The following is a 56,391-nucleotide window of genomic DNA, read 5'->3' as shown; positions in this document are numbered from 1 at the left end:
CGCGCCGAAGGAGGCCCTCGACTTCCTCAAGTTCGTCGTGACCAAGGACCAGCAGGAGGCCTACGCCGAGGCCTTCGACACGATCCCGGTGAACAAGGACGCCCAGGGGGTCGTCACCGAGTCCTACAACATCTCGGCACTGCAGGCCTTCAACAAGGCCGCCTACTCGATGCAGTTCCTCGACACCGTGTACGGCCAGAACGTCGGCAACGCCATGAACATCGCCGTCGTGAACCTGATGGCCGGCAAGGGCTCCGCCGCCGACATCGTCAAGGACGTCAAAGCCGCCGCCGAGAAGGGCTGAGTAAGCAGACATGAGCAACACCCTGGGCACTGACACGGCCGACGGCCGCCAGTCGCAGGGCACGCCCGGAGCCGGGGACGCGGCCGTGTCCGCGCCCCCGGCTCCGCCGCGAGCGGCTGCGCACCGCCGGAGCCGTGCCAGGACGCGACTGGAGATCGCGGCCCTGTCCGCACCGGCGGTCATCATCTTCCTGGCGTTCGTGATCTTCCCGGTCGCGCTTGCCGCGTACTACGGCTTCTACCAGTGGAAGGGCTACGGGGACCCCACCGACTGGGTCGGCCTGAACAACTACAAGCTGATCCTCACCGACCCCGCCTTCCACGACGTCCTGTGGCACAACGGCCTGATCCTGGTGCTCTCACTGGTCATCCAGGGCCCGCTGGCGATCGTCCTCGCGCTTCTGCTCAACCAGAGGATCCGCGGCCGCTCGACCATCCGCGTCCTGATCTTCGTGCCCTACATCATCTCCGAGGTCATCGTCGGTACCGGCTGGAGCCTGATGCTCCAGAGCAACGGGGCCGTCAACGACCTGCTGCGCCGCATCGGCCTGGGCTCCCTGGAGACTGACTGGATCGCCGACCCGGACCTGGCCATCTGGACGCTGATGGTCATCATCACGTGGAAGTACATCGGCTTCGCGGTGATCCTGATGCTCGCCGGCCTGCAGTCGATCCCCGACGAGATATTCGAGGCCGCGCAGATCGACGGCGCCTCCTACTGGCAGATCCAGCGCCGCATCACGCTGCCGCTGCTGGGACCGACGATCCGTATCTGGGCTTTCCTGTCGATCATCGGCTCGCTGCAGTTGTTCGACCTCGTCTACATCATCTGGGGCCAGTACGTCTCGGGCACCGCGGGCACCTCGACCATGGCGATCTACATGCTCGCCCAGGGCCGCAACGCGGGCAACTACGGCTACGGCAGCGCCGTCGCGGTCGTGATGTTCCTGATCTCGCTCGCCGTCGCGCTGCTCTACCAGCGCTTCGTCCTGCGCCGCGACCTCCAGGGCGCCGTCACCGAAGGGACCGTGTGATGAGTGCGACGACCGCCACCCCCGAGGTGCCCTCCGCGACGGAGCCGAAGCCGCCCACCGGCCGCCGCGGCGACCGTGACAGGCCGCAGAAGTGGGGGAGCCCCGTCACCTACTTCGTCGCGCTGATCTTCGTCGGCGTCTGCGTCGCGCCGGTGGTCTTCATCGTGCTCGGCGGATTCCGCACCAACTCGCAGATCACCACGGAACCGGCCGCCCTTCCGAGTCCCTGGGTGGCCGGCAACTACATCGACGTACTGAAGTCGACGATGTTCTGGGGCGAGTTCGCCAACTCCCTCATCGTCGCGGTCGCGAGCACCGTCGGCATCGTCGTCCTCGGCCTGATGGTGAGCTTCGTGATCGCACGCTACGACTTCAGGTTCAAGAGCGCGATGTACTCCCTTTTCGCCGCGGGCCTGATGTTCCCGATGGTCGTCGCGATCACTCCGCTGTACCTCGTCATCAAGGACCTCGGCCTCGTCGACAACCTGCTCGGCGTGATCATCCCGCAGATCGCCTTCGGCCTGCCGGTGACCGTCATCATCCTGGTGCCGTTCCTGCGGGCCATTCCGAACGAGATCGAGGAGGCCGCCGCCATCGACGGCATGAGCCGGCTGGGGTTCTTCTTCCGCATGGTGGTCCCGCTGTCGCTGCCCGGTGTGGTCACCGTCGGCATCCTCGGGTTCGTCGGCAGCTGGAACAACTACATCCTGCCCCTGTACATCCTCAACTCGCAGGCGAACTACACCCTGCCGCTCGGCGTCCAGGTGTTCTCCTCGCAGTACTCCACGGACACCGCGAAGGTCCTCGCGTTCACCTCACTCGCCATGCTGCCCGCACTGATCTTCTTCTCGGTCTTCGAGAAGCGGATCGTCGGCGGTCTCACCGGCGCCGTGAAGGGCTGAAGCCGGAAGCCGGAAGCCGGAAGCCGGAAGCCGGAAGCCGGAAGCCGGAAGCCGGAAGCCGGAAGCCGGAAGCCGGAAGCCGAACCGGACCGAACCGTCCCGGGCCTGCCCCCACCGTGTCCACGGCGGGGGCAGGCCGTCGACCGACGGCATCGCTCAGCCCACCCCTCGTCCCCGTGTCACCCCCGGAAAGGAACGCCGAATTGCCCCGCGCCCGCATCGAGCTCGACAGGCAGGCCGTCATCGCCCCTGTCCGACGCCGCACCTTCGGCTCGTTCGTCGAGCACCTTGGCCGCTGCGTGTACACCGGGCTCTACGAGCCGGAACACCCGAGCGCGAACGACGAGGGGTTCCGCATGGACGTCGTCGACCTCGTCAGAGAGCTCGGCTGCACGACCATCCGCTACCCGGGCGGCAACTTCGTGTCCGGGTTCCGCTGGGAGGACTCGATCGGTCCGCGCGACAAGCGCCCGGTGCGCCGCGACCTCGCCTGGCGCTCGCTCGAACCGAACCAGGTCGGCCTCGACGAGTTCGCCAGATGGCTCAAGCTCACCGGCTCCGAACTGATGCTGGCGGTCAACGTCGCCACACGAGGCATCCTGCCCGCCCTGGATCTGCTCGAGTACGCCAACCACCCGTCCGGGACGGCGTGGTCGGACCTGCGCATCGCCAACGGCACGCCGGAGCCGCACAACGTGCGCATGTGGTGCCTGGGCAACGAGATGGACGGACCCTGGCAGACCGGGTTCATGACGGCGGACGACTACGGCAAGATCGCCGCCCGCACCGCCGCCGCGATGAAGCGGGCCGACAAGGACCTCGAACTCGTCGTCTGCGGCTCCTCCGGGTCCGGCATGCCGACCTTCGGCGACTGGGAACGCACGGTGCTCGAGCACGCCTACGACCACGTCGACTACGTCTCGTGCCACGCGTACTACCAGGAGCACGACGGCGATCTCGGCTCCTTCCTCGCCTCGGCCATCGACATGGACTACTTCATCGACACCGTCGTCGCCACCGCCGACCACGTGGGGCACAAGAAACGCTCCGGCAAGAAGATCAACGTCTCCTTCGACGAGTGGAACGTCTGGTACCTCAAGGAGCACCAGGAGTCAGAGGAGGCCTACGACGAGTGGCGCCACGCCCCCCGGCAGCTCGAGGACAAGTACACGGTGGCGGACGCCGTCGTCGTCGGAAACCTGCTGATGACGCTCCTCAAGCGCAGCGACCGCGTCACCTCGGCGTCGCTCGCGCAGCTCGTCAACGTGATCGCTCCGATCATGACCGAGCCCGGAGGCCCGGCCTGGCGGCAGACCACCTTCCATCCGTTCTCGATCACGAGCCGGCTCGCGTCCGGCGAGGTGATCCGGCCCGTGATCGAGGCCCCGACGTACGAGACCGCGCGCCACGGCGAGGCGTCCGTCATCGACGCCGTCGCGACCGCCGACGAGGACCGGGCCGCGGTCTTCCTCGTCAACCGAGACCTGGCCGAGACCGCGCAGGTCACGATCGATGTGCGCGGCCTCGGCTCCTCACGCATCGCCGAGGCGGTCACGCTCGCCGACTCGGACGTGTACGCGAGGAACACACTCGCCGAGCAGCGCCGGGTGGCCCCGGCCGCGAACCCGAGCGCGGCACTCGCCGACGGCCTGCTCACCATCGAGCTGCCGCCGGTGTCGTGGACGGCGGTCGCCCTGCGATGAGCGAGGCCACCGAACCCGGCCGGGAACCGGATCCGGTGGCCGAGCGCCGCGAGACGACCTGTGCGCTGCGCGACGGAACACGGCTGCGGACCGTCCTGCTGGTCCCGCGCGGGAGTGGACCGTGGCCGGCCCTGCTGACCCGCCACCCCTACGACGCGGCCCGCGACGAGCACGAGGGGATGCTCGACGTCCGGCGTCTGGTCGCCGCCGGATACCTCGTCGCGCTCCAGGACGTACGGGGGCGCTTCGGCTCCGAAGGGGTCTTCGACCCGTGCGCGCAGGAGGTGGCCGACGGCGCCGACGCCGTGGCCTGGCTCGCGTCGCTTCCCGAATGCACCGGCGCCGTCGGGATGTGGGGCGCCTCCTACGCCTCGGACACCCAGTTCAGCGCCCTTCTGGGAGGCGCTCCGGCTCTGCGGGCGATCGCCCCCGCCATGACACCGGCGATGTCGGCGCTCGACGGCTTCAGGTTCCGCGGCGGTGTGCCGGAGATCGGAAGCACCCTCGCGTGGACGCACTACGCGATCGCTCCGGATCTGATCGAGCGCATCGAGTCCGCCCGCGAACGGGAGGCCGAGCGGAAACGGTGGGAGGCGACCGAGCGCGCGATCGGATCCGGGGAAGCGTTCCGGGCCGGTGCTCTGCGTGCCCGCCCGGACGCCGAGGCGATCGTCGTGTGGGGCCTGGACCGGTTGCGGGAGCCGCTGGGATCGGCGCGGCACCGCGCCGGGAAGATCGTCGACCGGATCGACGCGGTCGACGTCCCGGTCTTCCTGGTCGGCGGGTGGTTCGACGTCTTCCTCGGGTCGACCCTGGAGATCTACCGGCGTCTGCTGCGCCGCGCGAAGGACACCGGCGGGCCGGCGCCCCGCCTTCTGGTCGGCCCCTGGACGCATGACGACATGTCGGGCCGGGCGGCCGGCGTGGATTTCGGGCAGGGCGCGTCCGCCGGTGATCTCGGCGGCGGGGACCTCACCGCGCAGCACGTGCGGTGGTTCGACGCAGTCCTGCGCGCGGGCACGCCGGACATGCCGCCGGTGCGCGTGTTCCTGATGGGCTCGAACCGGTGGATCGAGCTGGAGGAGTTCCCCCCGCGCGGCACACGGACGCTCGAGCTGTACCTGGGCGCCGGGGGATCGCTCGCGGCCGAGCCGGACGGGAGCGGTGAACGGCGGCTGACCAGCGATCCGGCGTCCCCGGTGCCGACCTGCGGCGGCGCGGTGCTGCTCTTCGGGCCGTTCGGGGCGGGGCCTGCCGACCAGGCGGCGGTCGAGGCGCGGCAGGACGTGGCCTCGTGGCGCACCGTGCCGCTCGCCGAGGAGCTCACGGTGATGGGCGCGGTTCGCGCCGTCGTCCATCTCACGACCACGGGAACGGACGCGGATGTGGTCGTGCGGCTGTGCGACGAACACCCGGACGGCAGCAGCCGCGTCATCGCCGACGGCGTGCAGCGGGGGTCGGCGCGGCTGGTCGACCCGGTCACGGGCCTGGGCGACAGGCGGCCGGTCGAGCCGGGTCAGGATCAGGAGTTCGCCGTGGACCTCTGGTCCACGGCGCACACCTTCCTGCCGGGCCACCGGGTGCGGGTCGACATCGCACCGAGTTCGTCACCCCGCTGGGACGTGGGAAGCAATGTCTTCGAACCGGCCGGGGCACTGGAGGCCGGGGCGCTGGAGGCGCCCACCGTGGCGGAGTACACCGTCCGCCACGGCGCCGCCCGTCCGAGCCGCCTGGTCCTGCGGGTCGTGACGGCAGCGCCGCTGTAACACCGCGACGAGACCGGCCGGGAACACGCCCGCCGGTCTCATCGGTGTGCCGCTGAGGCTGCCGGGACCGGCCCGGTGGAGGCCCGGACGACCAGCTCGGTGGCCAGCTCCATACGGGCGGGGGACCGGGCGCCGCCGTCCTCGCCCCGGGAGAACTCGATCAGGAGCTTGACCGCCGCGGCGCCCAGCTCGGTGCTGGGCTGTCTGACGGTCGTCAGCCCGGGGGTGATGTACTGCGCCTCGGGCAGGTCGTCGAAGCCGATGACACTGATGTCCTGGGGAATCCGCAGCCCCCGGGCGTCCAGCGCGTCGTAGATGCCCAGCGCCATGGAGTCCGCGCAGGCGAAGATCCCCGTGATCCCCGGGTCGCCGTCGAGCAGGGTGTGGGTGGCGGTCACGGCCTTGGCGCGGTTCCATCCGCCGTAGGCCACGGACACCGTGGCGCTGCCGCCGGTCGCCGTGTCGGCCGCCGCGCGGAAACCGTCCACGCGCGCCCGGCTGAAGAGGTGGCGGGCGTGGCCGGCGACGACCCCCATCCGCTGGTGGCCGAGGGACAGGAGGTGTTCGGCGGCCATGCGGCCGCCGTCCCAGTTCGCCACGCCGACGCTCGCCATCCCCGGCGGCGGTGTACTCATCGGGTCGATCAGCACCACGGGGACGCCTGCGGCACTGAGCGCGTTGAACTCCCGCGAGTTGGGGTCGACCAGCGTCCCGATCGTGCCGATGGTGCGCCTGCGCAGGATCCGCGACACCCAGTCGCCGTGCGGCTCGGCGAGTGTCAGCACGACGTCGATTCCCGCTGCCGCCGCCTCCCGCCCGGCCCCGGCTATCAGCAGGTTCGCCCATGACCCCTCGAAGTGGGTGACCACGAGGTCGAGCACGTTGGACAGGCCGCTCTCGTCCCGCGAGTTCTCGCTCCTGGACCCGGTCCGGCGGGTGTAGCCGACGGCCTGTACGGCTTCCATGACCTTCGCGCGCGTCTCGGCCGAGACGTCGGTTCCGCCTCGCAGCACCTTGGACACGGTGGGCACGCTCGTGCCGGCGGTTTTGGCCACCAAGGACAGGGTGGGGCGAGAACCGGCGGGGCGAGGTGGCATGGAGGACAGGTTATCCGGCGGGGAAGCCGCCCAGAACGCCGGGCCGATGCCGCAACGGGCACCTTCCGGGCCGGCGTCGCCGGTCACCGCGGCTCGGGGCGCGGCCTCGCGGCGGACCGCGCACGGCGCCCGCGCGGGACGTGGGCGCCGTACGCGGCCGCGCGCCGGGCGTCACACGGAGGGCGCCGGGGCCGGGGTGTACTCGAACCAGTCGAAGGCGACCGTGCCCTTGGTGGCGTACATGCCGATCACACGGCCGGTGAAACCGCAGGCGACCTCCGTGGACAGGTAGCGCCCGTCCAGTTCGGCGAGCGGCCGGGCACCCTGGGCGCCGGGATCGCCGAGCCAGAAGGCGATGGTGTCGGGGCCCGTGGTACCGCCGTCGGTGAGTTCGGGCGAAGCGGGCACGAGGCCGGACGTCCGGATCGTCACGGCGAGGGTCAGGGGCCCGGCCGGGACCGGCCGGGCGGCCACGGCCTGGCGCAGCGGACCGATCCGGGCGACGACGCGGGCCTGCCCGTCGTCGATCTCCAGCTCGTAGTGGTGGGCCTCGTCCAGGCGCACGCACAGGCCGCCGCGTCCCGTGCCCGGGTCGACCGCGGCGGTGACGCGGCAGTCGTGGTGCTGCTGGCGGCGGCCGACGAAGGTGTATCCGGGGCGGTCGAGGGTGGGGCCGGTGGCGCGGAGGACCAGCCGGCCGGGGCGCTCGGTGAGCGACCAGGAGCCATCCGGGCGGGCGAACGGCGAGATCCAGTGCGGTGCGAGGGCGGGCCCGTCGAAGTCGTCGCGGGCGGGCGGGGCCGGAAGCGGATGCCAGGCGCCGCCCGGGGCCGCGTGGATCTCGGGGACGGGCGCGACGACGGGCCAGCCGTCCTCGTCCCACTCCACGGGGGTCAGGAACGTCTCACGGCCCAGAACGTGCACGTCGGGTGTGAAGCCGCGGGGGCGGACGCCGAGCAGCACCATCCACCAGCTGCCGTCGGGAGCCTCCACCAGATCGGCGTGGCCGGTGTTCTGGATGGAGCGGGCGGTGCCGCTGTGGGACAGCAGGGGGTTGGCGGGTGCGCCTTCCCACGGGCCGCGCGGCGAGCGGCTGCGGGCGATGGACACGCTGTGGCCGCGTTCCGTGCCGCCCTCCGCTATCAGCAGGTACCACCAGTCGCCGATGCGGTAGAGGTGCGGCGCCTCGGGGTACTTCAGGCCGCTGCCCGACCACGTGGCGAAGGGACCCTCCAGCACCTCGCCCCCGACCGGGTCGATCCTGGCCATGTTGATGCCGCCCTCGACCCCGGAGAAGGCGCACCAGCAGGTGCCGTCCTCCTCCCACGCCAGGTCGGGGTCGATCCCGTGCAGGTCGATCCACACCGGGTCGCTCCACGGGCCCTCGGGCCGCTCGGCCGAGACGATGAAGTTGCCGCCGCCGTCGATGTTGGTGTTGATGACCCAGTAACGGCCTTCGTGGTGGCGGATGGTGGGGGCGTAGAGACCGCCGGAGGCCTTGGAGCCGGGCAGGGGCAGCGGCAGTTGCCCGGGCCGGTCGAGCACGTTGCCGATGTGCTCCCAGTGCACGAGATCCCTGCTGTGGAAGAGCGGCAGCCCGGGGAAGTACTCGAAGCTGGAGCACACCAGGTAGTAGTCGTCACCGACCCGGCACACGCTCGGATCCGGGTGGAATCCGCTGATCACGGGGTTTTCGTAGGTATGCATGGAAACGCGTTCCCTTCAGGCGCTGGCGCGGACGATCAGCCGGGTGGGCAGAATCAGGGGAGTGGGGTCCTGCCCGTTGACGAGGGCGACCAGCATGCGGGCCATCCTGCGACCGAGGGCCTGTACGGGCTGGTGGACGGTGGTGAGCGGCGGGTCGGCGACCTGGGCGACGGTCAGATCGTCGAAACCGACCACGGAGACGTCGCCGGGGACCGTCCGTCCGGCCGCGCGCAGTGTGCGCAGCGCTCCCGCCCCCATGTTGTCGTTGGCGGCGAACACCCCGTCCACCTCGGGATGGTCCGTCAGCAGTGCGGCCATGGCGGCGGCACCGCTGGGTTCGGTGAAGTCCCCCTCCCGCAGTGGGAGGGGGGTGAGGCCGGCCGCCAGCATGGCGTCCCGGTAGCCGCGGTACCGGGCGTGCCCGACCCCGGTGTCCAGCCGCCCGCAGATCGTGGCCACGCGCGTGCGGCCGCGCGAGATCAGGTACTCGGTCGCCTCGCGGGCCCCGCCGACGTTGTCGGCGTCCACGTACCACCGGGGAGCCGGGCCGATCGGCCGGCCTCCGAAGACGACGGGCATCGCCGTCTCCCCGGCCGTGCGGATCAGTGGGTCGTTCTCGCGCAGGGCCATCAGCATCACGCCGTCGGCGCCCCTGGAGCGGAGGAGTTCCTCCACCCGCCTGCGGCCCCGGTCGGAGGCGGCCAGGCACAGCATCAGATGCAGGCCGGCCTCCTCCAGAGCGCCCGACGCCCCCACGATCACCTGGGCGAAGAACGGATCCGCGAAGATCGACGGGTCCTCTCCCGAGACGACCAGGGCGGCCACCCCCGTCCGGCGGGTGGCCAGCGCCCGGGCGGTCGTGTCGGGCACGTAGCCGAGCCGCCGGGCGGCCCGCTCGACCGCCTCGCGTTTGGCGCTGCTGACATGCGGGGCGTTGTTGAGGGCTCGGGAGGCCACGGAACGGGACACGCCCGCGAGTTCGGCCACCTCGTCGAGCGTCGACCGCCGACGCGCCGCATCCTTCGCCATGACCCCGAGCCTCTCCCTGCCGACCGGACGGGAAACGTCTCACCCGGCCCGCCCGGCCGCCACCCGCCCGATGGGCGAGAAGGCAGAGGGAACGAGACCCGGCAGGACTGGAAGCGCTTCCAGGAACGAGACGCATGCCTCGCCGTGCCATGGAAGGCGACCTTCCGAGCACTTGACAGCCCAACGGGCCCAACCACACGATACCTGTCACGGCGAAGGCTCCAGGAACTGGGAGCGCTTCCAGTGGGAGCGCTCCCAAATCTCCGTCGAGCCCTCGCGCGCGTCCTCCCTGCCGGAGAGCCCGTCGCCGACGGGGAGGCGTACCACCGCACTTCCTTCAGCGTGTCGCACGCCCGGAGCACGGGCGCGCGACGCACCCCCCACAAGGAAACCGAGGTACCGTCATGCGCCGCAGCATCCGCGCCCTCACGGCAGCGCTCCTCGCCCTGCCGCTGGCACTCGCCGCCGCCCCGTCCGCCCACGCCGCCGACCCGACCACCATGACCAGCGGGTTCTACGTGGACCCCGACTCCAGCGCCAAGCGGTGGGTCGCCTCCAACCCCGGGGACGGCCGGGCGTCCGCGATCAACGCCTCCATCGCCAACACCCCGACGGCCCGCTGGTTCGGCTCGTGGAGCGGCACCATCGGCACGGCCACGGGAGCGTACGCGGGGGCGGCGGACCGCGCAGACAAACTTCCCCTCCTCGTCGCCTACAACATCTACAACCGCGACTACTGCGGCGGACACTCCGCGGGCGGAGCCTCCTCGCCGTCCGCCTACGCGAACTGGATCGCGCAGTTCGCCGGCGGAATCGGCAACCGTCCGGCCGTCGTGATCCTGGAGCCGGACTCGCTGGGAGACTACGGCTGCATGACGCAGGCCCAGATCGACGAGCGCGAGCGCATGCTCACCGGGGCCCTCACCGAGTTCAGCCGCCAGGCCCCCAACACCTGGGTCTACCTCGACGCCGGCAACCCGGGCTGGGCAGCCCCGGCGACCATGGCCCAGCGCCTGCACGAGGCCGGCCTCCGGCAGGCCCGCGGCTTCTCGCTCAACGTCTCCAACTACTTCACCACGGCCGAGAACACCGCCTACGGCAACGCCGTCAACAACGAGCTGAGGGCCCGCTACGGCTACACCAAGCCGTTCGTGGTGGACACCAGCCGCAACGGCAACGGCTCCAACGGCCAGTGGTGCAACCCCTCGGGCCGCCGCATCGGCACCCCCACCCAACTGGGCGGCGGCGCCGAGATGCTGCTGTGGATCAAGGTTCCGGGCGAGTCCGACGGTAACTGCGGCGTCGGAGCCGGTTCCTCGGCCGGCCAGTTCCTTCCCGAGGTCGCCTACAAGATGATCTACGGCTACTGATCCCCGAATCCCGCGAGCCCGGCCCGGGGACACCCCGCACGCCTTGAGGAGCGCTCGGCAACTCCCGGCCGTAAGGAACGCCCCGCGCCCGCGGGACGCCGCAGAAGGCGGAGCGGACCGGGCAGGCTCCGCTCCCGGTCGTCCGTGCCGGCGCGGCGGGCCGGTGCCCTGTCCGCCGCGCCGCTCCATCCGGCCTCTCAGCGACCCGCGCAACGCGCCCGGGACGGCCCGGGCGCCGCGGGAGAAGCCGGATGGAGCCCGCCTGAGGCCCGGCATCAGCGGGCGGCGCCTGCCGCCTGCGGAGAGGAACCGGGACAGGGCCGGCTCGGTTCGCCGACCTGCCGGCACGGCAACACACCAAGCCCCGGACATCTCCCGAATCGGAGGACACCCCCCATGCTCCGCCACCGCCCGACCCGAGGCCGCCGCACGGCCGGCCTCCTCATCACAGCGTCAGTGGCCCTGTCGGCCGCCCTGACCGCGATCGCGCCCACCCATCCGGCCCACGCCGACACCGCCACCCTGGGCGAACTGGCCCAGGCCAAAGGCCGTTACTTCGGCTCCGCCACGGACAACCCCGAACTGTCCGATACCCAGTACACGCGGATCCTGGGCAGCGAGTTCGGCCAGATCACCGTCGGCAACACCATGAAGTGGCAGTACACCGAGCCGTCCCGGGGCCGGTTCGACTACACCGCCGCCGAGGAGATAGTCGACCTGGCCGAGTCCAACGGCCAGTCGGTGCGCGGACACACCCTGGTGTGGCACAACCAGCTGCCGAGCTGGGTCGGCGACGTACCGGCCGGCGAGCTCCTCGGGGTCATGCGCGACCACATCACCCACGAGGTCGACCACTTCAAGGGCCGGCTGGCCCACTGGGACGTGGTCAACGAGGCGTTCGAGGAGGACGGCAGCCGCCGGCAGTCGGTATTCCAGCAGAAGATCGGCGACGGCTACATCGCCGAGGCCTTCAAGGCCGCCCGAGCCGCCGATCCGGACGTCAAGCTCTACTACAACGACTACAACATCGAAGGCATCGGCCCCAAGAGCGACGCCGTCTACGAGATGGTGAAGTCCTTCAAGGCCCAGGGCATCCCCATCGACGGCGTCGGGATGCAGGCCCATCTGATCACCGGCCAGGTCCCGGCAAGCCTTCAGCGGAACATCCAGCGCTTCGCCGATCTGGGCGTCGATGTCGCCATCACCGAACTCGACATCCGCATGACCCTGCCGCGTACCGCCGCCAAGGACGCCCAGCAGGCCGCCGACTACGGCGCCGTGGTCGAGGCGTGCCTGGCCGTCTCCCGGTGCGTCGGCATCACCGTCTGGGACTACACCGACAAGTACTCCTGGGTTCCCTCCGTCTTCCCCGGCGAGGGCGCCGCTCTGCCATGGGACGAGGACTTCGCCAAGAAGCCCGCCTACCACGCCATCGCCGCCGCGCTCGGCGGCGGCAGCCCCGGCCCCGGCGGCGGCTGCACCGCCACCTACCGCGTCACCAGCCAGTGGCAGGGCGGTTTCACCGCCGAGATCACCGTCGGGAACGATCACACCACGCCGATCAACGGCTGGACCGTCACCTGGACGCTGCCCGGCGGCCAGTCCGTCAGCCACGTGTGGAACGGAGATCTCACCGTCGACGGGCAGAGCGTCACCGTCCGCAACGTCGGCTACAACGGCACCCTCGGCAGCAACGCGAGCACCACCTTCGGCCTCCAGGGCGGAGGGGCGGCCGGTACCCCGGCGAATGTGACCTGCACCCCCGGCCAACCGTTTGGAACTCCGGCGTAGCCGGTCGGCGTCCGTTCGCCGGCGGCTCGCCGTGCCGGGAGGAGCCGGTACCGGAAATCCTCACGCCGACCCGCCCGGCGCCTCCACGGGCCGCGGAACTCCCGCGGCCCGTGGACCGGAGAAGCCTGGCGGGGCGGGAGACGGTGCGGTCTTCACCGCGGCGTTCGCTGTCGGCTGACCGCTGTCCCCGGGTGTGGTGGTGAGGCGGCCCGCGTTGCCAGGATGGCCGCCATGCTCTCGTTTTCTGTACAGGCCGTACCGAATGACATGAGTTCCTGGACCGCTCTCGCCCGGCGCTGCGAGGCGGCCGGCTTCGACGCGCTGCTCGTCCCCGACCACCCGGGGGCGGCGGCCTCCCCGTTCGTCGCCCTGGCGGCCGCCGCGCCGGTCACCGAACGCATCGGCCTCGGGCCCTACGTGGCCAACGCCGGAGTGCGCGAGCCGCTGCTGCTCGCCTCCGACGTCGCGACCCTGGACGTCGTCTCGGGCGGCCGGGCCCGGCTGGCACTGGGCGCCGGGCACACCCCCGCCGAGTGGACCATGACCGGCTCACGGCGCCCCGACGTCGCCGGACGCGTACGGCGCTTCACCGCCGTGGCCGAGGCCTGCCGCACACTGCTGGCCGGGCAGGAAGTGACCCTCGACGGCCCGGAGGTGTACGCCCGGTCGGCCCGGCTGGAGAATCCGCGCCCGGTGCAGGACCGGGTGCCGTTCACCTTCGGCGGCGGCAACTCCACCCTGCTGCGGTGGGCGGGCGAGCACGCCGATGTCGTCGGGCTGAGCGGGCTCGGCCGCACTCTGCCGGACGGGCACAGCCACGAGGTGCGGTGGCGGGCCGAGGACATCGACCGGCAGGTGGAACTGGTCGAACGGGGAGCAGCCGGGCGGGGGAGCCCGCCCGCGCGCGAGGCACTCGTCCAGGTGGTGGAGATCACCGACGACGCGGAGTCGGCCGCGCACCGTTTCGCCGAGCCGACCGGGTGCACCGTGCGGGATGTCCTGGCCGCGCCGTACGCCTGGATCGGCACCGAGGAGGAGATCGCCGCCTCACTGGCCGAGTACGAGCGGCGCTGGGGCATCACTCGCTATGTGGTGCGTGAACCGGCCCTGGAGGACGCCGGGAAGCTGCTCGCCCGCCTCCGCGCGGACCGAGTGGGACCGTGAGCCCGGCCGCAGGACCGCAGCCATGCCAGGCGTGTCCATGACCGGCGGCCGCCGGCCCTGCGGCAGGTGCCGGCGAACACGGAGCCGATCGGCGCGGTGGGCAGGCGGTCGCTCCGCCGGCCGGGCCCGGGCGGGCCGCGTCCAGCAGCACGCCCAGGAGACGGTGGAGAGCCCGGTCGCCGCCGGTGGGAGGACCGCGACGCGCCACTCGCAGTGCGAGGGGCGGATCAGCTCTCCCACGGCCAGGCCGCGTTCCGCCCGGCCTCCAGCAGCGGCACCATACGGAACGCGGCGTCGGTGAGCCCACCGAAGGTGTGCCGGTTCGCTCCGCCGGACGGCGCGTGCCCGGCCCGGTACCCGGCGAGGTTCCACGTGTACATCGGCACGCTCGCCGGAATCGACTCGGTCACCTCCCGCACATCGTGCCCGGCCTGCTCGTCGGTGACGATCACGACCCGGTCGTGCCCGGCGTACTCCTCGCGGAGTGCCAGCGCGGTGTCGGTGCCGCCGCCGAGGAACCAGCCGCCGTCCTTCCACCGGCCGACCGCCCGCAGCAGCGACTCCCCACGCCCCAGTGGGAACCTCTTCGTCCTCGCCCCCGGGGAGTCGCCCAGGTAGTAGCGGGCCGAGGAGAACGACACGACGTCCGCCTCCGCGCACCGCTGCCCCAACGCGATCCCGAACAGCGCCGCGGCATCCCACCGCTTGACCGCGCCGTCCCTGGAGAACCCCTCGTTCATCGAGGAGGAGGTGTCCACCAGGACCAGCGTCCGCCCCGGCAGCGCGGGCACGTTCGCCAGCGCCGCGGTCAGGGCCTTCTCCAGCGCGTACCCCCACCGCAGCGACGGCGCCGCGACGTACGCGGAGTAGAACCGCATCGGCAACTGCCTCGAGCGCGCCACTTCCTGCGGATCCGCCAGGCGCCGCGCGATCTGCTGGGCAACCTCGTCACCGACCCCGGCCTCGTCGAAGTTCCGCAGGTTCCGCAGCAGCGCCATGTACCCCATCGACGGGATCACGGCCTCCCACGCCGCAGAGTCCATCGGACCCTGCAGCCACCCGGCGAGCGCCTCCCACGTCATGCCCGCGTCCCGCAGCGCCACCTGCGCAGCCGGACCGGAAAGCAGCGCCCGCCGCTCGGCCGCCGGCATGGCCGTCAGGCGCGCCCGCGCGCGCAGCGTCAGCAGCGACTCGGGGATGTCCCGGTCCCGGCCGTGCCGGCGGTCTATCGCGTGCCGGAACAGGTCACCCTGCCACGCCGCGGCCGGCTTGGGGTGCACCAGCTCGATCACGTCACCGAACCGGAAGCCACGCGCGGCGGTGTCGTACTTCAGCAGCGCCCGCTCGGTGTACAGCGCCCTCAGCGCGTCCTCGATGCCGCGTTTGACGGGCTTGGGGATCGCCCGGCCGTACCGGGACGTCCAGTACGCCAGCAACTCGCCCGGCTCGTCCGCGCGCTGCAGCACCGACGCGATCACCGCGCGGTTGGAGACCGCGGGGTGCGGCAGGCCGTCGCCCTCCCGCCGTCCGCTGCCCGGCTCGGCGGTCTCGTGGTCGCCCGCGGGGCGGCTGCCCGCAGCCCGCAGACGTGCCCTGACGTACTCGGCTGCCCCGACGATCGCCGCGGTGCGCATGTTCCCGCCGGTGCGCAGCCACTTCAGCAGGCCGGCGGTCCAGGCCGGGTCCTCCACCGCGAGCTGTCGTACGAGCCGGGTGAAGCGGTCGTCACGCTGCCCGCCGGTCTCGTAGAAGGTGTCCTGTCCGACGAGGTTGGTCACGGCCAGTAGGAAGAGCTCGCCGCGCGGGTCGCGCAGGTGGCCGGCGCCGCCGTGGTGGGTGGTCGTGCGTCCACCGGTCGTGGTGACGGGGGAGGAGCCCGCGGGGAGGGCGGTACGTGTGTTGAAGCGAGCCATGGAGAGCCCCTCTCTGTGGGAGGAGAGGCGTCCGGCAAAGCGGGGCGCCCGAGAACAGGGTCGGCGGACGGAACGTGGTGCTCTGGGCCGCTGAGCTACACCGGCCGTACGGCCGGCGGCGGGATTCGAACCCGCGTCTTTCTCTTGAGAGGAGAAGTACCACCCGCCTGCGCACCGGGCGCCCCCCGATGCTTGAGCCTCCCGAGATCAGGACGGCTGCGGTTCTGCGGGACTTGAACCCGCGCACCCGAAGGTGCTTCGCCGGAGAAGTAACCGCAGCCTGCGCACCGGGAGGTGCAGAGGTATGAAGTTGTGGGCCCGGAGAACAAGGTCGGCGACGGGAACGTAAGCGCTCTGCCGGTTGAGCTACCGGCCGAACTCACGCACGGCCGGACAGGAGTCGAACCTGCAACCACTCGATCCCAAATCGAAGTACCCGTCACCTGCGCACCCGGGCACGCTCACTGTAGGTCATCCCGCTGACAGCGAGAACTGAATAACCGCGCCTGTGGGTACGGCTTTTCGCCTGCGGCCGGCGGCATCGCGCCTCCTCGCGCCATGGGGGCGGGGCGTACGGCCGCGGCCCACCGGGCGGTCCGCCCACGCTCGGATCGCCACCACCGGTCCGGCCGGCCGCGCCGGGCCGGTTGTCCGGAACCACAGCCCTGACCCATCATGAGGCGGGTGACGACTCCTTCACCGGACACGGCCGGGACCGCGCGTACTCCTGCGTCGCCGGGCGGGGGAGAGGACCCCGGTAACGCACCCGGTATGGTCCGGGTGCCGGGGCCGGAGCCGGACTGGCAGTCCGCGGCTGTCCCGCCGTACCACGTGGGCAACAACCCCGTCTCCCAGCACAGTCTGTGGGAGGCCGCCTCCACCCTCTACCGGCTGGTCGCCGGGCTGAGGCCGCCGCTGGAGGCACTGGCGGCCCGGCTGCGGCTGGAGGTGGAGCACACCTGGGAGGACCCCGGCCCGGTGGATGTGGCCCTGTTCCGCCTGCGGCGCACCGAGTTCGCCTTCACCTGGGTGCCGGGCAAGGACTGCACGTTCGTGTGGGTCGACCGGCACCACCAGGACGTCGAAGCCGCTTTGGAGATCCTGCTCGACGTGCTCGGGGTGGGGCGCGAGGCCGTGGCCTTCACCGAGGACGACCTGAAAGCCGAGCAGTCCGGCACGCTCGGCTGACCCTCCCGCCGCCGGTGGCGCGCGGCCACGACAGTCACGACGGGGGACCGCAGCACCCGCCCGGGAACCGGGCCGGCCTCCCTCGTGGCCGGGTCCGCGCGGCAAGACCTGTCCCGGAGCGTTCTCAGAGCCCGCAGCCCGCACCGTCCCGGAGGGTGAGGCGGGCCCGGGGGCGCCGTGCTGGCCGGGCGGCGGGGGCCGGCCCGGCGGTCAGATGCGCCAGGCGCGGATGCGGTCGGCCACCTGGTAGACGGTCGCCTTGCGGTCCTGGATGGCGCGGACCAGGTCCACCAGCGCTCCGTACGGGGGGTCGATGCCCTGGCCGCAGGCGTGCATGTAGGCGGCCGTGACCTGGCAGGCGTACAGGCTGTTGCGGTACGGCAGCGGCTCCAGCCGCACCAGGGTGTGCAGCAGGGAGGCGGCCCGCCAGGCCGGATCGGGGTCGGCGGCGTCCGGGTGGGGGATGCGGGTCCTGTGCCGGGCCACGGCCGCGACCAGAGCCGAGTAGTCGGCCACCGACAGGTCCTCGGGGACGGCTTTCTCCTGGATGTCCAGCAGCCAGGAGACGTCGATGTACAGCGGGTTCATCAGGCGGCTTCGGCCTCGCGGGCGCGACGGGCGGGCGGCACCTCGTCGGGGAACGCCTCATCGAACTCCGCCCGGTGCTCCTCGCCCCAGGTCAGGGCGTAGCCGGTGAACTGCAGACGCTGCTTCTCGCGCAGCGGCAGGTCGTGGACGTACTGCTTGAGGGACTTGCCCTCGGCGGCCGCGGCGGCGCGGACCGCCTCCAGCTCTTCCTCGGTGAAGGTGATGTTCAGTGACGGCATACCCGCATGGTACCTACTTGGTACCTGACCGGCCAGGGAGGACGGCAGCGCACCCCGCGACTCGCGGTCACCGTCCCACTCGTCGTGCTGTCACTCGACGCCGCCGGGGTAACGGCTGGGCACGCCGCCTCCGCGGACACAGGCAGAACGGCCCTGTGGCCGGTGGGCCTGCGGTTGTCCTGGCGGCCCTGCGGCTGACACGGGCAACGCGGCGGATCCGCTCAGCTCACCGCCCGAAGGCTGAAGACCGGTCCCGTTCGGAGGGCACGCCTCAAAGCTCTGGCTCGACTCCCGAGCCCGGGGGTGGGCTCCTCTTTGCCGTGGGGCCGTCCCGCCCGCCCGGCTTGCTGTCCCGGTGGCGGTCCGACGGGACATCCTTGTCGGGGTGTTCCGTTCCGGCCTGAGATGATCAACCGGGCCGTATGGACAAACGCAGAGGCGGGGGAGCATGGCTGAGTTGGTGTTGATCGGCGCCTTGGCGCTTGCCGTCGGCGGGTGCGTATGCGTGGTGTGGGCGGAGCGCGGCGGGCCCCGCTGGGTCCGCGTTGCGGCGGCCGTGACGCTCGCCGCGGGGGAGGTGCTGCGCCGCTCCGGGAAGAACCAACGCCGGGGCCTGAGCCGGACCGGCGGCGACGGTGGCGGTGAGTAGAGAACCGCGTGGAGGCCGACAGCCCGCCCGTGCCCGGCACGATGCCACGTCTGGCGGTACGCATCGGCTTCCGTACGCAGGCGGGCACCGGCGGCAACCGACGCCGAAGGCCGCGGCCGGGTCCGACCATGATCCCGTGCGCCTGGCGGCATCCGAGTGGCAGAGCCTGCGCCAGGAAGCGGACGAACTCGAGTGTGCCTGGAGCGAGACGTACCAGGCTCTGGTCGAGGCGGCGCACGCCGAGCCGGTGCTGCGCTCCCTCTACCCGTTCACGAGCCACTGGGCGCTGCGTTTCTCGACCACCACCCGCCCGCGCCTGACCGCCGTCGGACCGTGCCTGACGGCGAACAGCGACGGCACGTACGGGGTGAGCGACGGCGTTGCCGGCCCGGACCTCGGCCGGTTCGCCACGGCGCACAAGGCCGTGGCGCTGGCCGTGCGCCTGCTGCCGCCCGGCCTCGGCCCGGTCGCGCTCGGCGGATGACCGGGTGTGGCACCGCCTCTTCCAGGTCTTCGGGCTGCGGCCGACCCGGCTCGAAGCGCACGACGGGCGGAGGCGCCCCCACCCCCTTTACTCGTCACATGGACGTGGCCGGCTCACGTCCGGCACTTCCTGTATCGATGGCTGCCCCACCTTCACTGGTGCCGCCCCCCGGACGGCCGACCGGCTTCACGTATGCGGGGTTCGGTACTGTCGGCCGATATGACAGACGCCGCGCCCCGGGCGCGTTTCCTGGTTCTCCACGACTACGGGATGGGTGGGTTGTGGTGGTGGGTGTGGGCCCGGTCGGCCCGGGAGGTGACCGAGCGGCTCGCCGAGGTCGAGGTGGTCGATGACCCGGAGGCCGTCGAGAGGGCCGGGGCGTGGGACCTGGAGGAGACCGACATCGACGCGCCGGTTCTGCCCGGCGGCCTGGGCGAGCTGCGCGCCCGGCGCGATGCCCAGCGCGGTCGCCCCGGGTTCGGCGCGCTGGCCGACCGGGCCGTCGTCCACCTGCGCCTGGACGGGCTCTACGGGGACGATGACCGGTCGGTCTACCTGATGGAGGTGGAAGGCGACGGGCGCAGGCTCCGGCAGGTGGAGCTGACCGAGGACGGGACCGCCCTCAGAAGCGGGCCGGAGGACTGGATCTTCAACCCGCCCGTGGTGGACCTGTTCGACCCCGACCTGCCGGAGAAGGAGATCGGTCGGGAGGAGTTCGAGGCGCGGTGGCGCCGGGCCCGCCACGACGACAGTTACCTGTAGCCCGGCGCCCGGAACTGCCGGCAGCGGGCGGGCTGCCCCCGGACGGCCGACCGCGCTGTCCTGGGCGCCCCGTGCCGCTTGCTTCCTGTCTCAGTTCCTCATAGGACGACCCTGTCGGGTCTCTGTCGGGATCCTCGGGATCCCCCGATGTCAGCGCGTCGCTCGCCCGCGTGTTGTTTCTCGGCGGCTCCTCAGGAGGGCGGTTTCGTAGTCGTCGAGAGTGCGACCGGCCACCCACCCCTGGGACTCGGCCCTGGACACGTCCAGGACCACGGAACGCGCCAGCTGGTCGACGGCGTAGCGGGTGAGCGGCGGCTCCGCGTGCGGGCGCAGCCGGGCCGGCGCCTGGGCGGCGCCCGCCGCGGCCCGGGCCACCGGCAGCGGGATGTGGCCGATGCGCGCCCGTACGCCGTGGGCGCGCAGGACCGTCCGGACCGCCTCGTCCCGTTCGTACGGCGCCGGGTCGGCGATGTTGTACGCGCCCGCAGGCCAGTCGGCGGCCATGAGGCAGGCGTCGGCGAGGTTCTCGACGGCGGTCAGACTCAGCCGCACGCCGGATCCCGGCAGCAGGAGCAGACCACGGCGGACGCGGGACAGCAACCGGGGCACCAGATGCGGATCCCCGGCGCCGTAGACCGCCCGTGGCCGCAGCACCACGGCGCCCGCGGCCAGCGCCAGCGCCTCGCCGGCGGCCTTGGTGCGGCCGTACGCGTTCAGGTGCCCGCGTACCGGATGGTCCTCGGTGATGCGGGCGCGCCCGGCCCCGGGCGCGTAGACGCTGGCGCTGCTCACCCACACCACCGGCCGGCCGGCGGCCCCCTCCAGCAGCCGCACCGTGCCGTCGACGTTGACGGCGCGCATGGTGGCCTCGGCGGGGGAGCCGGGCACCGGGTCGCCGACGGCCGCCGCGCAGTGCACGACGAGATCGGCGCCGGACAGGTCCGGCACCTCGCGCGCGGCGTCCCAGGGGATGTGCCGGCCGACCGGGCCGGGGCGCCGTCCGACGCACAGGACGTCGGCGCCGCGGGCGGCGGCCGTGGTGGCGACGTGCGAGCCGCAGAAGCCGCTCGCGCCGGTGACGGCGATCGTGGTCATCCGCCCTCCGGGGATCTACGGGCCTCAGCCGCCCGGACGGTCAGGGAGCGCCAGCCGGGCAGGGCCGCGCCCCGGTCCACGCGGGCGCGCGAGACGGCGGGGCGGTGAGGGGCGAGCGAGGCGAGGGTGTCGTCGAGCTGGGCGCGGGCCAGGCGCGCACCGGGGCAGGAGTGGGGGCCGGTACCGAAGACGAGATGGGCCAGAGCGGGCGGGGCCGGGCGGTGGATGTCCGGTGGCCGGTCGTGGGCCCGCGCGGCGTGCCGGGCCACCAGGATCAGACGGTCCCCGGCCCGTACCGGGCAGCCGTCCAGCTCGGCGTCGGCCGCCGCCATGCGGGGCAGCAGGGGCGAGGGGGCGGTCACCCGCAGCAGTTCACCCACCAGCACCGGGCGCAGCCGGCCGTCGGCCGCCTGCTCCCACAATCCCGCGTCGGCGCACCAGGCGGCGGCCCGCGGGAGGGCCGCGACGGTCGTGTTGACGGCGGCGACCGCGAGCATGGCCCGCAGGGCCGGCTCCGCCGCTTCGCCACGGGCCGGGGCGAGCAGGCCTTCCAGCCGTGCCGCCGCCGCGGCGGCCGCGCGTGCGCTGCCCGGCCTCCGCGGGCCGGGCAGGTGGTCGCGCACCGTGGCGGCCGCCACGGCGGCGGCCGCCGAGGCGATGTCCTCCGCTCCGCCGACGGCGTGCAGCAGTGTGCGGACGGTGGCGCCGGCCATTTCGCGGGCCAACGGCACGAGGTCGACGTCGTGGCCCGCCTCGAGCGGGGCGAGCCGGCGGGCCAGGACCTTCTGCCACACCGGGCGCAGGCGCTCCACCCCGGCCGCGCCGAGTTCGTCGGCGAGCGCGCGCCGGCCGGCGCGGTGGTCGGCGCCCTCCTGGTCGAACAGCGTGCCGCCGGCGGACAGTTCGCGGGCGGCGCCCCCGGTGGTGCCGGCCGCGGTGCGGTCCAGCGGGAGGCGGGCTAGGGCCTGCCGGTAGGGCTCGGTGCCGTGCACCAGCACCGCGCCGCCGATACGGATGACCACGCGGCGGCGGGTGGCGGCGAGGAGGGCGAACAGCACGGGGTGGGAGCGGGTGTAGACGCGCCGGTCGCGGCGCAGGGCGGCACGGAGGGCGGATGCGGCGGGGGCGGCGGGAGGCGTGATCATCCGACACGCACCCGCTTCGGGTCGGTGAGGCGCCGGGCGGCGAGCCGCGCGGTGGCGGCACGGTCGGGCTTCAGGGAGCGGCCGGACAGCGGGATGTCGGCGAAGAGCACCGCGTCCGGCCGGGCCGAACCCATGCGCTCCAGCGGTCCGTCCAGGACCTTCCGCAGCGTGCCGCGGTCCGCCCCGGAGGCCGGCTGGACGACGGCGACCAGACGCTCGTCGCCGTCACCGGCCGGCACGCCCACGAGCAGGGCGAGTTCGACGCCCGGTACGTGCAGCGCCGGCTCGTACAGCCCCGGGTAGATGTTCTCCGCGCCCCGCAGGACCATGTCCTTGCGGCGGCCCTCCAGCACGATCCTGCCGCCGTCCAGACGTGCCCGGTCGCCGGTGGCGACCCAGGGGTCCGGACCCTCGCCCAGGTAGCGGTTCCGGGCGGCGGGACCGGACAGCAGCAGCTCCCCCGAGGTGTCGGTCCTGACCGCCACACCGGGAAGCGGGGTGCCGACCAGATCCCCCTCGCCGGTGAAACCGGCCTTGTCGGCCTGTTCGACCGCCGCGGCGGGAAACAGTTCGGTCAGCGCGTAGACGCCCCACGCCTCCTTCGCCCCCGCGCGCTTGACGCGGGTGAGCAGCTCGGCGCTCACGGGGGCCGATCCGGTCCACACCCGCCCGGTGAACCGGCCGCCCTCCGCGAGCAGCCGCCTTGTCTGCGGAGGCGTCAGATAGGTGGCCTGCGGGGCCAGACGACGCAGCTGGCGGGAGAGCACACGCGCGGAACGGGCGGGCAGCGCGACCGGCGATCCGCTCGCCAGGGACGGCACCAGGACGAAGAAGGTCCCGCCGAGAACGGGCCGCCCGGCCTCGGGCCGGACCAGATCGGCCACCGCGGCCATGCCGGCGGCCAGCGAGGAGCGGGTGTGCACCACCGCGCGGGGCCGGGAGGTGGTGCCCGAGGTGAACACGATGACCGCGTCGCCGTCCTCGTCCACCGGGGGCGGCAACGCGGACCGCACTCCGGCACTCAGGGCGGGGGCGCAGCCGGGCAACCGCGGTCCGACCGTGGCCACCGGCCCCAGCTCCGCGAGGTCGGGCAGGGCCAGGCGGGCCCGGCGGGCGAGCGGCCGGGCCCAGCCGGCGACCGCCTGGGCGGCGGCGTCGGCGAGGACGATGTCGGGGCAGGCCAGGGCGAGACGGGCGCGCAGCACGTCCGGCCCGGCGCCCGGGTCGAGCACCGCGGCCCGGGCACCGAGGCGGTGCACGGCGAGCATCACGGCCAGAGCCCGGGGCCCCGGCCGTACGGCGACGCCGACGGTGCCGCCGCGTGTGACGCCCCGCGTGTGCAGGGCGGCGGCGCAGCTGTCGGCGAGGTCGGCCAGGTCTGCGCACGTGATCCTGGTGCGTACGGCTCCGTCGCGGGTGGTGCCGAGTACGGCGGGCCGGCCGGGGTGGCGCCGCAGGGCGCCGGCGAGAGCGTCGAGCATCAGCGCGGGTCCTCCCCGTGACGGCCCGGGCCCTTGTCGAGGTACCAGCGGGCGGTGCCGACGAGGCCGTAGGCGCGCAGCCGGCGGGTGGAGTTCTCCACGACCATGTCGCGGGCGTGGACGATGGCGGTGGTACGGCGGCGCACCCGGTTGAGAAAGAGCCGGTCGGTGGGGGAGGGACGGCGCGGCATCCCGCCGACCGCCTCGTACAGCGCGGCGGTGATGGCCATGTTGTTGCCGGCGTGCATCCGGTAGGGGGCGAGATAGCCGTGGCGGCGGTGGTGGGCCGGGCGGACGCGGCCGAAGAGGGCCGCGGCGCGTACCAGCACGCGGAAGGCGGCCCGCCCCAGCGGTCCGTGCTCGTCGCGGCGTGCCTCGACGCGCCCGCACACCAGGCCCGCGCCGCGCCGCAGGGCGCCGCGGGCGCCCGCCGTCCAGCCGGGCCGCGGCAGGCAGTCGGCGTCGGTGCGGGCCAGCAGCGTGGCGCCGTGCTCGATCGCGTACCGGAAGCCGGTGTCCACCGCGCAGCCCGCGCCCTTCTCCGGCTCGCCGACGACGTGCACCGGGAAGGGCGCCCGGCGGGCGAAGTCGTGGGCGAGGGCCGCGGTGCCGTCGGTGGAGGCGTTGTCCACGACGACGAGGGTGAAGTCGCGGTCGCGCTGGGCCGCGAGCGCCTCCAGGGTGGCGCCGATACGCGCGGCCTCCTGGTGCGCGGGCACGACCACCCACAGGGCGCTCATGCCTTCTCCCAGACCATCGTCATGATGCTGACGCCGCCGCCCAGGCCCACGAACAGGACCCGGTCGCCGGGGCGCAGACGCTCGTGGACGCGGTCGAGCTGCACACCGAGGGTGGCGCTGGCCATGTTGCCGAGTTCGGGGACGGTGACGACGAGCCGGTCCCGGGGGACGCCGGTCAGCTCCGTGAACCGCTCCAGGTACGGCACGGTGACCTGGTGCACCAGGATGTGCCGGAAGTCCTCCCACGCCAGCCCGGTGCGCTGCCGCATCCGGTCGAGCACCGATGTGCCGACCTTCTCGAAGACCTCGCGCAGCTCGCCGCCGTCCCCGCGGAAGTAGGTGTGCTCGTCCCCGCGTGGGTGGCGCGAACCGCCGCCGAAGATGCCGCCGACCGACCAGTGCTCGGAGTGCGTCTCGGTGTCCACGTCGAGGATGCCGCCCCGTTCCACGGTCTCCAGGACGACCGCGGCCCCGGCGTCGCCGAAGGTGTAGCCCGCGAAACCGTCCCGGAGCTGGCCGGGGCCGGAGGGGTCGTGCCGTACGGCGCGGCTGGGGGTCTCCCCGGTGACCACCAGGGCCCGGCGGGCACGGTCGGCGAGAATCATCGCCCGCGCGGTGTCGATGCCGTTGACGAAACTGTTGCACGCGTTCGTCACGTCCAGCGCGTGCGCCCGCGAGCCCAGCTCGGCCTGGACGATGTGCGCGGTCGCCGGTTCGGCCACGTCCCGCGTGGCGGAGGCGAACACCAGCAGGTCCACATCGTACGGGGCGAGCCCGGCCCGGCCCAGTGCCGTACGCGCCGCCCGCACCGCGAGCGTCGAGGCGTACTCGTCCTCCGCGGCCGCCCGGCGCGAGGCGATGCCGGTGGTCCGTTCGAGCATTCGCGCCGGCAGGGACAGCCCGGAGGCGGCGGTGAGGCGCTCCTGCAACTGCCGTGAGGTCACTTGAAGATCCGGCAGGCAGGAGGCCACCGCGGCGATGCCCACCCGGCGGCGCACCTGCTCGGGAGCAGCGTGGTCTGTGTGCATGGGCCGGAGGCTACGAGCGGATCAGGCCGGTCGGCCTGAGTGCCGGTACTCAACTGGAATAGGTGATCGACCGGTCACCGGCCCGCCCGGAAACCGGCAAGAGACACACGGCCCCGGTGCGCGCCCGTACCCCCTTGTACGCGCCATCCGGCCGTGTGTCACAGTGCGCTCGGCGGCCCGGCCCCGGACTGAGCACCTCCCGGCGCCGGATCGGGCACGCGCACCGAGAACAACAGGGCAGAAACGATGTCGGAATACCAGCACTACCAGTTCCTGGCCGATCAGCCGCTCACGGACAGCCAGTCGGAGCGGGTACGGGCGCTGACCACCCGGGCCCGCCTGACTCGCACCACCTTCCTCAACACCTACGAGTGGGGCGACTTCAAGGGCGATCCCAAGCGTCTGATGGAGCGCTACTACGACGCTTTCCTGTACTTCGCCAACTGGGGCACCCGGCACGTCATGCTCCGGTGGCCGGCCCGCGCCCTGCCTCTGCGAGTGGCCGAGCGCTACTGCGTCGCTCCCGCCGCCACCGCCTGGCAGCACGGCGGCCACGTGATCGTTTCGCTGGCCTCGGACCCGCAGGACGACAGCGAGGACTTCAACGACCTCTTCACAGACGGCGACTACGACTACGGCGAGGAGCGCGAGGAGCAGTGGCTGCCGAGTATCGCCCGAGCCCGCACCGATGTGGCAGCCGGTGACCTGCGCCTGCTCTACCTCGCCTGGCTCCTGGCCGTCCAGGACGGTGCCGTGCCCCAGCACGCCACCGAACCACCTCTGCCCGCCGGCCTGGCCGGTCTGCCCGCCTCCCTGGAGGACCTCGCCGTCTTCCTGCGCATCGACCCCGACCTGATCGCCGCGGCGGCCCGGCCGCTGCCCACGCTCTCACCGGCCCCCGCCGCCCGTACCGCCGCCCAACTCCTCCAGGCCGTGCCCGCCCAGGCCGCGCTGCGCGCCGAACGCCGGGCCCGGCGGGAAGCCGAGGCGGAGATCCGCGCACACCGGGCCGCCACGCGCGCCCGAGAGCAGCGGCTGACCGAACTCCAGGGCCGCGAGGACAGCGCATGGCACCGCATCGACGACCTTCTCACGGTCGCGAGCAGCAGCAGATACCGCCAGGCGACCCTCCTCCTGACCGACCTTGCCATCCTGGCCGAACGCGACGGCACCGCCGAGAAGTTCAAGAACCGGTGCCGGAACCTGCGCCACCAGCACTCCCGGAAGAAGACCTTCCTGCGCCGGCTGGACGAGGCGGGTCTGTGACTCGGTGACGCGCCGGGACCGGGACACGCGGGTTGTCAGAGGCCCCGCGTCCTCGCCCCGCACGGTCATCTGAGCACTGGCCCGCGCCGGGGGCCTCGGTGGTGACCCGCCTGTCCCGAGTCTGTTCGCTGGCCCGGCAGATGAGTGGTCATTGCGGTGGCCGTGGCTCGGCGCGCTCGTCGGCGAAGGCGCAGAGCCGGTGAATCAGGTCGAGGCAGCTGGTGGGCACCTCGGCCCGCTGCTGGGAGCAGTCGCCCTGGAGCCAGGCCCCGGAGCCAGAAACCGTCCGACCCGGCCGGTGCCGAGGCACGAGTCGATGTACAGGAGGGCGCTCAGAGCGGCCGGCCGGTCGTAGGTGGGGTCGGGGCGGCGCAGGTAACGGTCAGGGCAGGCGGCCGGCAGAGGGCGTCGTCCGGCGTGCGGAAGGTGGCCAGGGTCACGCAGCAGGCCAGGCCCACCAGCAGGTCTTGCTGGCCAGCAGCAACTCCCCGGGCCGCTCGCGGAACCCGGTCCGGCGGGAAACGGCGATGAGCCATGCGGTGGTCCTCCGCTCCCGCCACCCGCATGCAAGGGGAGTGGTGAGCTCATGCGAGGTGATCTGTCGGGCGTCTTCACAGACAGACGCCGAGCCGATCGGCCGGCCCCAGGAACGACCACTGTGGTGCGCGGACCTGCGCTACCTTGCCCTCACCCGGCAGCAGTGGACCCCGCTGCTCGACCACGGCAAGGCCCCGCCCGCCCTGGCCGCCGCCCGTCTGGCCGGAGACGAGGTGACCTTCGACGACTGCCTCGTCCTGGCCTCCCGCCTCGGCCTGCATGCCGGCGGCGCGCTCCGCGCAGCCGGCAGCCCCTGAGCACCGGAGTCGCGGACGGACACTCTCCTGCCCGTCTTCCCCGCCGAGGTGGGGGTGTTCCGTGGGAGTCCGGCAGGCCAACCCACCGTCGGCACCTCCACCCTGGTCACCGGCGCGGAGGCGGACGGTTACGGGTGGGTGCGGCCGTGTGAAACCGACTGTGCGGCCTGTCGTACGGTGGCGACGGCGGGGCTGTCGCGGTGTTCGGCCGCCCATGCCAGGGCCGAGGTGCACGGCGGCAGGTCCTCGACGTCGGTGTAGCGGACGCCGGGTCGGTGGAAGAGGTCGCGGGCGGCGGCGGGGAGGAAGGCCATGGCCTCGCCCTGCGCCACGATGTGCAGTAGCGCCTCCAGGTCCGCGGCGGCGGGACCGTATCGCACCGGGCTGCCGTCGGGACGCGGATCCACCGCCCAGAAATCCCACCACACCCGCGGCACCTGAGGCGGGACGTCCACCACCGGGTATCCGGCGAGCCGGTCGAGGGTGATCCGGGGCCGGGCCGCCAGGGGGTCGTCACCGGGCAGGCAGGCCACGCGGGGCTCGGCCGCCAGGTGGTGCACCTCGATGCCGTCCGGCACCGGCGGCCGCAGGAAAACCACATCGACCTCCCGCCGGTACAGGGCACCCCACTGATCGACGAAGTTCACACCGAGGACCTCCACCTCCAGACGGGGATGCCGGCGGCGCAGCGCCCGGAGCACGGCACGGGTGTGCGGCATGGCCGCCTCCGCACCGACGGTGCCCACCCGCACCCGGCCGGACAGATGACGCCCCTGCGCATCCGCGGCCCGCCGCAGCCGCGCCATCGCCGCGACGGCCGCCCGGACCTCGGGCAGCAGCGCCCGGCCGGCCTCGGTGAGGGCGACCGCCCGGCTGGAACGCTCGAAAAGAGCCACCCCCAGACGCTTCTCGAGACTGCGGATCTGCTGGCTGAGCGCGGACTGCGTAATGAACAACCGGGCCGCGGCCTGACCGAAATGCAACTCCTCGCTCAGCACCAGAAACAACCGCAACTGGTGAATGCTCGGTTCCGCCGACGACTTTGCGACCGCACCCCCGGGCTCTCCCGCCCCCTCATCTGCAACCATGGACAGAAGTTTATCGAAAACGCCGCAAGTCTCATCGAGTACCACATGACACCGGCTGCCTCGCCGTGTGAATCTCTAAAAGTGCCCGGTCGGTCGAACCGGCCACCACCGCAGAGCCGGGATCGGCTCTGCCTCGGGGCAGAAAAAAGGGGGGGGCATCAAAACGAAGGCCTTGGCGCGCCTCATGCGAGGCGTGCTGCCCGGCGAGCAAAACAGAAACGGTTCGCACTTTCATCCGCGAAGCCTCCCGGGGGAATCCGGGAAGACGCGCTGGCGGGTTCCGTGTGCTCGCGCCCGGTGGCCCACTCGCTTGAGGTCTCACCCTGATCCCAAAGGGATTTACCCTACCGGCCCGGCGGCCAAAGGCTGACGGAGCTTCTGATTCGGTAAAGGAGAAAGAAAATGCGTAGACGTATTCTCGGGATCCTCGCCACGGCCGCTGCGTTCGCCGGCCTCGTGGGGGCGGCGGCCACCCCCGCATCCGCCGCTTCGAACTGGATCGACCAGGACCAGGTCCTCAGCATCACAAACCCGAAGACCGCCCTGTCCAAGGACACTCCGGCCGGTACGGTCCAGGTCCGTTACGGCACCTACGGAGGGGTCCAGTACGGCTGGGGGAGGGCTGTCAGCCCGACGCCGGGCTACAACCTCATCTTCGAGGTCGACACCGACGGAAACCGGGTGGCGGATCGCGCGGCCTGGGTCGAGAACCTTTCGGGAAAGACCGTGTGGACGTATGGGTACCCCACGTCGTCCAGCAGCAAGGTCGCGTTCCGTGCGTGCATCACAAGGCACGATTCGTGCGCGGCCACCAACTCCGAACACCGGACCGGGTGGTGGTGACGGTGTGATCTGCGGTTGAGAGCAGGGGCCTCGTCCGGTGTCCAACCGATGGGTGACCAGCCGATGGTCTGCCGGGCGAGGACCGGTCCGGTGCTGTGCCCACAGCCGGGAGATCGCCGAGCGGCACGAGTCGGCCGTTCCCGAGCGGCGGGCCGTCCGCGAAGGAGCCGGGCCTGGCGGGCGGTTCGTCCGGGGTCACAGGGCCAGCCACACTGCCGTGTCGCCCGGCAGGAGGTTCCCCTCCAACTCCTCGCCGGCCAGGAGCACCTCGCTGTGGGCGGGCAGTGCGACCGGCTTGTCGGAGAGGTTCACCACGCACCGGAATCCGGGAGTGCGGACGAACGACAGCACCGGGTCGTCCGGGGCGCTGTCCCAGGTGAGCGTGCCGTCCCCGAGGGCCGGGTGGCTGCGGCGCAGGGCCAGCGCCGACCGGTACAGGTTCAGCATCGAGGACGGGGCGCGGTCCTGGGTCTCGGCCGTCAGCGGCTTCCAGGCGACGGGCTGCGGGAGCCAGGGCGCCCTCCCGGCGCCGTCGGGGCTGAATCCGAACGGCGGGCCGTCCCCGCTCCACGGCAGCGGGACACGGCAGCCGTCACGCCCCCGGTCGGTGTGCCCGGAGCGCTGCCAGGTGGGGTCCTGGAGCAGTTCCCCGGGAAGGTCCTCGACCTCCCACAGGCCCAGTTCCTCTCCCTGGTACAGGTACGCGCCGCCGGGCAGGGCGAGGGTGAGCAGGACGGCAGCCCTGGCCCGGCGGGTACCGAGCCGCAGGTCCGCGGGCCCCCGCAGGTCCGAAAGTGAGCGCAGCGGCCCGTCCGGCTGCGGCCTGGCGTAGCGGGACACGTGCCGGGCGACGTCGTGGTTGGACAGCACCCAGGTGGCCGGGGCGCCGACCGCGCCGAGTGCGGTGAGCGACTCGTCGACGACTCGGCGCAGATGGCCGGCGCGCCAGGGCGCCATCAGGTAGTCGAAGTTGAACGCGGTGTGCAGCTCGCCGGGGCAGACGTAGCGGGCCAGTCGTTCGGGGAAGCCCGCCCAGGCCTCCGCGACGAACGCGCGGGGAACGTCGTAGGCGTCGGCGATGTTCCGCCAGCCCTGGAAGATCTCGTGCACCTCCTCGCGGTCCCAGTGCGGGTGGTCCGAGTCGCCGGCCCCTTGGAGGAGCTTGCCGTCGAGGGAGCCGATGTCGGGCAGACCGGGCGCCTTCACCAGGCCGTGCGCCACGTCGATGCGCACTCCGTCCACGCCGCGGTCGAACCAGAAGCGCAGGATCGACTCGAACTCGGCCCGCACCTCGGTGTCGTCCCAGTTCAGGTCCGGCTGCTCGGGGGCGAACAGGTGCAGGTACCACGGGCCCGGCGAGCCGTCGGACTCGGTGATCCGGGTCCAGGCGGGGCCGCCGAAGACGCTTCTCCAGTCGTTGGGCGGCAGTTCGCCCTCGGGGCCGCGTCCCGGCCGGAAGATGTAGCGCTCCCTGGCGGGGGCCCCTGGCCCGCCGGACAGCGCCTCACGGAACCACGCGTGCGCGCAGGAGGTGTGGTTCGGCACGATGTCGATGAGGAAGCGCAGTCCGTGCTCGTGCGCCTCCTCCACCAGCGCCCGCGCGTCCTCCAGCGTGCCGAAGACCGGGTCGATGTCCCGGTATTCCGCGACGTCGTAGCCGCCGTCGGCCATGGGGGACGGGTACCAGGGGGTCAGCCACAGCGCGTCGACGCCGAGCGCGGCGAGGTACGGGAGGCGCTGCCGCACTCCGGCGATGTCACCGATGCCGTCGCCGTCGCCGTCGGCGAAGCTGCGGATGTACACCTCGTAGATGACGGCGTCGCGCCACCAGTCGGCGGTGTTCCGGGCGAATGCCACGTCTCTCCTCAGGGCGTGATCGGGGTGTCGGAGGGGGCCGGTCACCTGATGGCGTCCATGGCTGCTCGTGCGGCGCTCCCATGTCGGAGGACCGGCACCAAGGACCACCGGGCGGGCAGTGCCGGGCCCGCCACTGCCCGCCGGGCGGCCGTCAGCGGAAGGCCTCCGGAAATGTCTGCCCGCCCCGCCGCCGAAGATGTCCCCGGGGGCACCGGAGGGTGGGGGAGGGGCCGGAACCGGTCGAGGCCCTCCGCCCGGTTCCGGGCCGCGCGGGAGAAGTTCCGCCGGTGAGGGGGCGGTTGATGGGCTTGGGGGCTGGTTCTCACCCGGTCGGAGGGGTTGGTCGTCCCGGACGCGTGCCTTTGTGCGCAGCGGGCGGCGCGGAGGGCGGCGACGATCCGGTGAAGAGCTGTCGCCGAGGTGGTGCCGGAAGGCGCAGCGGGATGTCCCTGAAGGCGTGAGTTCTCGGCCCGTCACTCGTCGGGTACGTCCGGCCGGTCGGGCTCGGTGGCTGCGGCGGCGTAGCGGCGGGCGAGTGCGGCGCAGGCTTCGCGGAGGGCCGGCGGGCCGATGACGTGCAGGTTCGCGTCGAAGCGGCCGAGGCCGGCGGCAAGGGCGGTCCAGGACCAGGATCCCGTGATGACGCGGCATCGCGTGGGACCGAGCGGTTCCACGAGGCCATCGGCGGTGTGGGGTACGACTGCCGAGGCGGGAAGGTCCAGGATGGCCTCGCCTTGGCAGGGCCAGGCGGCATCGGTGTCGTCGGAGCCCCGGAACCGGCTGGTGACGAAAGCGGAGACGTCCCCGCCCGGCACCTGGCGTACGTCGAAGCGCGGGCCCGTCGGCGTGCGAGGGGTTATGCGGTCGGTGCGGAAGGCACGCCAGTCGTCGCGGTCGAGGTCCCAGGCCAGCAGGTGCCAGTGGGTGCGCCAGGCCACGAGGTGGTGGGGTTCCACCCGGCGTCGCTGTGGTGCGGCCCCCTGGTGCGGGGTGTAGTCCAGTCGCAGTTCCTCGCGGCGCCGGATCGCGGTGCTCAAGGCGGTGAGCGGATCCAGGGCACGGGCCGGCATGGCACCGGGCTCGGGTGGGCGGACGGTGGTGATGCGGAGTGTGTCGATGCGCTGCCGCAGACGCGGAGGGAGGACGTTCCGGAGCGTTGCGAGGGCCCGGTCGGCGTCCTCCGCGATCGCGGGCTGGACGGTGCTCTGCAGCGCGACGGCCACAGCGATGGCCTGCTCGTCGTCGAAGAGCAGTGGTGGCATCTGCGAACCGGGGCGCAGACGGTAACCGCCGCCGGGGCCCCTGTCCGTGGCGACGGGGTAGCCCAGTGCACGAAGGCGGTCGACGTCACGGCGCACGGTGCGCACGGTGACCTCCAGCCGCCCGGCCAGGTCGTCCCCGCTCCACCCCGGTCGTGCCTGGAGCAGGGAGAGCAGAGCCAGGAGCCGCGAGGACGTCTTCTGCATGACTCCATGATGCCGGAAGTACAGGACACACCCTGTCCTGTACGGCTGCCATGCTGATCCACGGATTCCAGATCGGGGCATTTCGCCCGTCGTCCGCATGGGCCTCGTCCGGCTCACTCCCAGGTAGGAGCACAACCATGTCCGTCACCACCACCGCGCATCTGAACTTCCGGGGCTCGGCCCGCGAGGCGCTGGACTTCTACCGGTCCGTCTTCGGAGGACACAGCGTCGCGGTGACCTACGAGGACGCCGGCAGCATCCAGGACGACAGCGAGGCCGACTGGGTGATGTGGGGCCAGGTCGTCGCCGACAACGGCTTCCACGTCATGGCTTACGACGTGCCCTCGGCGATGCCGTACGAGCGGGGCGTCAACCCGTTCTTCGTGTCCGTGCGCGGCGAGGACGCCGGGGAGATCAGCGCCCTGTGGCAGCGTCTGTCCGCCGGCTCGAACGTGCTGCGCCCGCTGGAGCCGGCGGAGTGGGCTCCGCTGTACGGCATGCTCACCGACCGTTTCGGCGTGACCTGGGTCCTCGACGTCGCGGCCCCCCACAACGGCTGACCCGCCTCGGGGCGGGTGCCCGGCGACGGCTGCCCGCCCCGCTCGTATCCCGGCATCGGCACGCCACCGCCATCTGGCGCGATGAAGTGCGTCTCCGCCCAGGAGCCCGGAGACGCACAGCCGCCCGGCCGCTCCTCGGACGGCAGACGCCCTCACTCCTGCCGCAGCCGCACCACCCGGAAGACGCCGCAGGGGCCCCATCGGGCGTGCGAGCCCCTGCGGCATCTTCCGGGTGGTGCGGCGAGGGTGGCGCGGGGAGGGCGGAAGGGGTGTCCGGGGCGGCCCTCCACGCTCCGGTGAGAGCGTTCGGCGGCATCGCGGCGTCCGCCCGGTGTGCTGGTCGTCACCGGTCTTCGAGGGCTCCCCATCACCTGATCGGTCGCTTAGCATGAGCGGACTATGAGTGGAGCGTTTTCGGTCAAGATCGGTGAATCCGGTAATGAGGCCGGAGCCGGCGGCGACTCCGGCCACGGCGTGCATGGCGGAAGCGGTGCCGCCGAGGTGGCCGGGGCCGGCCTCCGTCCGGGCGAGCCGCTCACCGAGGGCTGCGGCACAGCCGCCGCCCAGGCGTGGTGCACCTCATCCGGATTCGCGGCCAAAACGCGCGAAAGGGGTGCAAGTGGTCGGTTTCCCCATTCCGGCCGCCGTCCCGCCCCGGTCGAGGAAGGCCACGCTCCACCGTCTTCGCCGCCCGCCTGCCGGGCGCACACCTCGTGCGGACCGGCACCCCGTCTTCCAGACCCCAGAGGGCCTCTCGTATGAATGCGCTTCCCCTGCTCCTGATCGGCCTCGCGATGTTCGCGGGCGGATACGTCCTGTACTCGAGATTCCTGGGCAACCGGGTCTACAAGCTCGACGCGTCTTTTCAGACACCCGCGCACGAACTGCAGGACGGCGTGGACTATGTCCCGACCAACAAGTTCGTGCTGTGGGGACACCACTTCACCTCGGTCGCGGGCGCAGCGCCCATCGTCGGCCCCGCGGTCGCCGTCATCTGGGGCTGGCTGCCCGCGTTCCTGTGGGTCACCCTCGGCACGGTCTTCTTCGCGGGTATGCACGACCTGGGCGCCCTGTGGGCCTCGGCGCGCAACAAGGGCCGCTCGATCGGCACACTCTCCGGCCGCTACATCGGCGGCCGGGGTGCCAACCTCTTCCTCGTCGTGATCTTCCTGCTGCTCCTGATGGTGGTCGCGGCCTTCGCGGTGGTGATCAAGAACCTGCTGATCTCCACGCCTTCGGCGGTGATCCCGGCCTGGGGGGCGGTCGCGGTGGCGCTGCTGATCGGCCAGGCGGTCTACCGCTACAGGATGAGTCTCGGCCTGGTCACCGTGGTCGGCGTCGCGGCGCTCTACGGTCTGATCCTCCTCGGCGACGCCGTCCCGGTGGAGCTGCCCGACCCGATCCTGGGCATGTCCCCGGCGACCTTCTGGATCATCGCTCTCTTCGTCTACGCCGGCATAGCCTCCCTGCTGCCGGTGTGGGTGCTGCTGCAGCCGCGTGACTACATCAACGGTGTCCAGCTCTTCGTCGGGCTCGGCATTCTGTTCGTCTCGGTGCTGGTGAGCGCTCCGACGATCGTCGCACCGGCCATCAACGACGCCGTGCCCGCGGGCACCCCGGACCTCGTTCCGCTGCTCTTCGTCACCATCGCGTGCGGTGCGATCTCCGGCTTCCACGGCATGGTCTCCTCCGGCACCAGCTCCAAGCAGCTGGACAAGGAGACCGACGCCCGTTTCGTCGGCTACTTCGGCGCGGTCGGCGAGGGCCTGCTCGCGCTCGGCGCGATCATCGCCGCCGTCGCGGGCTACCGCACCCTGGCCGACTGGGAGGCCGTTTACAGCGCCTTCGGCCAGGGCGGCGTCGGGGCGTTCGTCGAGGGCGGCGGCGCGATCCTCAACAGTGGCCTGGGCCTGCCCGTGTCGCTGAGTTCCACGGTCCTGGCCACCATGGCGATCCTGTTCGCCGCCACCACCATGGACACCGGCGTGCGTCTGCTGCGCTTCGTCGTCCAGGAGGCCGGCGAGGTCGCGAAGGTGAGGATCGGCAATGTCGCCGGCACGCTCATCACGCTCGCCGTCGGTGCGGGACTCACCTTCAGCCAGGGCGCCGGGGGCGAGGGCGGCCTGCGCATCTGGCCGCTGTTCGGAACCAGCAACCAGCTGCTGGCCTCTCTGACACTGTCCATCGTCGCCGTCATGCTGATCCGCAAGCGGCGCAACCCGGTGCCCGCGCTGATCCCGCTCGCGGTCGTGTTCGTCATGTCGTTCTGGGCCGCGATCGTGCAGCTCGGCGACTTCTACGAGGCCCGTGACTGGCTGCTGCTGATCATCGACCTCGTCATCATCGTCGCCGCCCTGTGGGTCGCCTTCGAGGCGGTCGTCGCGATGCGGCGGGCGTCCCGGGAGCCGCCGGAGGCTCTCGACGCCGATGTGGCCGAGAAGGGCGAGCTGACGAAGTGACGTCCCGCTGGGCCTCGTTCCGGGCCGGGCTGGAGGAGTTCTACGCCGGTCCCTACCGGCGTACCCTCGCCCGGGCCCGGCGCGAGGAGGACGATCTGTTCCGGATGGTGGTCCTCGCGGAGGCCCTGGGCGTACCGGATCCGGCGGCGTACTACACCGCCGAGCTGATGCCCGCCCTCTACGAGGACTTCCACGCCTGGCACCGCCGTATGGGCATGGACCGCTCACCACTGGAGCACATCGGGTGCTGCTAGACCTCATCACCTCGCGCAGGGTCGTCTTCGTCGGCGGCAAGGGCGGGGTCGGCAAGACGTCCGTCGCCGCGGCGCTCGCCCTCGGCCGTGCCCGGTCGGGCGCCCGCGTGCTGCTGGTCTCCACCGACCCCGCCCACAACCTCGGCCACCTCTGGGGCCGCCCCGTGGGCGACGAGCCCGTGCGCCTGGCCGGCCCCGGGGACCTCGTCCCCGGGGCGGGGACGGCCGGCCATGTGGACGGGCTGGAGATCGATCCGGAGCGTACGGTCGAGCAGCACCTGTCGGCGGTCGCCGCGACGATGCGGCGGCTGCTCCCCGAGCGGATGCACGCACCGGCCGCCCGGCACCTGCAACTGGCCCGGCAGGCGCCCGGCACCCACGAGTCGGCGGTGCTGGAGCGGATCGCCGAGGCGGTGGAACTCGGGGAGGAGGCCTACGACCTGGTCGTCTTCGACACCGCGCCGTCCGGGCACACACTGCGGCTGCTCGCACTGCCCGAGCAGCTCACCTCCTGGACCCAGACCCTGCTCGCCAACCGCGACCGGTCCGAGCGGTTCGGCGCCGCGGTGCGCGGCCTCGGCGGCGGCGGGGAGAGCGACCGCGACGCCGAGCTGCGCCGGATCCTGCTGCGCAGGCGCGACCGCTTCTCCCGGCTGCGCGAGGTGGTGGCGGACCCGGGGCGGACCGGATTCGTGCTCGTACTGACCGCCGAAGTGCTTCCGATCGCCGAGACCGTGGAGGTGTACGAGAAGCTGACCGGCCTCGGTGTCGGCGTGGCCGCACTCGTCGCCAACCGCCGTTCTCCGGCCGGCGCCGGTGAGCTGCTCGAGTGCCGCCGGAGGCTGGAGGACGAGCACCTTGCCCGGTTGCGGCAGCGGGTCCCGGACGTCCCCCTGCTGGAGGTGCCGCTGCTGCCGGGGGATCTGGTGGGCACGCAGGCCCTTGCCGCGCTGGCGGACCGGCTCGGGCCCTTCCCCTCCTGAGATCCCGCACTCCCCGCCGGTCCGTGGCGCGCGCCGAGCCGACACCTGCGCTGCCGACCGTTTTCCTCCGGACGGCCGTCCTTTCGCCCGGGTGGACGACGAACAGGGCGAGCCGGACCAGACTTACGCGCCCGCCCGCCGGATCCGCGTGCTGACGGACTCGCTCGCGTTCTCACGGGTCACCGGCGCGTCCTCCTTGACCGGGAGTCACATCGGAGGACTTGCGGTCCCGGATCGCCGGCCCACCGGCCGTCGGGCATGGCGTCCAGCACAGCGTTGGCCGCCGGCAGGTGGGCTCTCATGTCGGCGAGGGTGAGCAAGGCGTCGGCGAGGGCCTTGGCGAGCGGCCGGTAACTGGTGCTGCCGTCCCCCTCCACCATCACGACCTCGGCGAGGTCGTATTCGTAGAACGACCGGTTCGCCGGGGTCTGGTCGGGCCGGTGGGTCCTGCCGCCCCCGCCCAGGTACGGCATGTCGACCGGGCCGACGCGTACCCTGCGTCACCCTTCGGTGAGTGCCGGCCCGTGCCCCGGGGACCCCGGGCCCGGGCACCGCACCACTCGCGAAGGTGGACCGATGCCGGTCTGTCCGCCGGTTCCACGGCAGGGAGGGCACTGGACAGGCGGTGTGCGGCAGGAAGCATCCGGGGGCTTGCGTCCCGGCCGGTCGGCGTGCACTGGCCGGCGGATCCGCCCCGTGCTCCGGTGCGCGGGTGGCCCGGGCTTGGCACGCATCCGGAGTGAGGGGAGATTTGATCCGACAAGTCGACCAGACTGTCACTCCCTCTCTGACCAGGAGGACTTCATGCTGCTCACGCGTTCCCGCATGACCGCGGCAGTGGCCGCCGTCCTGTTCGCCGCCGCCGGAACCGCAACGGCGGCCCCCACCGCCAGCCGGTTCGACGACGGCAGCTTCGAGTACCCCGCGGTCGCGGCGAACAGCTTCCAGAGCTTCGCAGCCGGCGCCTCCATGGGGCCGTGGAAGGTCACCTCCGGAGCGGTGGACCTGATCGGCGCCGGGTTCTGGCAGGCCGCCGAGGGCGACCAGTCCCTCGACCTCAACGCAACCGTCCCGGCGACCGTGGCACAGACATTCACCACCGCCCCGGGCAGGACCTACACCGTCACCTACTCCCTCGCGGGCAACCCCGACGGCGCGTCACCGCTGAAGACCGGCAGGGCGCTCGTCGACGGGCAGAACTTCCAGGACTTCTCCTTCGACACCACCGGCAGGACCCGGTCCGACATGGGTTATGTGACGCGGCAGTTCACCTTCGTCGCCAACAACCCGACCACCACCCTCGCCTTCGCCAGCACCACCGCCAACAGCGCCCACGGCCCCGTCATCGACGACGTCAGGGTCCACACCTGCTGTTCCGACTCCTGCTGCCGCTGACCACCCTTCCGGCCCGGTCGCGAGGCCGGTGACTGTCCATGCCGTTCGCACGCGGTTCCCCGGCGCGACGCGCCGGGGAACCGCGCTGCGCGGGGCAGGGCGCCGGGGATTCGTTCGGACACCTTCCGGCACGGTGGGCGGAACCTGTTCCTCGGATGTCACCGGTGGGAACGACTGCGGACCGAAGCAGGACCGCGTGCCGCCGATCGTTATCGAGTACGGGGAGGTGGCCGGGGGACTGATCGGCGACGGCACCGCCGCATGCCTGAAGCCGACTGCGCAGTCCGGCCCCGCCGGCGGGATCGCGCCCGGCTTCGGAACCGCCGCGAAACCCCGGACACCTCGGTCTCAGCCGCCCGTGGCCCGTGGGAGGAGCACGGTGAACACCTCGGACGGATCCTCCAGCCCGCGGGTGAACGGCGAGTCGAAGTACCAGACGAGGAAGAGGAGGAAAGTGATCAGCGCGGTGAACAGCCCGGCCAGTACCAGCTCCCGGCCCGAGCGCTGGATCTGCAGGGCGAACACCATGCCCACCGCGATCGCCGCGCCCGCCACCAGCCCGGACCACACCACGCCGGGCAGCGTCGGCTCCATGCCCTGCACGCGGGCGGTACGGGCCTCGTCGACGGCGGCGACCTGGTCCACCAGGGACTGGTAGGTCTGCGCCTCGCGCACGGTGGCCGGATCGTAGTCGGTGACGTTTCGCCGCAGACGGTCCAGAAGCAGTGCCCCCCGGTCGGTCGTCTCGCCGTGCTCGGTCATGTGGGGCCACTCCACCGTCACCACGTGGTGGACGTAGGCGTCGACGTCGCCGCGGACGCGGTCGCGGGCCGCGGCGGGATACGCCTGGGCGCGTTCGCGCACCTCGTGCAGGGCCCGTGCCTCCTGACGCGTCCAGTCCTCGGCGGCCGAGCGGCCCTCCCAGACGCCCGCGATGGCCAGGCCCAGCACGATCGCGTACACCACGCCGATCATCATCGTCATGTACTCGATGACGTCGGGTGTCTCGGACGGGTCGTCGCCCTCGCCCACCCGGCGCCGACGCAACAGGGCGACCGCCACGACGGCCGCGCAGGAGGCGACGACGGTGAGCAGCAGGAAGAGCCATTCGGACATGGGATTCCTCGGTGTCTCAGGAGGTCCGGCTGGAGCGGGGACGCAGCACGGCGGCGGCCAGTACGGCAGGAGCGACGATCAGCAGGATGCGGCCGATGAGCGGGAGACCGGCACCGGAACGGTGACGCGGGGCGGCGGCGCGGACGGCGACCGGGGGAGAGGCGCTCGGAGAGGATCCGGCGTGCGCCGGCGGCGGGGCCTCACGGGGTGGTGCGGTTCTCTCCGTGAGGCGTGGCACGGCGGCAGGGACGGCCGTTTGGCGGGATGCCGGTGACGTGGCGATGAGCGGGGGAGAGGCGGGCGCGGAGGGGAGCGGAGGCGGGTCCGTGGGTACGGGAGACGGGGGAGGAGTACGTGTGGGTGGCGGAGGTGGAGTCATGTCCGGCGGAGGAGGAGGCGAGGGAGAAGGGCACGGGCGGCCCAGGAGTAAATCGAGCCGAGTGCCGGGGGGGTCGTCGGCCGTGATCGTCACGGACAGGCTCGGGCAGTCCGGTCGTGCCAGGACCGTCAGTGAGGAGTGGCCGTCGGTCAGCCGGACCTCGGCGCCGTCTCCGGCCCGGATCTCGACACCCGGCAGCGTGGGACCGGGACCGCTTCGATCCTCGGCGCGGGCACTGACCGGCGCGATGAGCGCCAGAAGTGCTCCGGCCACCACCACGCCCGTGCGCAGCCCGCCGTGTTCTCGGTTCACGGTCTTCTCTCTACGCCGTCGGGGGCGGCAGGCGCAGGAGAACGGGAGGTAACCCCTCGATGTGGTGATTCCCGGCGGAACGAGCTCGCCGACGGGTTCCCTGGCGGACCAAGAAGACGCGTCCCGGTGCCGACCGGTGCTGTGTCGGGCACGGCCGGGGGACGTCTCCGGCCGTGAGCGATTCGCCGGCGACGGTCGTCCTCAGCCCTCCGTCGGCCTGTCCAACGGTCGGCGGGTCCTCGCCGCGCCCGGCCACCTTCCACCTCGGCCGGGCAAGGCCGCGGTCGGTCAGCCGGTGCGGGGCCGCGGTCGCCGCGACCGTTGGCGGTGCCGTCGCCCGTTGATCGGGACGACCTCGCAGTGGTGCAGGAGCCGGTCGAGGATCGCGGTGGCCAGAGCCTCGTCGCCGAAGACCTGACCCCGCTCGCCGAAGATCTTGTTCGAGGCCAGGATGATCGAGCCCCTCCCGTAACGCTTGGAGATGACCTGGAAGACCGGGCTCGCCTCGGCCCGCTCCAGCGGCCGGTAGCCCACCTCGTCGACCACGAGAACGGCGGGTCGGAGGCAGCCGGTGAGCTTGCTGATCAGACGGCCCTGGTCCTCGGCGGCCCTGAGGTGGCGAACCATGCCGTCGAGGCTGGTGAAGTGGATCGAATAGCCGGCCCGTCAGGCCGCGACGGCCGGGGCAACGACGATGTGCGTCTTGCCGACCCCGGGCGGCCCGAGCAGAGCGACGTTGGCCTTGTCCTCGACGAAGGAGAGGATGGCCAGGTCCTCGACCTTGCGCGGGTCGAGGTCGGGCTGGGAGAAGTCGTGGTCCTCCGGCGTCTTGTGGTGCGGCAGCTTCGACAGCCGCAGGCCGTTGCGGAAGCGGAGGTCGTCGCGGACGGCGAGTTCCTCGGACAGCACCAGATCGAGCAGGCCGAGGTAGCCCATCCCGGCCTCGTCCGTCCGCTGGACGTACTGGTTCAGGGCCTCGGCCAGGTGCGGCCGGCCTCGACACTTGCGGCAGCAGTCCTGCTCGGCAGAGCCTGCAGCGGCCCGCTCTCCGGTCCGGGAGGCCGACCGTGGCGGGGAGAGGGCAGAACGTCGTCGCCGGTGGTGACGCGGCGGTCGGGGCCGGTGGGAGAGCGTCCCAGCGCGTCTCATCCACGACGCGGGCGCCTCGGCCAACGGCCCGCGGATGGACGGCCAACAGGGTCCGGCCACTGGCGCCGGGGCGGTGGGATGCAGCGCGACCTGGGACTTCGTGGCCCGGATCTCGACGAGACGGCGGGGCGGACCTCGCGGGCGGGCACCGGGCAGGGGAAAGGGCCGGTCACGTCCGCTGCTCGAGTAGCGCGCGGACCTGTTCACGCGCCGACGCGGCGGCATCCGGGAAGATGTCGAGGCCGTGCGCGACCAGGGCGCCCTCGTGCAGCAGCATCAGCGTCCGGGCCAGGCCACCGGCTCGGCCGGGGGCGATGTCGGCGGAGAGAAGTGTGAACAGGGCGAACATCCACTGCTTCTGCCCGGTGATGACCGGGTGGGCCGGATGGCCGGGGTCGCTGATCTCCGCGTGGGCGTTGACCATGCTGCACCCCCTGGGGCTGAGTTCCGCCGCCCAGGCCTCCGTGGCGTCGAAGACGGCCAGGACCCGTGCACGCGGGTCGGGTCCCGCCGCGTCCAGGCGCTCGGTGAGGAAGGCGCGCCAGCGCTCGTCGCGGTCGGCCAGGTACTCCACGACGATCTGCTCCTTGGAGCCGAACCTGTCGTAGAGGGTCTTCTTCGTCACCCCGGCCTCGGCGGCGATGAGGTCGACGCCGACGGCGTGGATGCCGCGCTCGTAGAACAGCCGGGCGGCTGCCTCGAGGACGCGGCGGGCGGCGGGCGTCATGGTGATCCGGCGCGGGGCCTCAGCGGTACCCATGACACCCACTATACCGATCTGTATAGTGGGCGGGGAGCGGGTAAACCGATCTGTTTAGTGGTGTGGTGCTGTGAACATCCTGCTGTCCCTCGCCTTCGTCCTGTGCTGGAGCTCCGGGTTCATCGGCGCCAAGCTCGGCGCGGGCAGCGCGTCCGCGATCACGATCCTGATGTGGCGTTTCCTGCCGCTGTCCGTCGTCCTCGTCGCCGTCGCCGTCCTCATGCGCGGGGCGTGGAGGGGGCTCACCGCCCGGGACGTGACCCGCCAGGCCGTGATCGGCGTGCTGTCGCAGAGCGGCTACCTGCTGAGTGTGTACTACGCCATCCAGCTCGGCGTCTCCAGCGGCACGACGGCCCTGATCGACGGAGTCCAGCCCCTCGTCGCCGGGGCTCTGGCGGGGCCGCTGCTGGGGCAGTACGTCTCGGGCCGGCAGTGGATCGGTCTGGTCCTGGGGCTGGGCGGCGTCGCCGTGGTCACCCTGGCCGACGCGGCGGCCGGGGCCGATGTGCCCTGGTGGGCGTATGCCGTCCCGCTGCTCGGCATGTTCTCCCTCGTCGCGGCGACGTTCCTGGAGAGCCGGTCCCGCTCGCGGGTCGCGCCCTCGGTGTCGCTCACCGTCCACTGTGCCACCAGTGCCGTCCTCTTCTCCGTGCTGGCCGTGGGAGCCGGAGCCGCCGCGCCGCCCGCCGAGGGCGCGTTCTGGCTCGCGGTCGCCTGGCTCGTAGGACTGTCCACCTTCGGCGGTTACGGGTTGTACTGGCTCATCCTGAAGCGCTCCGGCGTCACCAAGGTCAACACGCTGATGTTCCTGATGGCGCCGGTCACGGCCGTCTGGGGGGCGTTGATGTTCGGAGAGCCGTTCGGATTCCAGACCGCTTTCGGTCTGGTCGTCTGCCTCTCGGCCGTCGTCACCGTCCACCGCGGTGAGGGCAGGCGGAGGGATGGAGGCGGCAGGGCCCTGGCCGTCGCTCGCGGCGGGCGTGTGGCCGCCGGAGAGCGCGGCTGACACCGGGGCAGGCCGTCGGGGCGGCGGCTGTGCTCCGGGAACAGCACGCAGACGCTCGTGTGTGTATGGGATGAGAGCGGCCGACAGGCCGAAGGCCCACCGGCACCCGTGCGACCGGGGTGTTACGCGCCGCGCCGAAGAGGGGAGTGCCCGGCCCCGTCCCGCCGACCTCACCGCCGGCAACACCGGCCTCACTCCGTCACCGGCCGCCGCCGGGCGCCGCACGTCCGCTGCGCCCGGGACGGTCGGCTTCCGGCGCCGCCTGCCACACCGGCACCGCGTTTCTCATCACCATGTGTGTCGCGAACGGCCGGCCCGGCCCGGACGGACCGGGCCGGCCGCTGTCAGGGGTTACCTGACGTGGAAACCGTAGACGTGGTAGGTGTCGGCACCGATGAAGGGGGCCGACGTGTGGGGCGGGAGCACCGCGACGTCCCATCCCAGGTTCGTCCTCCAGAAGACGACCACCTCGTGGGCGCCCGAGGAGAAGGAGGTGACGCCGCCCTGTTCGAGCGGGACGTCGCCGGGGCCGGTCCAGCACCGGGCGTGCTCCGTGCCGTTCTCCAGATACGTCACCCTCACGGAATCCGTGCCGGCGCCGCAGTCGATCTCGTCGGTGGCGAAGGCGGGGGCTGCCGGGAGCGCGACGCTCACCGCGACGGCCGTCATGGCGCCCAGCGCCAGTTTCTTGGGTCGGATCTTCATAGTGCTGCGGTTCCTTCCCGGTCGGAGCTCCGCTGGGACGAAGCTTTGAATGAATCTTCAACCATCAACCCGCTTCGGTTCAGCGTTTCGGTGAAATCTCCTCGTGACCCGGCCGGTGGTGGTGTCTGCGGGCGCCCCGGCCCGGAACACCGGGCGCCCTGGGAACCGGGGCGCACGGACCCGGTCAGCGGTGTTCATGAGCCGAGCGCAGCGGCAGGACGTGGACGGGGCGGTGAGGTCGGCCAAGGCCTGTTCGGCCCAGTCGTCGGGGAAGTGGCCGTAGTCGTGGTCGGTGAGGTGGCCGGCGGTGGCGCCGGTCAGGAAGATCTGGGGCGGTACATGCCCACCCCGAGGCGGCGGGCGTCCAGCACGGCCCGGGCCGCCGGGGTGCTGTGGTGGTGGCGGCGCAGTGGTTCGGGGGCACCAGCCGGCGGCTGGACGGCCTCCCAGCGGGCCCGGGTCTTGCCGGTGGAGGGGGATCCGACCAAGATCAGCAGTCGGCTGCGGCCCTCCACGGCGTCCTCCACCGTGCGGGGCCAGGACCTGATCGTGGTCCCGTGGCACGTAGCCGGGCAGCACCCACCCCGACTTCCATGACGAGTACCGGCACAGAGGAGAACATCCGTGACGGAACCAACGTCTTCACTGCTCTCACGCCTGCACGCGGCCGGTTTGCGTGACGTGGTTGCGGTCGACCCGGCCGCTGGAGGGCTTGCCGCGACTGCGGGGCTCGCACGCCGCGCTGACGGCACATCGGTGTTCGCCAAGGAGTTCGGCGAGTCGCCGTCAGGTGGCGCTTTCGCCGCGGAGGCTGAAGGGCTCACCGTGCTGCGCGAGGCGGGCGGTGTTGCCACGCCCGACGTCATCCTCGCGGACCACGACCTGCTCGTGCTGTCCGTACTGCGGCCTCGGCCGCGCACCGAGGCCTTCTGGGAGCAGCTCGCGCATGCGCTCGCCCATCTGCACACCGCCACACGGAATCCCCGCTTCGGGTGGCACCAGGACAACTGGCTGGGGCGCCTGCGGCAGGTCAACACCTGGGAGGACAATGGATTCGAGTTCTTTGCCCAGCACCGTCTGCTGCGCTGGCTGAACGAGCCTCGTGTCCGGGAGGCGCTGGACCGCGCGGACCGGGTGGCGCTGGAGCGACTGTGCGACCGGTTGCCCGAGCTGCTGCCGGTCAGGCCCGCGTGCCTGACGCACGGTGACCTGTGGGCGCTGAACATCATGGCCACTTCCGATGGGCAACCCGCACTGATCGACCCTGCGGTGTCGTACATGTGGGCCGAGGTCGACCTGGCCCACCTGTGGACTACGGCGCCGCCGCCCGAGGCGCATGTGCTCTTCGAGCTGTACGCCGAGCTGACCGGGCTCGATCGCCACTGGCGAGAACGGATGCCGATCCTGCAGCTCCGCCAGCACCTGGCCGTCATCGCCCAGTTCACCCCCGACTGGGGCGCCGCCGACCTCGTCCGCGCCACACTCGCTCCGTTCCGCCGACAGCCCTGACCCGGAGAGCTCCGGAGCCTCCGGCCGACAGGCCAGGCTGCCCTGGCGCTCACCGGCCGGTGTGCTGCTGGCGAACCTCGCTGTCGTCGACGGCGGCGCCCCGCTCCACACGCTCGCGGAGCCGCACCCTCGTCCTGGTGCACCGCTGCCTTGCTCCGCTCGGCGGCATGGTCCACGCACCAGAGGAAGGCCACTGAACGTCCTTCACCGTGGAGGCGGGGGGATCTGGGCTTTTCGGGTTACGGCGTGGCGGGCTCGGTCTTCCGCCGAGCCCGCCACCCAGGCTCCCTACCGGAGCCGGAACCGTGTCGTGCCGTCAGCGCTGCAGTGTCAGCAGACCCGGGCGGTAGGGCAGGAGGCCGTAGTCGCCGCCGGAGTTGGGGCTGCGTCCCTGGTAGAGCAACTGCAGATTGCAGGGATCGACGGTCATGGTCTGATCGGGGCTGGTGCGGAGCAGCTCGCCGTGGCTGATGTCGTTGGTCCAGGTGGCGCCACTGTTGGCCTTGCCGGCGAAAGGATTGTTCTCGGTCGCGGCCTGGGGTGTCCAGGAGCCGTTCAGGCTGGTGGCCGTGAAGGAGCGGAAGTACCGGCCCTGCGAGCCGATCGCCTCGACGATCATGAGGTAGCGGTTCTGACCCCGCAACTTGTAGACCTGCGGGGCTTCGAACAGGTTGTTCGTCGTGTCACTCATGATCACTGTCGAGGTCGAGCCGAAGCTGCCCGGGAAGTTCCCGATCGGCATGCTGGCCCGGTAGATCTTGCCGTTGTCGCCGGCGAAGAACAGGTACATGTTCGTGCCGTCACCGATGAGCGTCTGGTCGATGGGCCCCGTTCCGGAGTCGGAGATGCTTCCGGAGAAGAGCACCTGCTCGGACGACCAGCCGTTCGGGTTGGTGGGGTCGCTCGACGTCCGGTAGGAGAAGGCGGTCCTGCCCCACTGGTAGGCGAGCACCCAGACGTTCTTCGGAGCGAAGTAGAAGAGCGTGGGTGCGACGGTGGAACTGGACATCGTGTTCTGGCTGGCCGAGGCCATCTCCGACCAGTTGGTGAACAGGCCGAAGTTCATCGAACCCCACCTCGTCCCCGTGTCGTGCGTGGTCGCGTAGACGAGTTGCCTGCCGTTGTAGGGGGCGACGGTGAAGTCCTTGAGCGAGACCCACCCCTGCTTGGGCTGCGCCAGCGCGCCCGTCGATGTCCAGCGGTAGGTCGACGGAAGATCACACGAGCCGGGGGTTTCGGTGCCGACCTTGACGAGCTGCCACTGCTGGTTGGCGCCGCCCCAGTCGTCGTACTGGACGATGTTCGCGTTGTCGGCGGTGGAGGCGCCTTGCACTTCGAGGGCCTTGTTGCTGTGGCGTGAGATGAGTCTCACGTAGCCGTCCGGACTGTCGGCCAGCCGCCACTGCTGGTTGGTGCCGTTCAGGTCGGCCCACTGGACGATCGAGCCGCCGTTCGTGGTGGACCAGTTGTAGACGTCCAGTACCTTGCCCGAGTGGCGGGACTTGAGGCGGTAGTAGCCGTCGCCGGAATCGACGAACTGCCACTGCTGCTGGTTCTGGTTGTTCCTGGTCCATTGGGTGATGCGGGCGCCGTCGTCGGTCGCCATGTTGTAGACATCCAGGGCTTTGCCGCTGTTGCGGTTGACCAGCACATACGAGGCGTTGGGGTCTACGGTCGCGGCTTGGGCGGGCTGGGCACCGAGGAAGGTGGCGGCCAACAGCAAGGAAGCGAAGACGCCGAGTAAGCGTCTTGGGTGGACTGGTGACGGGGGGCGAAGCCACATCAGAGGGCCTCCTTGGGGGCGGGGGTGAGGTGACGCCGATGAACCGTGGAGCGACCGTGCCGGGGGCAAGGGCAGGTTCGAAAGTTTCGACGGTGTCCCGGTTCTGTGACGCCACAAGCTAGGAAGGCGGGGCCTTCCGGTCAAGACCTGTCGCCGAGCTGTCCGTAAACGCTTCCTTCCCCTCGGACGCGGCAAGCCGTCACGCCGACCGGGCCTCCGCAAGTTCACGATGCGGCTCACCGGTCCGGGGATCCGCCCGGCTCGCGAGGGTCCGAAAGTTTCGTACGCGGAAGCGAAAATCTTTCGCGCCGCGAGGGTTGACGAGGCGCTGTCAATTCCTCAATATCTTGTCTGGATAGTCGACCATGGTTCGATATTTCGAACGCCATAGTCCTGTGCGGGCTGCGCTGCAGGGCAGGGCCGCGCACGGCAGCACGACAGATCCGCACGCCGAAACACCTGCGCCACCCCGTTTTTCGTTCCGGTGAGGCTCACACCGACGCATCCTGACGCCTCGTGCAGGCGGAGAGGTGTGCGACGCCGCGTGACGCCCCCGGCTGAGCAGCGATGGAGTACCCCGTGCCTGTGTCGAAAGACCGCTGCCGCCCGGCGTACGTCACTCGGCGACCGACCGGGCGCCGTCCGTGCCGGTCGGGATCCTCCCGGCTCCCATGACCGCGGTGTCCGGTGGTTCCGTTATCTCTACCTTGGAGGCACAGCCATGGACTCTCACGCACTTCCCAGATCCGCTGTCCGGCGGAAGCTCCGAACTCTGCTGCCGGCGCTGGTCGCCGGCGTCCTCGGTGTGGTCGCCACGCTGGTCGCGCCACCGTCCGCTCAGGCCGCCGAGAGCACGCTCGGCGCCGCGGCGGCGCAGAGCGGCCGCTACTTCGGCGTCGCCATCGCCGCGAACAGGCTGAGTGACTCGACGTACGCGACGATCGCGGCCCGTGAGTTCAACTCGGTGACGGCCGAGAACGAGATGAAGATCGACGCCACCCAGCCGCAGCGGGGCCAGTTCAACTTCACCGCCGCCGACCGCGTCTACAACTGGGCGGTGCAGAACGGCAAGGAGGTGCGCGGCCACACCCTGGCCTGGCACTCCCAACAGCCCGGCTGGATGCAGAACCTCAGCGGCAGCGCACTGCGCCAGGCGATGATCGACCACATCAACGGCGTGATGAGCCACTACAGGGGCAAGATCGCGCAGTGGGACGTCGTGAACGAGGCATTTGCCGACGGCAGTTCGGGAGCCCGGCGCGACTCCAACCTGCAGCGCACCGGAAACGACTGGATCGAGGTCGCCTTCCGCACCGCGCGCGCCGCCGACCCGTCCGCCAAACTCTGTTACAACGACTACAACGTCGAGAACTGGACCTGGGCCAAGACCCAGGCCATGTACCGCATGGTGCGGGACTTCAAGCAGCGCGGAGTGCCGATCGACTGCGTCGGCTTCCAGTCGCACTTCAACAGCGGCAGCCCCTACAACAGCAACTTCCGCACCACGCTGCAGGAGTTCGCCGCCCTCGGCGTCGACGTGGCCATCACCGAACTCGACATCCAGGGAGCCTCGCCCTCGACCTACGCCGCCGTGGTCAACGACTGCCTGGCCGTCTCCCGTTGCCTCGGTGTCACCGTCTGGGGCGTGCGCGACAGCGACTCGTGGCGTTCGGAGCACACGCCGCTGTTGTTCTACAACAACGGCAGCAAGAAGCCCGCGTACACCGCCGTCCTCGACGCACTCAACGGCGGCTCCACCACTCCGCCGCCCGGGGACGGCAACACGATCAAGGGCGTCGGTTCGGGCCGCTGCCTGGACGTGCCCAACGCCAGCACCACCGACGGCACCCAGGTCCATCTGTGGGACTGCCACAACGGCACCAACCAGCAGTGGACGTACACCGATGCCGGCGAACTCAGGGTCTACGGCAACAAGTGCCTGGACGCCGCCGGCACCGGCAACGGCGCCAAGGTCCAGATCTACAGCTGTTGGGGTGGCGACAACCAGAAGTGGCGCCTCAACTCCGACGGATCCATCGTCGGCGTCCAGTCCGGCCTCTGCCTCGACGCCGTCGGGGCCGGCACCGCCAACGGCACCCTGATCCAGCTCTACTCCTGCTCGAACGGCAGCAACCAGCGCTGGACCCGCGCCTGACAAGGCATGCTACCGACGAAAGGGTGAATCGGTGACGGCCTGCAGTGCGGCTTCCCCCGCCCCATCACGAGGTCGTCGCTGGTGATCACGAGGGTCGCCGCCATCACGGCGGCGACCCTCGTGACCGGCTTGCTCGCCGGAGTGAATCCGGCACCCGCCGAGGCGGCGACGGTGGACACCGATACCTGGTACGCCCTGGTCGATCGCAACAGCGGCAAGGCGGTGGACGTCTCTGGCGCGTCCACCGCCGACGGCGCGGGTCAGCCGGCGCACGCGCAATGACGAAGCGACCAGCAGTGGCGGTTCGTGGACCCGGCGACGGCTCCCACCGCCTCAAGGCCCGGCATTCGGGCAAGCTTCCCGACATGGCCGGCGCCTCGACCACAGACGGTGCCGTGGCCCAGGTGTACAGATCACGAGCGTTGTCAACGCTGACTGATCTTGATCATGGCGAAGACCTCCGGTGTGAGGAGAGTGCCCGGAAGCCGCCGGGCCCGGCTTCCGGCCCTGAGCGCCTCACCGTGACCACACCGGGTGCCGGTGTGGCGGGCCTCGGTCCGGGCCACGGCGTACAGCGCCCCGCCGACCGCTCGATGCCGCCGAACTGGGGCCCCGGTTGGGAGGTGCAGCAGGCGGCTGCGGCGATCTTGCGCGTCAGCACGGTGCCGATGTCCACCGTCACCTCGGTCGCGTCTGCGGACCGGCAGGGAGGAGGCCCGCCCTCGGCGTACGACGTGCGAACCACGTAGGGGACGTCGCGCCGCCGGCAGGTGCGAGAGGACGGTGCGATGGCGGCGACCGGGCGGCGAGACAGGCGGCCGACGCCCGGCTCGACGCGTTCCGCTGGCTGCGCCGCTCCAACGCCCGACGCCGTCACTCCCGCCTCGGGCACCGCAGCCCGATCGCCTGCGAGAACGCCTTCCGAAGGACACCGACCACGCTGGTGCCGGCCGCATGACCCGTGTCCGGGATTCGGGGTCAAGGCCCGGGCACATCGCCGTGATCAGCCCTCAGGGAGCCGTCCGGCTGTTCGAACGTGGTCAGCCGGTAGATCAGGTGGTGGGCCTGACCGGTCTGAGTGTGTTGTGGCAAAGGGAGTCCCTGTTCGATGAGCAGGGGCTTCTTCGTGTGCGGGGCATGATCGCGGAGGGGTAGGGGCAGGCAGCGGACGGCTTGCTGTTGATCGAGGAGGGTGCGATGCCGTCGGTGTTGGGGCTGATGGAACGGCGTGAGGCGCGGGCGAGGCAGGATCTGGAGTCCTGGACGGAGGTTCTGGAGCAGGCTCAGGCGGAGGTGGATGCCGCGCGGGAGCGGGTCGAGCGGGCCCGGGTGGGGCGTGAGGAGCTCGTGGCGGTGCTGGCCGAGGAGAGCCCGGTGAATACGCCGGCTTCCGTGCCGTCTGGTGGTGAGGCGGCTGCCGGCGTGGGATCGAGCGGCTCCGGCGCGGGGCGTGGCGAGAGGCCGCCGGTGTGGCGGTCGGGCATGGGTGAGGAGGTACTCGGCGGCCTGTATCGGGAGGTGTTTGTTGCGGTGGTGGCTGCTTCAGGGCCGGTGAACGGGGTGGAGCTGACGCGGGCGGTGGGCCGGGAAGCGGAGATCAAGAACGAGGTGGAGAAGATCCGTCACCGTGCCTACGTGCTGGAGAAGCGGGGCTGGCTGGTGCGGGCGGAGGACGGACGGTTCATGCCCGCGCCCGGGGCAGTCGGCCGGGGCGTTTCTCCGGCCAGTGCGGAGCGTCTGCGGCCAGGCGCCTCGACAGCCTGATCACGGCGGCCCACCACACCATCGCCGCGTGGTGGTCGGGGCGGCGTTCGTGGTCGCGGTTGAGGCGGCGTGAGCGGGAGAGCCAGCTCAGGGTTCGCTCCACCACCCACCTGCGGGCCAGTACGACAAATCCGCGTTGCCCGTCGGAGCGGCGCACGACCTCGGTCCGCACTCCGTGACGGGCGAACGCCTTCGCCAGTGCCGGACCCTGGTAGGTACTGTCGACCCACACCAGCTTCAGCAGCCGGCCCGGCTGGTCCATGAACGTCTCCAGCAGCGCGGGAGCGGCCTTGGAGTCGTGCACATCGGCCGTGGTCACGGTCACCTCCAGGAGCAGACCCTCGGTGTCGGTCAGGATGTGACGCTTGCGCCCGTCACGTGACTTGCCGCCGTCGTATCCGCGGCTGTCCTCGCCGACGGTCTCGGAGGCGTCCACCGACTGGCTGTCGATGATTCCCGCACTGGGCTCGGCGTTGCGGCCCGCGCGTGCCCTCGCCGAACATCGCAGGCGTTCGTTGAGCTGCCCCGAGTTTCGTGGAGTCCGCGATCGTGTGATCAAGCGGTCTGCGGGACTTCCTCCAGGTGCGCCCAGTACGTCTGCTCGTACTCGTCGGGCGGCACGTAGCCCAGGGCGGAGTGGAGTCGTTCACCGTTGTACCACGCGACCCACTGGAAGACGGCCCGCTCGATCTGGTCGACGTCCCGCCATGGCCCCTGATGTTCGATCAGTTCGGCTTTGAACGTGCCGTTGAGGGCCTCGGCCATCGCGTTGTCATAACTGTCCGCGACGGACCCGACCGACGCCGAGGCACCGACCTCGGCGAGACGTTCCGTGTACCGAATGGATACGTACTGCGACCCGCGGTCGCTGTGGTGGATGAGATCGGCGTCCTTCTTGATCCTCTGCCGCCACAGCGCCATCTCCAGCGCGTCCAGCGGCAGGTCCGTGCGCAGGTGCGTGGCGGCCTGCCAGCCCACGATCCGGCGTGAGTACGCGTCCAGGACGAACGCCACGTAGACCCACCCCGACCAGGTGCGGATGTAGGTCAGATCCGCCAGCCACAGCTGGTTGGGCCGCTCGGCGGTGAAACGGCGGTTGACCAGATCCGGCGGGCGCGGCGCGGCCGGCTCGGGGACCGTGGTGCGGCGGCGCTGTCCGCGGATGACGCCCTCGATGCCGAGTTCGCCCATCAGCCGCTCGACCGTGCAGCGGGCCACCGCGTGTCCGGCGCGGACCAGCGCGCGGGTGACCCGGCGCGCACCGTAGGTGCGGCCGGAGTCCTCCCACACGCCCGTGACCAGCGGAATCAGTTCCTCGTCGCGCAGGCGGCGGGCCGACTTCGGCCGCGTCTTGCGCGCGAAGTACGTCGACGGCGGCACATCCAGCACCCGGCAGACGGGATCGACCCCGAGGCCCTTGCCGCGCAGGTGGTCGATCACCTGCTCGGCCTCGTCCGGGGACGGTCGATCTCCTGGGCAAAAAACACCGAGGCGGCCTTCAGGATCTCGTTGGCCCGCCTCAACTCGGCGTTCTCCTTGCGGAGTCCCTTCAACTCGTCGCGCTCGGCAGTCGTCAGCCGGTCGTCACGCTCGCCGGCGTCCGCCTCGGCCTGGCGGACCCAGCCGCGCAGGGCCTCCTTGTGGATGCCGAGGTCGCGGGCGACGTGCGCGATGGGACGGCCGGTCGCGCGGACCTCGCGCACCGCCCGCTCACGCAGCTCATCAGGGTACTTACGGGGTGCTGGCATTGCTCGTGGTTCTCCTCACGCCTGGAAGCGTAACCCAGGCTTCAGGGACTCCACGAAGATCAGTACAGCTCAGTCCTCACCCTGGCAGGACAGGGGCCAGGACCCGCGTTCCGACGGCCAGCAAGCGTGCCTCACGCCCAGTTCATGCCCAGCTCGCGGAGTGCCGCCCGCTGATCGGGGGTGAGTTTGTCGCGGCGGATTTTGGTGTTGGAGATCCACACGCCCAGCCGGACGGCGTGCTGCTGGCCGTCGAGGGTGACGTGTTCGGTGTGCTGTCTGGGGACGCGGTGGGTGCCTTCTCGTTCGACCCATTGTGCGAGGGCTGCGAGGCCGCGCTGGAAAGCCGCTGATGTCTTCCCGCTGCGCTTCTCGGCCGGGGCCGGTGCGGGCCGCTCGGCGGGCTTCACACCCAGCTCGGACAGTCGCCGCTGCTGTTCCTCCGACAGCTCCGCCCAGGAATCAGCCTGTCGTTGGATCCAGCGTCCCAGATCATCGCCCTCGAAGGTCACGCCGGGCCGGATCTCGGCGAGGATGTCGGGTCCGTCAGCCGTGACGAGGTCGCGGAGTACCGCGTGGTGGCGTTGCCAGTCCAGGGGCCAGGGGCAGTTCCAGTCTGGGTCGATCGCCGCCAACTGCTCCGCGCGGGTCCTGGCGCGTTCGGGGTCCTTGCCGAGCCCGCCCTTCCTGCGAAGGTTGGCCAGGTGCTGGCCGATGGGCACCCGCTCCCCGCCGGCGGGATCGGCCCAGACTGCGTTCTGCCGGGGGGCGAGGTGGCCGTGGGCGCGCCGGTAGGAGCGCAGCACGGCGAGTTTGGTCTCCCAGGCTTCCTCGCCCGGTTCCCAGACCATCCCGGCCTCCGGCGCGTCCAGCAGGGTCTTGCGTCGCGGCTCCAGCTCCCCGGCCCGTAGCGCCTTCCGCTGCTGGTGGACCCACCTGCCCAGCGGAAACGCCTTGGTGACGCCCACCGTCGTCTCCGTGTCGTAGGGCACGGCGTGCAGCCCGGTGATGCCGTTTTCCTGGCGCCAGCGGAGCAGGGCCTGGTAGCCCTCCAACCAGACCAGCGATTCGGGCCGGTAGACGCGGGTGCGCAGGAACGCGGCGATCGTGGCCGCGTCCCGGGGAGAGGAGAAGCGCAGCAGCGCGGACTCGGCCACGGCCTGGGCGTCGTCCTGCTCCTGGTCGCCGCCGTTGCCCTCGCCGCCGGCCCCGATGATGCGGCCGTCCTCGTCCCGTCGGATGTGGACCTTGCGTTCGTGCCTGCTGCGGGACAGGGCGCGGGAGGCGAGCTGCTCGGTCACGCGTTCGTCGTGCGAGCGTAGGCCCTGGAGGATTGCGGTCAGGGGGGCGAACGAGGCGGAGGCGATCATGTCGTTGGGATCCTCGCCGGGGGCGAGGAAGACCGGCACGATGATCCTGGCCATCTTCTGGGTGCCGTCGGGATTGGGGCGCAGGGCGCGGCCGATGTTCTGCACGATCTCGACCTGGGAGGTGCGGGTGTCGGCGAAGCACACGCCCTCGACCCCCCGGGCGCCGGTGATGTCGACGCCTTCGCCGAGGACCCGCACCGAGGCGAGGAACGCGCGGTGCACCCGGCGCCCGGCGGCGTCGACGCCGTTCGCGAACTGGCGGAGCGCCTCGCGCCGCTCACTGACGAGGTGGTCGCCGCACAGCCATTGCGACCAGAGCCTCTCCGGGGGGACGTGGCGGCCGGGCTCAAGGTCGTAGAACTCGGCGCCGATCGACGACGCCGGCAGGCGCTCCGCGGCGGCCAAGGCCTCATCCGAGGTGTCGGTGGCGTACAGCTCGGCGGCGGTCGTGGGCAGCTGCTCCGCGAACGCGGCGGCCTCCTCGACCCGCTGGTGGAAGACCATGACGGTCTTGAGATTGTGCTGCGCGGCGTGTTCCAGAAGCGCGGTCTGCAGCAGGGCCAGGCGCCGACCCCGCAGCGCTTCCTCCGAAGTCTCCAGCACCGGGGCCGGGTCCCGGATCTCCAGCACGTCGATCTCAAACCCGGCGAGGATGCCCCGCTCGATGCTTTCGCTTAGCCCCAGTTCGTGGATCCACTCGCCGTAGGGGCCTTCGGGATCGCTCCGCATCGACGCGATCACTGGCTCCTGGCCGTCCTTCCCGCGCTGTGGCCGCGGCGCGGCGAGGATGCGGGGGGTGGCGGTGAGGTAGAGCCGGAAGTCGGCGGGGATTCGCCGGTTGTCGTGGATGGCGGCCCAGGGCCGCCCCAGATCGCCTGTGGTCGAGTGGGCCTCGTCGATGATCGCGAGGTCGAAGCCGTCCATCCGCTGCCCGTACAGGCGCTCTCCACCGGCCAGGGCTGCCTCCAGCGGCCCGCGAACCTTCTTCCGGCCCTCCGGCTCCCTGTCGTTCTGCCAGGGCCCATACGGGCGCTGATCCGGATTCGGCTGCTCGGGGTCGTCGCGGTCCACCAGGGAGGCGTAGGTGGCCAGCACGACGGCCGGCCCGTGCCCGGCCCACAGGGCGAGTTGAATGGGGTTGGTGGTGGTGCGCACCCCTAGTTCGTTCAGCACCGCGTCGCTCTCCAGCGAGCAGACGGCGACCATCGGCCCTCGGTGCCCGACCCGGCGCCAGGCCTGGGCGGTCTGCACCAGCAGGTCCAGGGTCGGCACCATGACCAGGATCCGGCCGCGGGGGAAGCACTCCAGCGCGGCCGCGGCGGCGGTGATCGTCTTCCCCGACCCCGTGGCGGACACCAGCGTGGCCCGCGCCCCCGCCTTGGGCACTTCAGCCCGTGCGGGGAATCCGACCCACTTCTGTATCCGGGAGACGGCCTCTACCTGGTGTTCCCGAAGAATGACGCCCCTCATGCCAGCCCCGCCTACCAATCGACAGCATCCAGATCCATCCGTCCCGGACGAAGATCCCACGGCAGGTCCTCCCAGTGTCTTTCCTGGAAGAATTTCAGCCGTTCCTTCTCCTCCGGCATCAGGGAGAGCAACTCGAAGGCATACCCCGCCGCGCTCACGGACCGGCCCGAGGCGATCTCCTCGTACAGCGCCCATGAACACCCGCGGACCGCCTGCAGGCACGCCGCCGCAACGCCGTCCTGCTCACCGGTGCACAGACAATCCAGCACCAGCAGGAGACTGCGTCGCCACATCAGCGGCACCAGAGGATCGGCCACCGCCGCAGCCACCATGCCGGCCGCAGCCACGGCCGGCTCCATCAGATTGGACTGGATATACACATGATTGTCTGCCCAGCCTTCCCCCACCCGCTCAGGAGGAGCCTTTGTCAACGCAGCTAGGAAATCACGCGGCACATGCACTGCGCTTTCCCCGCAGCCGCACTCCATGCCCGTCCAGTTATGGCGAGAGACCTCCGACTTCACAACCCAGCCAACCAAAACCCACCCCAAAGAAACCACAGGCACCCGCGAAGGGGTCTGCCATACTTTCCCCAACGCTACATGACGCATCATCACAACGCACCGCCACGCCGTCCCCTGTAGCCAGCCCGGCCCGCGCAGCGGGCCCAACCACCACCCATCACCCGCACTCTGACGACAGGTCACCCCCCAGGCCGCTCCCGAAGGGGTGGAGCGCAGCGGAACCCCTGAGGCCGCACCAGCGAAGCAGCGCGGCCTGCCCGAGCACAGCGAGGGCCCCCGGCGCGCAGCGCCGGCCTTTGGCTCCCGCAGCGAAGCGGAGGGAGCCCCCCGCGCGAAGCGCGGGGGCACGGCGAGCGCAGCGCGCCGCAACCGCGGCGCGCAGCGCCGCGGTTCGCTGCTCCGCGCGCCAGCGCGGAGGTACCCGCGGAGCGGGTACCTCCG

The 56,391-nt window shown here is 71.7% G+C and carries 50 protein-coding genes, 1 tRNA gene and 1 pseudogene (1 of these 52 only partly in view); 24 read left to right on the top strand and 28 right to left on the bottom strand.

Annotated elements, in window-relative coordinates; all coding sequences use genetic code 11:
* The 5 genes from ACW69E_RS20500 to ACW69E_RS20480 all read left to right on the top strand — a co-directional run.
* Positions 1-304 carry the 3' end of an ABC transporter substrate-binding protein gene (locus ACW69E_RS20500; RefSeq protein ID WP_457499731.1) on the top strand. 965 nt of this gene lie to the left of the window's left edge, so the window shows 304 of its 1,269 coding nt (coding positions 966-1,269); the start codon falls outside the window, past its left edge; it ends in the stop codon at positions 302-304.
* Positions 305-314: 10 nt separating this feature from the next.
* Positions 315-1,337, top strand: a complete 1,023-nt coding sequence (locus tag ACW69E_RS20495) for a carbohydrate ABC transporter permease (protein ID WP_457499730.1) — start codon at positions 315-317, stop codon at positions 1,335-1,337.
* Positions 1,337-2,239: a carbohydrate ABC transporter permease gene (locus ACW69E_RS20490; protein WP_457499729.1), complete on the top strand. Its 903-nt coding sequence runs from the start codon at positions 1,337-1,339 to the stop codon at positions 2,237-2,239. Before ACW69E_RS20495 ends, ACW69E_RS20490 begins: the two co-directional genes overlap by 1 nt.
* 203 nt (positions 2,240-2,442) lie before the next feature.
* On the top strand, positions 2,443-3,942 hold the full coding sequence (arfA, locus tag ACW69E_RS20485) for an arabinosylfuranosidase ArfA (protein WP_457499728.1): 1,500 nt from the start codon (positions 2,443-2,445) through the stop codon (positions 3,940-3,942).
* Entirely contained in the window at positions 3,939-5,708 is a 1,770-nt protein-coding gene (locus ACW69E_RS20480; RefSeq protein ID WP_457499727.1) for a CocE/NonD family hydrolase, read from the top strand. Before arfA ends, ACW69E_RS20480 begins: the two co-directional genes overlap by 4 nt.
* 38 nt (positions 5,709-5,746) lie before the next feature.
* Here the strand turns inward: ACW69E_RS20480 and ACW69E_RS20475 are convergent, their stop codons facing one another.
* The 3 genes from ACW69E_RS20475 to ACW69E_RS20465 all read right to left on the bottom strand — a co-directional run bounded on the left by ACW69E_RS20475 (position 5,747) and on the right by ACW69E_RS20465 (position 9,541).
* Positions 5,747-6,763 (bottom strand): LacI family DNA-binding transcriptional regulator, encoded by a 1,017-nt coding sequence (locus tag ACW69E_RS20475; RefSeq protein ID WP_457499726.1) that lies wholly within the window; start codon positions 6,761-6,763, stop codon positions 5,747-5,749.
* A 213-nt stretch (positions 6,764-6,976) separates the two neighbouring features.
* A complete protein-coding gene (locus tag ACW69E_RS20470) occupies positions 6,977-8,512 on the bottom strand; it encodes a glycoside hydrolase family 43 protein (RefSeq protein ID WP_457499725.1) in 1,536 nt (511 codons plus the stop codon).
* A 15-nt stretch (positions 8,513-8,527) separates the two neighbouring features.
* Positions 8,528-9,541: a LacI family DNA-binding transcriptional regulator gene (locus ACW69E_RS20465; protein ID WP_457499724.1), complete on the bottom strand. Its 1,014-nt coding sequence runs from the start codon at positions 9,539-9,541 to the stop codon at positions 8,528-8,530.
* A 404-nt stretch (positions 9,542-9,945) separates the two neighbouring features.
* Here ACW69E_RS20465 and ACW69E_RS20460 point away from each other — a divergent pair, with 404 nt between their 5' ends.
* The 3 genes from ACW69E_RS20460 (at position 9,946) to ACW69E_RS20450 (ending at position 13,866) form a co-directional block, all read left to right on the top strand.
* Positions 9,946-10,911 (top strand): glycoside hydrolase family 6 protein, encoded by a 966-nt coding sequence (locus ACW69E_RS20460; protein ID WP_457499723.1) that lies wholly within the window; start codon positions 9,946-9,948, stop codon positions 10,909-10,911.
* Between the two features lie 456 nt (positions 10,912-11,367).
* Positions 11,368-12,702: an endo-1,4-beta-xylanase gene (locus ACW69E_RS20455; RefSeq protein ID WP_457499722.1), complete on the top strand. Its 1,335-nt coding sequence runs from the start codon at positions 11,368-11,370 to the stop codon at positions 12,700-12,702.
* A 267-nt stretch (positions 12,703-12,969) separates the two neighbouring features.
* Positions 12,970-13,866 (top strand): LLM class flavin-dependent oxidoreductase, encoded by an 897-nt coding sequence (locus ACW69E_RS20450; RefSeq protein ID WP_457499721.1) that lies wholly within the window; start codon positions 12,970-12,972, stop codon positions 13,864-13,866.
* 227 nt (positions 13,867-14,093) lie between these two features.
* Here the strand turns inward: ACW69E_RS20450 and ACW69E_RS20445 are convergent, their stop codons facing one another.
* Positions 14,094-15,779 (bottom strand): TROVE domain-containing protein, encoded by a 1,686-nt coding sequence (locus ACW69E_RS20445; RefSeq protein ID WP_457499720.1) that lies wholly within the window; start codon positions 15,777-15,779, stop codon positions 14,094-14,096.
* Positions 15,780-15,889: 110 nt separating this feature from the next.
* Positions 15,890-15,950: transfer RNA gene (locus ACW69E_RS20440), tRNA-Ser, on the bottom strand.
* Between the two features lie 600 nt (positions 15,951-16,550).
* On the opposite strand from ACW69E_RS20440, the gene ACW69E_RS20435 reads away from it, so the two are divergent.
* A complete protein-coding gene (locus ACW69E_RS20435; protein ID WP_457499719.1) occupies positions 16,551-16,967 on the top strand; it encodes a hypothetical protein in 417 nt (138 codons plus the stop codon).
* Positions 16,968-17,177: 210 nt separating this feature from the next.
* On the opposite strand, the gene ACW69E_RS20430 is transcribed toward ACW69E_RS20435, so the two are convergent.
* Entirely contained in the window at positions 17,178-17,555 is a 378-nt protein-coding gene (locus ACW69E_RS20430) for a toxin Doc (RefSeq protein WP_237880672.1), read from the bottom strand.
* Positions 17,555-17,794: a hypothetical protein gene (locus ACW69E_RS20425; RefSeq protein WP_237880671.1), complete on the bottom strand. Its 240-nt coding sequence runs from the start codon at positions 17,792-17,794 to the stop codon at positions 17,555-17,557. The genes ACW69E_RS20430 and ACW69E_RS20425 overlap by 1 nt, the downstream gene beginning before the upstream one ends.
* Positions 17,795-18,579: 785 nt before the next feature.
* Between ACW69E_RS20425 and ACW69E_RS20420 the strand changes: the two genes are divergently transcribed.
* Together ACW69E_RS20420 and ACW69E_RS20415 are read left to right on the top strand one after the other, a co-directional pair.
* Entirely contained in the window at positions 18,580-18,927 is a 348-nt protein-coding gene (locus ACW69E_RS20420) for a DUF6193 family natural product biosynthesis protein (protein ID WP_457499718.1), read from the top strand.
* A 219-nt stretch (positions 18,928-19,146) separates the two neighbouring features.
* Complete coding sequence (locus tag ACW69E_RS20415) at positions 19,147-19,689, top strand: hypothetical protein (RefSeq protein ID WP_279950722.1); 543 nt, start codon at positions 19,147-19,149, stop codon at positions 19,687-19,689.
* A gap of 150 nt (positions 19,690-19,839) precedes the next feature.
* Here ACW69E_RS20415 and ACW69E_RS20410 read toward each other — a convergent pair whose 3' ends face one another.
* Genes ACW69E_RS20410 through ACW69E_RS20390 form a run of 5 tightly spaced genes read right to left on the bottom strand, consistent with a single transcriptional unit; the run spans position 19,840 to position 25,178 of the window.
* The gene (locus tag ACW69E_RS20410; RefSeq protein WP_457499717.1) at positions 19,840-20,784 is read right to left on the bottom strand and encodes an NAD-dependent epimerase/dehydratase family protein; all 945 of its coding nucleotides are present in this window, start codon (positions 20,782-20,784) and stop codon (positions 19,840-19,842) included.
* Positions 20,781-21,929 (bottom strand): cytochrome P450, encoded by a 1,149-nt coding sequence (locus tag ACW69E_RS20405; protein ID WP_457499716.1) that lies wholly within the window; start codon positions 21,927-21,929, stop codon positions 20,781-20,783. The genes ACW69E_RS20410 and ACW69E_RS20405 overlap by 4 nt, the downstream gene beginning before the upstream one ends.
* A complete protein-coding gene (locus ACW69E_RS20400; protein WP_457499715.1) occupies positions 21,926-23,410 on the bottom strand; it encodes a class I adenylate-forming enzyme family protein in 1,485 nt (494 codons plus the stop codon). Before ACW69E_RS20400 ends, ACW69E_RS20405 begins: the two co-directional genes overlap by 4 nt.
* Positions 23,410-24,150 carry a glycosyltransferase family A protein gene (locus tag ACW69E_RS20395; RefSeq protein WP_457499714.1) on the bottom strand — a complete coding sequence of 247 codons (741 nt, stop codon included), beginning with the start codon at positions 24,148-24,150 and terminating at the stop codon, positions 23,410-23,412. The genes ACW69E_RS20400 and ACW69E_RS20395 overlap by 1 nt, the downstream gene beginning before the upstream one ends.
* Positions 24,147-25,178 carry a 3-oxoacyl-ACP synthase III family protein gene (locus ACW69E_RS20390; RefSeq protein WP_457499713.1) on the bottom strand — a complete coding sequence of 344 codons (1,032 nt, stop codon included), beginning with the start codon at positions 25,176-25,178 and terminating at the stop codon, positions 24,147-24,149. Before ACW69E_RS20390 ends, ACW69E_RS20395 begins: the two co-directional genes overlap by 4 nt.
* Before the next feature lie 246 nt (positions 25,179-25,424).
* Here ACW69E_RS20390 and ACW69E_RS20385 point away from each other — a divergent pair, with 246 nt between their 5' ends.
* Complete coding sequence (locus tag ACW69E_RS20385) at positions 25,425-26,444, top strand: hypothetical protein (RefSeq protein WP_457499712.1); 1,020 nt, start codon at positions 25,425-25,427, stop codon at positions 26,442-26,444.
* 204 nt (positions 26,445-26,648) lie between these two features.
* On the opposite strand, the gene ACW69E_RS20380 is transcribed toward ACW69E_RS20385, so the two are convergent.
* Both ACW69E_RS20380 and ACW69E_RS20375 read right to left on the bottom strand, forming a co-directional pair.
* Positions 26,649-26,780 (bottom strand): hypothetical protein, encoded by a 132-nt coding sequence (locus ACW69E_RS20380; protein ID WP_457499782.1) that lies wholly within the window; start codon positions 26,778-26,780, stop codon positions 26,649-26,651.
* 100 nt (positions 26,781-26,880) lie between these two features.
* Positions 26,881-27,042, bottom strand: coding sequence for a DUF6000 family protein (locus ACW69E_RS20375; protein WP_457499781.1), 162 nt, complete (start codon positions 27,040-27,042; stop codon positions 26,881-26,883).
* Here ACW69E_RS20375 and ACW69E_RS20370 point away from each other — a divergent pair.
* Entirely contained in the window at positions 27,023-27,298 is a 276-nt protein-coding gene (locus ACW69E_RS20370; RefSeq protein WP_457499711.1) for a hypothetical protein, read from the top strand. The two genes, ACW69E_RS20375 and ACW69E_RS20370, sit on opposite strands and share 20 nt — an antisense overlap.
* A 128-nt stretch (positions 27,299-27,426) precedes the next feature.
* On the opposite strand, the gene ACW69E_RS20365 is transcribed toward ACW69E_RS20370, so the two are convergent.
* Positions 27,427-28,386, bottom strand: a complete 960-nt coding sequence (locus ACW69E_RS20365; RefSeq protein ID WP_457499710.1) for a LysR family transcriptional regulator — start codon at positions 28,384-28,386, stop codon at positions 27,427-27,429.
* Positions 28,387-28,788: 402 nt separating this feature from the next.
* On the opposite strand from ACW69E_RS20365, the gene ACW69E_RS20360 reads away from it, so the two are divergent.
* A complete protein-coding gene (locus ACW69E_RS20360) occupies positions 28,789-29,229 on the top strand; it encodes a hypothetical protein (RefSeq protein WP_457499709.1) in 441 nt (146 codons plus the stop codon).
* Between the two features lie 195 nt (positions 29,230-29,424).
* On the opposite strand, the gene ACW69E_RS20355 is transcribed toward ACW69E_RS20360, so the two are convergent.
* Both ACW69E_RS20355 and ACW69E_RS20350 read right to left on the bottom strand, forming a co-directional pair.
* Positions 29,425-31,086, bottom strand: coding sequence for a glycoside hydrolase family 13 protein (locus ACW69E_RS20355; RefSeq protein ID WP_457499708.1), 1,662 nt, complete (start codon positions 31,084-31,086; stop codon positions 29,425-29,427).
* A gap of 473 nt (positions 31,087-31,559) precedes the next feature.
* Positions 31,560-32,552 carry a helix-turn-helix transcriptional regulator gene (locus ACW69E_RS20350; RefSeq protein ID WP_457499707.1) on the bottom strand — a complete coding sequence of 331 codons (993 nt, stop codon included), beginning with the start codon at positions 32,550-32,552 and terminating at the stop codon, positions 31,560-31,562.
* A 137-nt stretch (positions 32,553-32,689) separates the two neighbouring features.
* Here ACW69E_RS20350 and ACW69E_RS20345 point away from each other — a divergent pair, with 137 nt between their 5' ends.
* The 4 genes from ACW69E_RS20345 (at position 32,690) to ACW69E_RS20330 (ending at position 36,808) form a co-directional block, all read left to right on the top strand.
* Positions 32,690-33,112 carry a VOC family protein gene (locus ACW69E_RS20345; RefSeq protein WP_457499706.1) on the top strand — a complete coding sequence of 141 codons (423 nt, stop codon included), beginning with the start codon at positions 32,690-32,692 and terminating at the stop codon, positions 33,110-33,112.
* Between the two features lie 758 nt (positions 33,113-33,870).
* On the top strand, positions 33,871-35,571 hold the full coding sequence (locus tag ACW69E_RS20340) for a carbon starvation CstA family protein (protein ID WP_457499705.1): 1,701 nt from the start codon (positions 33,871-33,873) through the stop codon (positions 35,569-35,571).
* A complete protein-coding gene (locus ACW69E_RS20335) occupies positions 35,568-35,825 on the top strand; it encodes a cory-CC-star protein (protein WP_237878172.1) in 258 nt (85 codons plus the stop codon). Before ACW69E_RS20340 ends, ACW69E_RS20335 begins: the two co-directional genes overlap by 4 nt.
* Positions 35,816-36,808, top strand: coding sequence for an ArsA family ATPase (locus ACW69E_RS20330; protein ID WP_457499704.1), 993 nt, complete (start codon positions 35,816-35,818; stop codon positions 36,806-36,808). Before ACW69E_RS20335 ends, ACW69E_RS20330 begins: the two co-directional genes overlap by 10 nt.
* Before the next feature lie 179 nt (positions 36,809-36,987).
* Here the strand turns inward: ACW69E_RS20330 and ACW69E_RS20325 are convergent, their stop codons facing one another.
* Entirely contained in the window at positions 36,988-37,281 is a 294-nt protein-coding gene (locus ACW69E_RS20325) for a hypothetical protein (RefSeq protein WP_457499703.1), read from the bottom strand.
* Positions 37,282-37,612: 331 nt separating this feature from the next.
* Here ACW69E_RS20325 and ACW69E_RS20320 point away from each other — a divergent pair, with 331 nt between their 5' ends.
* Positions 37,613-38,203: a choice-of-anchor C family protein gene (locus ACW69E_RS20320; protein WP_457499702.1), complete on the top strand. Its 591-nt coding sequence runs from the start codon at positions 37,613-37,615 to the stop codon at positions 38,201-38,203.
* A gap of 348 nt (positions 38,204-38,551) precedes the next feature.
* Here ACW69E_RS20320 and ACW69E_RS20315 read toward each other — a convergent pair whose 3' ends face one another.
* The 3 genes and pseudogenes from ACW69E_RS20315 to ACW69E_RS20305 all read right to left on the bottom strand — a co-directional run bounded on the left by ACW69E_RS20315 (position 38,552) and on the right by ACW69E_RS20305 (position 41,919).
* Positions 38,552-39,319, bottom strand: a complete 768-nt coding sequence (locus tag ACW69E_RS20315; protein WP_457499701.1) for a bestrophin-like domain — start codon at positions 39,317-39,319, stop codon at positions 38,552-38,554.
* Positions 39,320-40,298: 979 nt separating this feature from the next.
* Positions 40,299-40,994 (bottom strand): annotated as a pseudogene (istB, locus tag ACW69E_RS20310) (IS21-like element helper ATPase IstB).
* 334 nt (positions 40,995-41,328) lie between these two features.
* Complete coding sequence (locus ACW69E_RS20305; RefSeq protein ID WP_457499700.1) at positions 41,329-41,919, bottom strand: TetR/AcrR family transcriptional regulator; 591 nt, start codon at positions 41,917-41,919, stop codon at positions 41,329-41,331.
* A 70-nt stretch (positions 41,920-41,989) separates the two neighbouring features.
* On the opposite strand from ACW69E_RS20305, the gene ACW69E_RS20300 reads away from it, so the two are divergent.
* Positions 41,990-42,925 (top strand): DMT family transporter, encoded by a 936-nt coding sequence (locus tag ACW69E_RS20300; protein WP_457499699.1) that lies wholly within the window; start codon positions 41,990-41,992, stop codon positions 42,923-42,925.
* A 351-nt stretch (positions 42,926-43,276) separates the two neighbouring features.
* Here ACW69E_RS20300 and ACW69E_RS20295 read toward each other — a convergent pair whose 3' ends face one another.
* The gene (locus tag ACW69E_RS20295; protein ID WP_457499698.1) at positions 43,277-43,630 is read right to left on the bottom strand and encodes a hypothetical protein; all 354 of its coding nucleotides are present in this window, start codon (positions 43,628-43,630) and stop codon (positions 43,277-43,279) included.
* Positions 43,631-43,947: 317 nt separating this feature from the next.
* Entirely contained in the window at positions 43,948-44,145 is a 198-nt protein-coding gene (locus ACW69E_RS20290) for a hypothetical protein (protein ID WP_457499697.1), read from the bottom strand.
* Positions 44,146-44,254: 109 nt separating this feature from the next.
* Between ACW69E_RS20290 and ACW69E_RS20285 the strand changes: the two genes are divergently transcribed.
* Positions 44,255-45,139: a fructosamine kinase family protein gene (locus ACW69E_RS20285; protein WP_457499696.1), complete on the top strand. Its 885-nt coding sequence runs from the start codon at positions 44,255-44,257 to the stop codon at positions 45,137-45,139.
* Positions 45,140-45,455: 316 nt separating this feature from the next.
* On the opposite strand, the gene ACW69E_RS20280 is transcribed toward ACW69E_RS20285, so the two are convergent.
* Complete coding sequence (locus ACW69E_RS20280; RefSeq protein WP_457499695.1) at positions 45,456-46,922, bottom strand: non-reducing end alpha-L-arabinofuranosidase family hydrolase; 1,467 nt, start codon at positions 46,920-46,922, stop codon at positions 45,456-45,458.
* 721 nt (positions 46,923-47,643) lie between these two features.
* On the opposite strand from ACW69E_RS20280, the gene ACW69E_RS20275 reads away from it, so the two are divergent.
* From ACW69E_RS20275 to ACW69E_RS20265, 3 genes are all read left to right on the top strand, one after another.
* Positions 47,644-49,077 carry an endo-1,4-beta-xylanase gene (locus ACW69E_RS20275; RefSeq protein ID WP_457499694.1) on the top strand — a complete coding sequence of 478 codons (1,434 nt, stop codon included), beginning with the start codon at positions 47,644-47,646 and terminating at the stop codon, positions 49,075-49,077.
* 81 nt (positions 49,078-49,158) lie between these two features.
* Complete coding sequence (locus ACW69E_RS20270; protein ID WP_457499693.1) at positions 49,159-49,359, top strand: hypothetical protein; 201 nt, start codon at positions 49,159-49,161, stop codon at positions 49,357-49,359.
* An 891-nt stretch (positions 49,360-50,250) separates the two neighbouring features.
* Positions 50,251-50,841 carry a hypothetical protein gene (locus ACW69E_RS20265; RefSeq protein ID WP_457499692.1) on the top strand — a complete coding sequence of 197 codons (591 nt, stop codon included), beginning with the start codon at positions 50,251-50,253 and terminating at the stop codon, positions 50,839-50,841.
* Here ACW69E_RS20265 and ACW69E_RS20260 read toward each other — a convergent pair.
* The 4 genes from ACW69E_RS20260 to ACW69E_RS20245 form a co-directional block, all read right to left on the bottom strand.
* Positions 50,759-51,400 (bottom strand): IS5 family transposase, encoded by a 642-nt coding sequence (locus ACW69E_RS20260; RefSeq protein ID WP_457499691.1) that lies wholly within the window; start codon positions 51,398-51,400, stop codon positions 50,759-50,761. The two genes, ACW69E_RS20265 and ACW69E_RS20260, sit on opposite strands and share 83 nt — an antisense overlap.
* Positions 51,397-52,589 (bottom strand): IS3 family transposase gene (locus ACW69E_RS20255; RefSeq protein WP_457499690.1). Its coding sequence is split into 2 segments (ribosomal slippage): positions 51,397-52,325 and positions 52,325-52,589, totalling 1,194 coding nucleotides; the frame shifts between segments, so codons are not numbered across the junction. Before ACW69E_RS20255 ends, ACW69E_RS20260 begins: the two co-directional genes overlap by 4 nt.
* Positions 52,590-52,720: 131 nt before the next feature.
* Positions 52,721-55,426 carry a Helicase associated domain protein gene (locus ACW69E_RS20250; protein ID WP_457499689.1) on the bottom strand — a complete coding sequence of 902 codons (2,706 nt, stop codon included), beginning with the start codon at positions 55,424-55,426 and terminating at the stop codon, positions 52,721-52,723.
* 11 nt (positions 55,427-55,437) lie between these two features.
* On the bottom strand, positions 55,438-55,887 hold the full coding sequence (locus ACW69E_RS20245; RefSeq protein ID WP_457499688.1) for a hypothetical protein: 450 nt from the start codon (positions 55,885-55,887) through the stop codon (positions 55,438-55,440).
* Between the last annotated feature and the right edge of the window lie 504 nt (positions 55,888-56,391).

The sequence above is a fragment of the Streptomyces sp. SS8 genome (assembly GCF_054072955.1).
Note: the sequence above shows the minus strand (reverse complement) of the source record. Positions and strands in the feature narration are given on the sequence as shown.

Bases quoted from the DNA above. Each gene is read 5' to 3' on its own strand.
- ACW69E_RS20320 (WP_457499702.1), top strand. From the start codon at position 37,613: ATGCTGCTCACGCGTTCCCGCATGACCGCGGCAGTGGCCGCCGTCCTG.
- ACW69E_RS20315 (WP_457499701.1), bottom strand. From the start codon at position 39,319: ATGTCCGAATGGCTCTTCCTGCTGCTCACCGTCGTCGCCTCCTGCGCG.
- ACW69E_RS20470 (WP_457499725.1), bottom strand. From the start codon at position 8,512: ATGCATACCTACGAAAACCCCGTGATCAGCGGATTCCACCCGGATCCG.
- ACW69E_RS20465 (WP_457499724.1), bottom strand. From the start codon at position 9,541: ATGGCGAAGGATGCGGCGCGTCGGCGGTCGACGCTCGACGAGGTGGCC.
- ACW69E_RS20435 (WP_457499719.1), top strand. From the start codon at position 16,551: ATGGTCCGGGTGCCGGGGCCGGAGCCGGACTGGCAGTCCGCGGCTGTC.
- ACW69E_RS20325 (WP_457499703.1), bottom strand. From the start codon at position 37,281: ATGCCGTACCTGGGCGGGGGCGGCAGGACCCACCGGCCCGACCAGACC.
- ACW69E_RS20295 (WP_457499698.1), bottom strand. From the start codon at position 43,630: ATGAAGATCCGACCCAAGAAACTGGCGCTGGGCGCCATGACGGCCGTC.
- ACW69E_RS20495 (WP_457499730.1), top strand. From the start codon at position 315: ATGAGCAACACCCTGGGCACTGACACGGCCGACGGCCGCCAGTCGCAG.
- ACW69E_RS20480 (WP_457499727.1), top strand. From the start codon at position 3,939: ATGAGCGAGGCCACCGAACCCGGCCGGGAACCGGATCCGGTGGCCGAG.
- ACW69E_RS20425 (WP_237880671.1), bottom strand. From the start codon at position 17,794: ATGCCGTCACTGAACATCACCTTCACCGAGGAAGAGCTGGAGGCGGTC.
- ACW69E_RS20390 (WP_457499713.1), bottom strand. From the start codon at position 25,178: ATGCACACAGACCACGCTGCTCCCGAGCAGGTGCGCCGCCGGGTGGGC.
- ACW69E_RS20395 (WP_457499714.1), bottom strand. From the start codon at position 24,150: ATGAGCGCCCTGTGGGTGGTCGTGCCCGCGCACCAGGAGGCCGCGCGT.
- ACW69E_RS20405 (WP_457499716.1), bottom strand. From the start codon at position 21,929: ATGATCACGCCTCCCGCCGCCCCCGCCGCATCCGCCCTCCGTGCCGCC.
- ACW69E_RS20250 (WP_457499689.1), bottom strand. From the start codon at position 55,426: ATGAGGGGCGTCATTCTTCGGGAACACCAGGTAGAGGCCGTCTCCCGG.
- ACW69E_RS20460 (WP_457499723.1), top strand. From the start codon at position 9,946: ATGCGCCGCAGCATCCGCGCCCTCACGGCAGCGCTCCTCGCCCTGCCG.
- ACW69E_RS20385 (WP_457499712.1), top strand. From the start codon at position 25,425: ATGTCGGAATACCAGCACTACCAGTTCCTGGCCGATCAGCCGCTCACG.
- ACW69E_RS20400 (WP_457499715.1), bottom strand. From the start codon at position 23,410: ATGCTCGACGCTCTCGCCGGCGCCCTGCGGCGCCACCCCGGCCGGCCC.
- ACW69E_RS20345 (WP_457499706.1), top strand. From the start codon at position 32,690: ATGTCCGTCACCACCACCGCGCATCTGAACTTCCGGGGCTCGGCCCGC.
- ACW69E_RS20415 (WP_279950722.1), top strand. From the start codon at position 19,147: ATGACAGACGCCGCGCCCCGGGCGCGTTTCCTGGTTCTCCACGACTAC.
- ACW69E_RS20275 (WP_457499694.1), top strand. From the start codon at position 47,644: ATGGACTCTCACGCACTTCCCAGATCCGCTGTCCGGCGGAAGCTCCGA.
- ACW69E_RS20430 (WP_237880672.1), bottom strand. From the start codon at position 17,555: ATGAACCCGCTGTACATCGACGTCTCCTGGCTGCTGGACATCCAGGAG.
- ACW69E_RS20410 (WP_457499717.1), bottom strand. From the start codon at position 20,784: ATGACCACGATCGCCGTCACCGGCGCGAGCGGCTTCTGCGGCTCGCAC.
- ACW69E_RS20365 (WP_457499710.1), bottom strand. From the start codon at position 28,386: ATGGTTGCAGATGAGGGGGCGGGAGAGCCCGGGGGTGCGGTCGCAAAG.
- ACW69E_RS20490 (WP_457499729.1), top strand. From the start codon at position 1,337: ATGAGTGCGACGACCGCCACCCCCGAGGTGCCCTCCGCGACGGAGCCG.
- ACW69E_RS20340 (WP_457499705.1), top strand. From the start codon at position 33,871: ATGAATGCGCTTCCCCTGCTCCTGATCGGCCTCGCGATGTTCGCGGGC.
- ACW69E_RS20305 (WP_457499700.1), bottom strand. From the start codon at position 41,919: ATGGGTACCGCTGAGGCCCCGCGCCGGATCACCATGACGCCCGCCGCC.
- ACW69E_RS20360 (WP_457499709.1), top strand. From the start codon at position 28,789: ATGCGTAGACGTATTCTCGGGATCCTCGCCACGGCCGCTGCGTTCGCC.
- ACW69E_RS20450 (WP_457499721.1), top strand. From the start codon at position 12,970: ATGAGTTCCTGGACCGCTCTCGCCCGGCGCTGCGAGGCGGCCGGCTTC.
- ACW69E_RS20280 (WP_457499695.1), bottom strand. From the start codon at position 46,922: ATGTGGCTTCGCCCCCCGTCACCAGTCCACCCAAGACGCTTACTCGGC.
- ACW69E_RS20350 (WP_457499707.1), bottom strand. From the start codon at position 32,552: ATGCAGAAGACGTCCTCGCGGCTCCTGGCTCTGCTCTCCCTGCTCCAG.
- ACW69E_RS20445 (WP_457499720.1), bottom strand. From the start codon at position 15,779: ATGGCTCGCTTCAACACACGTACCGCCCTCCCCGCGGGCTCCTCCCCC.